The sequence below is a fragment of the Pseudoalteromonas sp. BSi20495 genome (genome assembly GCF_000241185.1).
Taxonomy (GTDB): Bacteria; Pseudomonadota; Gammaproteobacteria; order Enterobacterales; family Alteromonadaceae; genus Pseudoalteromonas; species Pseudoalteromonas fuliginea.
Genome location: NZ_BADY01000118.1, coordinates 1 through 57,671 on the forward strand (window position 1 = coordinate 1; position 57,671 = coordinate 57,671).

Annotated in this window: 52 protein-coding genes and 5 pseudogenes; 17 read left to right on the forward strand and 40 right to left on the reverse strand. The window is 38.1% G+C overall.

What is annotated here, in order from left to right:
• Positions 1 to 80 precede the first annotated feature (80 nt).
• From P20495_RS05730 to tagH, 29 genes and pseudogenes are all read right to left on the reverse strand, one after another.
• Positions 81 to 806, reverse strand: coding sequence for a hypothetical protein (locus tag P20495_RS05730; RefSeq protein WP_050548480.1), 726 nt, complete (start codon positions 804 to 806; stop codon positions 81 to 83).
• Positions 803 to 1,672, reverse strand: coding sequence for a hypothetical protein (locus P20495_RS22250; RefSeq protein ID WP_008137741.1), 870 nt, complete (start codon positions 1,670 to 1,672; stop codon positions 803 to 805). Before P20495_RS22250 ends, P20495_RS05730 begins: the two co-directional genes overlap by 4 nt.
• Before the next feature lie 181 nt (positions 1,673 to 1,853).
• Positions 1,854 to 1,931, reverse strand: a pseudogene (locus tag P20495_RS21665) (Mobile element protein); the annotation flags it as partial.
• Between the two features lie 124 nt (positions 1,932 to 2,055).
• Positions 2,056 to 2,643, reverse strand: coding sequence for a hypothetical protein (locus tag P20495_RS05720; protein ID WP_008137743.1), 588 nt, complete (start codon positions 2,641 to 2,643; stop codon positions 2,056 to 2,058).
• A gap of 11 nt (positions 2,644 to 2,654) precedes the next feature.
• Positions 2,655 to 3,290: a hypothetical protein gene (locus P20495_RS05715; protein WP_008137744.1), complete on the reverse strand. Its 636-nt coding sequence runs from the start codon at positions 3,288 to 3,290 to the stop codon at positions 2,655 to 2,657.
• Positions 3,291 to 3,334: 44 nt separating this feature from the next.
• Positions 3,335 to 7,246 (reverse strand): RHS repeat-associated core domain-containing protein, encoded by a 3,912-nt coding sequence (locus tag P20495_RS05710; protein WP_008137746.1) that lies wholly within the window; start codon positions 7,244 to 7,246, stop codon positions 3,335 to 3,337.
• Positions 7,246 to 8,097 (reverse strand): hypothetical protein, encoded by an 852-nt coding sequence (locus P20495_RS05705; protein ID WP_008137748.1) that lies wholly within the window; start codon positions 8,095 to 8,097, stop codon positions 7,246 to 7,248. Before P20495_RS05705 ends, P20495_RS05710 begins: the two co-directional genes overlap by 1 nt.
• Positions 8,094 to 9,122 carry a hypothetical protein gene (locus tag P20495_RS05700; protein WP_008137750.1) on the reverse strand — a complete coding sequence of 343 codons (1,029 nt, stop codon included), beginning with the start codon at positions 9,120 to 9,122 and terminating at the stop codon, positions 8,094 to 8,096. Before P20495_RS05700 ends, P20495_RS05705 begins: the two co-directional genes overlap by 4 nt.
• A gap of 2 nt (positions 9,123 to 9,124) precedes the next feature.
• Positions 9,125 to 9,415 carry a PAAR domain-containing protein gene (locus P20495_RS05695; protein ID WP_007377083.1) on the reverse strand — a complete coding sequence of 97 codons (291 nt, stop codon included), beginning with the start codon at positions 9,413 to 9,415 and terminating at the stop codon, positions 9,125 to 9,127.
• 40 nt (positions 9,416 to 9,455) lie between these two features.
• Positions 9,456 to 9,812 carry a hypothetical protein gene (locus tag P20495_RS05690; protein ID WP_007377084.1) on the reverse strand — a complete coding sequence of 119 codons (357 nt, stop codon included), beginning with the start codon at positions 9,810 to 9,812 and terminating at the stop codon, positions 9,456 to 9,458.
• A gap of 7 nt (positions 9,813 to 9,819) precedes the next feature.
• Positions 9,820 to 11,697 carry a type VI secretion system Vgr family protein gene (locus P20495_RS05685; protein WP_008137752.1) on the reverse strand — a complete coding sequence of 626 codons (1,878 nt, stop codon included), beginning with the start codon at positions 11,695 to 11,697 and terminating at the stop codon, positions 9,820 to 9,822.
• Between the two features lie 73 nt (positions 11,698 to 11,770).
• Positions 11,771 to 12,250: a type VI secretion system tube protein Hcp gene (locus P20495_RS05680; protein ID WP_007377086.1), complete on the reverse strand. Its 480-nt coding sequence runs from the start codon at positions 12,248 to 12,250 to the stop codon at positions 11,771 to 11,773.
• 239 nt (positions 12,251 to 12,489) lie between these two features.
• Positions 12,490 to 15,093: a type VI secretion system ATPase TssH gene (gene tssH / locus P20495_RS05675; RefSeq protein ID WP_008137754.1), complete on the reverse strand. Its 2,604-nt coding sequence runs from the start codon at positions 15,091 to 15,093 to the stop codon at positions 12,490 to 12,492.
• 22 nt (positions 15,094 to 15,115) lie between these two features.
• Complete coding sequence (gene tssG / locus P20495_RS05670; protein ID WP_008137757.1) at positions 15,116 to 16,105, reverse strand: type VI secretion system baseplate subunit TssG; 990 nt, start codon at positions 16,103 to 16,105, stop codon at positions 15,116 to 15,118.
• The gene (gene tssF / locus P20495_RS05665) at positions 16,102 to 17,928 is read right to left on the reverse strand and encodes a type VI secretion system baseplate subunit TssF (protein ID WP_008137759.1); all 1,827 of its coding nucleotides are present in this window, start codon (positions 17,926 to 17,928) and stop codon (positions 16,102 to 16,104) included. Before tssF ends, tssG begins: the two co-directional genes overlap by 4 nt.
• Positions 17,925 to 18,410, reverse strand: a complete 486-nt coding sequence (tssE, locus tag P20495_RS05660) for a type VI secretion system baseplate subunit TssE (protein WP_007377090.1) — start codon at positions 18,408 to 18,410, stop codon at positions 17,925 to 17,927. Before tssE ends, tssF begins: the two co-directional genes overlap by 4 nt.
• Positions 18,411 to 18,427: 17 nt before the next feature.
• Entirely contained in the window at positions 18,428 to 19,204 is a 777-nt protein-coding gene (locus P20495_RS05655; RefSeq protein ID WP_007377091.1) for a type VI secretion system accessory protein TagJ, read from the reverse strand.
• A 2-nt stretch (positions 19,205 to 19,206) separates the two neighbouring features.
• Positions 19,207 to 20,733, reverse strand: a complete 1,527-nt coding sequence (gene tssC, locus P20495_RS05650) for a type VI secretion system contractile sheath large subunit (RefSeq protein WP_008137762.1) — start codon at positions 20,731 to 20,733, stop codon at positions 19,207 to 19,209.
• A gap of 36 nt (positions 20,734 to 20,769) precedes the next feature.
• Positions 20,770 to 22,260, reverse strand: a complete 1,491-nt coding sequence (gene tssC, locus P20495_RS05645) for a type VI secretion system contractile sheath large subunit (RefSeq protein ID WP_007377093.1) — start codon at positions 22,258 to 22,260, stop codon at positions 20,770 to 20,772.
• A complete protein-coding gene (gene tssB, locus P20495_RS05640) occupies positions 22,257 to 22,760 on the reverse strand; it encodes a type VI secretion system contractile sheath small subunit (protein ID WP_007377094.1) in 504 nt (167 codons plus the stop codon). Before tssB ends, tssC (P20495_RS05645) begins: the two co-directional genes overlap by 4 nt.
• Positions 22,761 to 22,776: 16 nt before the next feature.
• Complete coding sequence (locus tag P20495_RS22600; protein WP_242401495.1) at positions 22,777 to 23,205, reverse strand: hypothetical protein; 429 nt, start codon at positions 23,203 to 23,205, stop codon at positions 22,777 to 22,779.
• 97 nt (positions 23,206 to 23,302) lie between these two features.
• Positions 23,303 to 23,890 (reverse strand): ImpA family type VI secretion system protein, encoded by a 588-nt coding sequence (locus tag P20495_RS22605; RefSeq protein WP_008137767.1) that lies wholly within the window; start codon positions 23,888 to 23,890, stop codon positions 23,303 to 23,305.
• A gap of 203 nt (positions 23,891 to 24,093) precedes the next feature.
• Positions 24,094 to 24,891: a PP2C family serine/threonine-protein phosphatase gene (locus P20495_RS05635; RefSeq protein ID WP_007377096.1), complete on the reverse strand. Its 798-nt coding sequence runs from the start codon at positions 24,889 to 24,891 to the stop codon at positions 24,094 to 24,096.
• A complete protein-coding gene (tagF, locus tag P20495_RS05630; RefSeq protein ID WP_007377097.1) occupies positions 24,884 to 25,612 on the reverse strand; it encodes a type VI secretion system-associated protein TagF in 729 nt (242 codons plus the stop codon). Before tagF ends, P20495_RS05635 begins: the two co-directional genes overlap by 8 nt.
• Positions 25,594 to 29,103 carry a type VI secretion system membrane subunit TssM gene (tssM, locus tag P20495_RS05625; protein ID WP_008137770.1) on the reverse strand — a complete coding sequence of 1,170 codons (3,510 nt, stop codon included), beginning with the start codon at positions 29,101 to 29,103 and terminating at the stop codon, positions 25,594 to 25,596. The genes tagF and tssM overlap by 19 nt, the downstream gene beginning before the upstream one ends.
• Positions 29,104 to 29,113: 10 nt before the next feature.
• Positions 29,114 to 30,394, reverse strand: coding sequence for a type VI secretion system protein TssL, long form (gene tssL / locus P20495_RS05620; RefSeq protein WP_008137771.1), 1,281 nt, complete (start codon positions 30,392 to 30,394; stop codon positions 29,114 to 29,116).
• Between the two features lie 19 nt (positions 30,395 to 30,413).
• A complete protein-coding gene (tssK, locus tag P20495_RS05615) occupies positions 30,414 to 31,742 on the reverse strand; it encodes a type VI secretion system baseplate subunit TssK (protein ID WP_008137773.1) in 1,329 nt (442 codons plus the stop codon).
• Positions 31,743 to 31,758: 16 nt separating this feature from the next.
• Entirely contained in the window at positions 31,759 to 32,223 is a 465-nt protein-coding gene (tssJ, locus tag P20495_RS05610) for a type VI secretion system lipoprotein TssJ (RefSeq protein WP_007377101.1), read from the reverse strand.
• Between the two features lie 15 nt (positions 32,224 to 32,238).
• Positions 32,239 to 33,510 (reverse strand): type VI secretion system-associated FHA domain protein TagH, encoded by a 1,272-nt coding sequence (tagH, locus tag P20495_RS05605; RefSeq protein ID WP_008137776.1) that lies wholly within the window; start codon positions 33,508 to 33,510, stop codon positions 32,239 to 32,241.
• 523 nt (positions 33,511 to 34,033) lie between these two features.
• Here tagH and P20495_RS05600 point away from each other — a divergent pair.
• Both P20495_RS05600 and P20495_RS05595 read left to right on the forward strand, forming a co-directional pair.
• The gene (locus P20495_RS05600) at positions 34,034 to 36,007 is read left to right on the forward strand and encodes a serine/threonine-protein kinase (protein ID WP_008137777.1); all 1,974 of its coding nucleotides are present in this window, start codon (positions 34,034 to 34,036) and stop codon (positions 36,005 to 36,007) included.
• A 208-nt stretch (positions 36,008 to 36,215) separates the two neighbouring features.
• Positions 36,216 to 36,563, forward strand: coding sequence for a hypothetical protein (locus P20495_RS05595; protein ID WP_008137779.1), 348 nt, complete (start codon positions 36,216 to 36,218; stop codon positions 36,561 to 36,563).
• 90 nt (positions 36,564 to 36,653) lie between these two features.
• On the opposite strand, the gene P20495_RS05590 is transcribed toward P20495_RS05595, so the two are convergent.
• Entirely contained in the window at positions 36,654 to 37,025 is a 372-nt protein-coding gene (locus P20495_RS05590; protein ID WP_033016153.1) for a DUF1294 domain-containing protein, read from the reverse strand.
• Between the two features lie 51 nt (positions 37,026 to 37,076).
• On the opposite strand from P20495_RS05590, the pseudogene P20495_RS20835 reads away from it, so the two are divergent.
• Positions 37,077 to 37,611: pseudogene (locus P20495_RS20835) on the forward strand (hypothetical protein).
• A 62-nt stretch (positions 37,612 to 37,673) separates the two neighbouring features.
• Here P20495_RS20835 and P20495_RS05585 read toward each other — a convergent pair.
• Positions 37,674 to 38,216, reverse strand: coding sequence for a carboxymuconolactone decarboxylase family protein (locus tag P20495_RS05585; protein ID WP_007377107.1), 543 nt, complete (start codon positions 38,214 to 38,216; stop codon positions 37,674 to 37,676).
• Positions 38,217 to 38,327: 111 nt separating this feature from the next.
• On the opposite strand from P20495_RS05585, the gene P20495_RS05580 reads away from it, so the two are divergent.
• The gene (locus tag P20495_RS05580; protein ID WP_007377108.1) at positions 38,328 to 38,915 is read left to right on the forward strand and encodes a TetR/AcrR family transcriptional regulator; all 588 of its coding nucleotides are present in this window, start codon (positions 38,328 to 38,330) and stop codon (positions 38,913 to 38,915) included.
• Between the two features lie 66 nt (positions 38,916 to 38,981).
• Here P20495_RS05580 and P20495_RS05575 read toward each other — a convergent pair whose 3' ends face one another.
• The 5 genes from P20495_RS05575 to P20495_RS05555 all read right to left on the reverse strand — a co-directional run bounded on the left by P20495_RS05575 (position 38,982) and on the right by P20495_RS05555 (position 44,442).
• Entirely contained in the window at positions 38,982 to 41,102 is a 2,121-nt protein-coding gene (locus P20495_RS05575) for a methyl-accepting chemotaxis protein (RefSeq protein ID WP_008137786.1), read from the reverse strand.
• 105 nt (positions 41,103 to 41,207) lie between these two features.
• Positions 41,208 to 42,425, reverse strand: coding sequence for an organoarsenical effux MFS transporter ArsJ (gene arsJ / locus P20495_RS05570; protein ID WP_008137788.1), 1,218 nt, complete (start codon positions 42,423 to 42,425; stop codon positions 41,208 to 41,210).
• 24 nt (positions 42,426 to 42,449) lie between these two features.
• On the reverse strand, positions 42,450 to 43,460 hold the full coding sequence (locus tag P20495_RS05565; RefSeq protein WP_008137789.1) for an ArsJ-associated glyceraldehyde-3-phosphate dehydrogenase: 1,011 nt from the start codon (positions 43,458 to 43,460) through the stop codon (positions 42,450 to 42,452).
• Positions 43,461 to 43,492: 32 nt separating this feature from the next.
• On the reverse strand, positions 43,493 to 43,849 hold the full coding sequence (locus P20495_RS05560) for a metalloregulator ArsR/SmtB family transcription factor (RefSeq protein ID WP_008137792.1): 357 nt from the start codon (positions 43,847 to 43,849) through the stop codon (positions 43,493 to 43,495).
• A 164-nt stretch (positions 43,850 to 44,013) separates the two neighbouring features.
• Positions 44,014 to 44,442, reverse strand: a complete 429-nt coding sequence (locus P20495_RS05555) for an organic hydroperoxide resistance protein (RefSeq protein WP_008137795.1) — start codon at positions 44,440 to 44,442, stop codon at positions 44,014 to 44,016.
• A 123-nt stretch (positions 44,443 to 44,565) separates the two neighbouring features.
• On the opposite strand from P20495_RS05555, the gene P20495_RS05550 reads away from it, so the two are divergent.
• The 12 genes and pseudogenes from P20495_RS05550 to P20495_RS05500 all read left to right on the forward strand — a co-directional run bounded on the left by P20495_RS05550 (position 44,566) and on the right by P20495_RS05500 (position 53,988).
• Positions 44,566 to 45,000 carry a MarR family winged helix-turn-helix transcriptional regulator gene (locus P20495_RS05550; protein WP_008137797.1) on the forward strand — a complete coding sequence of 145 codons (435 nt, stop codon included), beginning with the start codon at positions 44,566 to 44,568 and terminating at the stop codon, positions 44,998 to 45,000.
• Between the two features lie 45 nt (positions 45,001 to 45,045).
• Positions 45,046 to 46,152, forward strand: a complete 1,107-nt coding sequence (locus P20495_RS05545) for an L-dopachrome tautomerase-related protein (protein WP_008137799.1) — start codon at positions 45,046 to 45,048, stop codon at positions 46,150 to 46,152.
• Between the two features lie 637 nt (positions 46,153 to 46,789).
• A complete protein-coding gene (gene astB, locus P20495_RS05540) occupies positions 46,790 to 48,136 on the forward strand; it encodes an N-succinylarginine dihydrolase (RefSeq protein WP_008137801.1) in 1,347 nt (448 codons plus the stop codon).
• A gap of 222 nt (positions 48,137 to 48,358) precedes the next feature.
• Positions 48,359 to 48,940 (forward strand): annotated as a pseudogene (gene istA, locus P20495_RS22805) (IS21 family transposase); the annotation flags it as partial.
• Positions 48,914 to 49,537, forward strand: coding sequence for a hypothetical protein (locus tag P20495_RS22810; RefSeq protein WP_374700027.1), 624 nt, complete (start codon positions 48,914 to 48,916; stop codon positions 49,535 to 49,537). The pseudogene istA and the gene P20495_RS22810, both read left to right, overlap by 27 nt.
• A gap of 1 nt (position 49,538) precedes the next feature.
• The gene (gene istB, locus P20495_RS05530; protein WP_008137805.1) at positions 49,539 to 50,300 is read left to right on the forward strand and encodes an IS21-like element helper ATPase IstB; all 762 of its coding nucleotides are present in this window, start codon (positions 49,539 to 49,541) and stop codon (positions 50,298 to 50,300) included.
• Positions 50,290 to 50,754 (forward strand): hypothetical protein, encoded by a 465-nt coding sequence (locus P20495_RS05525; protein WP_008137807.1) that lies wholly within the window; start codon positions 50,290 to 50,292, stop codon positions 50,752 to 50,754. Before istB ends, P20495_RS05525 begins: the two co-directional genes overlap by 11 nt.
• Complete coding sequence (locus tag P20495_RS05520; protein WP_008137809.1) at positions 50,747 to 51,706, forward strand: tyrosine-type recombinase/integrase; 960 nt, start codon at positions 50,747 to 50,749, stop codon at positions 51,704 to 51,706. Before P20495_RS05525 ends, P20495_RS05520 begins: the two co-directional genes overlap by 8 nt.
• Positions 51,707 to 51,856: 150 nt before the next feature.
• Positions 51,857 to 52,231 carry a type II toxin-antitoxin system RelE/ParE family toxin gene (locus P20495_RS05515; RefSeq protein WP_008137810.1) on the forward strand — a complete coding sequence of 125 codons (375 nt, stop codon included), beginning with the start codon at positions 51,857 to 51,859 and terminating at the stop codon, positions 52,229 to 52,231.
• Complete coding sequence (locus tag P20495_RS05510) at positions 52,224 to 52,532, forward strand: DNA-binding transcriptional regulator (RefSeq protein WP_008137812.1); 309 nt, start codon at positions 52,224 to 52,226, stop codon at positions 52,530 to 52,532. Before P20495_RS05515 ends, P20495_RS05510 begins: the two co-directional genes overlap by 8 nt.
• A gap of 98 nt (positions 52,533 to 52,630) precedes the next feature.
• A complete protein-coding gene (locus tag P20495_RS05505; protein WP_033016156.1) occupies positions 52,631 to 53,671 on the forward strand; it encodes a polymorphic toxin-type HINT domain-containing protein in 1,041 nt (346 codons plus the stop codon).
• Positions 53,668 to 53,988, forward strand: coding sequence for a hypothetical protein (locus tag P20495_RS05500; protein WP_008137816.1), 321 nt, complete (start codon positions 53,668 to 53,670; stop codon positions 53,986 to 53,988). The genes P20495_RS05505 and P20495_RS05500 overlap by 4 nt, the downstream gene beginning before the upstream one ends.
• Before the next feature lie 146 nt (positions 53,989 to 54,134).
• Here the strand turns inward: P20495_RS05500 and P20495_RS05495 are convergent, their stop codons facing one another.
• The 4 genes and pseudogenes from P20495_RS05495 to P20495_RS05485 form a co-directional block, all read right to left on the reverse strand.
• Positions 54,135 to 54,401, reverse strand: coding sequence for a hypothetical protein (locus P20495_RS05495; RefSeq protein WP_008137819.1), 267 nt, complete (start codon positions 54,399 to 54,401; stop codon positions 54,135 to 54,137).
• Between the two features lie 56 nt (positions 54,402 to 54,457).
• Positions 54,458 to 55,968 (reverse strand): annotated as a pseudogene (locus P20495_RS20840) (IS66 family transposase).
• Between the two features lie 95 nt (positions 55,969 to 56,063).
• Positions 56,064 to 56,411: an IS66 family insertion sequence element accessory protein TnpB gene (gene tnpB / locus P20495_RS05490; RefSeq protein WP_008137825.1), complete on the reverse strand. Its 348-nt coding sequence runs from the start codon at positions 56,409 to 56,411 to the stop codon at positions 56,064 to 56,066.
• On the reverse strand, positions 56,411 to 56,707 hold the full coding sequence (locus P20495_RS05485; protein WP_008137828.1) for a hypothetical protein: 297 nt from the start codon (positions 56,705 to 56,707) through the stop codon (positions 56,411 to 56,413). The genes tnpB and P20495_RS05485 overlap by 1 nt, the downstream gene beginning before the upstream one ends.
• Positions 56,708 to 56,944: 237 nt before the next feature.
• Here P20495_RS05485 and P20495_RS05480 point away from each other — a divergent pair.
• Positions 56,945 to 57,256 (forward strand): annotated as a pseudogene (locus tag P20495_RS05480) (ATP-binding protein); the annotation flags it as partial.
• Positions 57,257 to 57,671: the final 415 nt, after the last annotated feature.

The following is a 57,671-nucleotide window of genomic DNA, read 5'->3' on the forward strand; positions in this document are numbered from 1 at the left end:
TACCTTGTAAAAACTAAACCACATACCCAACTTAACCAAACAAAAATTAAGATGGGTGTCATTGTTATATTTTTAAGTGATTAAAACTGCTTGATTAACGTATATGGTGCATCGGCGGCTAGTCGTGTCACAATATAACTATAAGAAGAAGAATAACTACCACGTTCGACTGCATTTGCCATATGCAGAACTATGTCCTCAATACCATCATGGTTATAGTCACCCTTGGCCATTATCGTTAACCTTTGAATACCACCACTGTTGTCGTAATAAATAGCTTGGTCATCATTTACAGGTTCCACTTTTTTAATGTGGCTCATTTCGTCCCAGCTACTCGCTTTTGCTAAACGGCGCTCGTCATCGTTCGAGATAATTAAAGACAACTCAGGCGGCATCTGTTTAGGCAATGCTAAACTGTGCTTAAATGAACTTAAAAAGCTTTCTTTTGAAGGCTTCAATTTCCCCATATCAACCCATGTGGAACAAATTTTATTAGTAGCAATTAACGCGACATGCTCTTTATAATCTGCTGATTTATAGCCCTCTTGCAATGCTTTAGATAAAACTTTGCAACTATCAACTTTAATAGCTGGCTTACTACCTAAAACAACCTCATAGGAATAAAACCAGTTTTTACTAAATAAAGCATTAACCTGCTCCGGCGTTTCCAACACTTCCGGTTCCATAAAATACCCATTAGTTTTATTCTCTAAACTATATGTTGGAGCTATTTTATTTTCTTTTATATTTGCACATGCTGTACTAGAGATACTAATACATATAAGTAAAGTCGTTTTTTTTATCATTTGGCACTCTTGAATAGGTTGCGGACATAAGTATTACGCTCAGCTGATACATCTTTTCTATTTGATTCAATGGCTGCTTGTTTGAAATCACATACTTTCATATGTTTATTAAAATTTGGAAACTCGTCTTTAAGCTCAGGCATACCTAAATTAAAAATCATATCAAATAGCGCTAATTTTACATCGTTAGGGTAACTTGAAAATTCTGACGCACCGTAAATAATTTTAAGCTCACTTTCAAATGTTTTTATATGCTGTTCAACTTGAGCTTCCCTTACGGCCTCTGTAATGACCAATTTAGTGAAAGGCTTATAAAAAGGAGCCGCTTGACTCCCAAAAGGCTTTGATTTAATTAGTTTAAATTCATCTTCAATTTGTTTTACCGAGGCAATGGCACCCGTATCACGAAAGGTAAAAGGTACTTTTTTTGCCGCTTCAACATCTTTTAATAAATGACCAACGCCAACTGTTACTTTGCCCTTTGTGTCTAAATACATATGAGGAATATTACCTTCATATTTCTTCATATTTTGTTTTAATGTTACTTTTAAATTGCCAGATATTGGAACAATCGCAGCTGTTACAGCACTCGCCAGCTTTTCATTGATTTTTCTATGGGTGCGGCCATTTGGATCTATTTTTCCATCAGGGCGTACCATATTTACCACTTTACTTTGAAAGAGCTTTATAGCCGCTACTGTTTTAGAGTTTTCAGGGCGTGAGCCTAAACGACCGTCTACAGTAAGTTTTCTAGTAGGCGCTATGAGGGAAAGAAGTGAATTTAAAGCGTTTTGCACTGCCTTGATATCGTCTGGCTTATTTGCGCCGCCCATCCCTACAGATTGGATTAATTTCATTGCTGGCATCGAAGTGTCCTTTTCTTTTGTGTTATGTTTTTTAAGTACAACGTGTTAGTAGTAAATTAACACCCACTATATAAAGTGGGTGTATTTGTTATTTTCTTTGTTTTTCTAAATTCAACATAATGAAAGTAAATGTATGAAGTCAAGATTTGACCCTATTTACTTTTGACCCTATTTACTTCTCACGGCGTACACAGCGTGAAATACAGTGGTAGTACTTTGTATCAACCAAACTTACTTGACGCTTTCTTGCGATTGCCATAAGGCACCTGCTCACTTTTTATACTGATAAAAGCTTAGTACTTAGTTCGCCAAACTGAAAAAAAATAGAGTGGCTGTCTAGTTTATTTATGTAATATAGATTTACAATGAGTGCCTATGTTATTTTATAGTTGTACAATTTTAGCCTTATTCCAAATATCACATGGTATATCAGCTTTTCTAGTGAAAGGGAATGAAGGCCCTCCTAACAGATCAAAGAGCATATAGGATAAAACCATATCTCCTTTTTTAGTCTCTAAAATAACAAGCCTTTGTAGTGAGTCATTAAAGTATTTCTTTTCACCTTGGTCGATAACTAATACTGTTACCGAAATAATTTTCTCATTTATCATATGAGACCAATTATTGATAGAAGAATACTCAGAATCAGCACTATCCATATAAGAATACCAATCCCTATCATAATAGTTAGTATCATCCTCTTGACCATTATAAGTATCAAACCAAGAGACAACTGAGCACTTGAGTGTATCACCAGCAAAACCAACAACATCACCATTATCTAAATGGAATAGTAAAGCTCCAGATAAGTAATTAAATATCTCATCTACTGGAACCTTATGTTCTTCCAACCATAGATCTAGAACCCCTGGACTATACGCTTGAACGATTTTTACTATATTATGTTTTTTTAAAGCATCAACCACTCTTTTATTTTCTGTAAGTCCATCACGATATTCTTCATCTCTCATCGGTATAATCCTTAACTTTTACCTAGTAGGTTTTTAACCATATCTATATTTTGTCTGATAGCTGTTTTTGTACTTTTAAGTCCTTTCTCTGTTGCATATTTACCAGCATAGGCATCCAATGGATCCGCAATAACTGGTCGACCATCTCGACCATACATTATTTGTAAATCTTGAATCACGAGATCATCTTTATTAATAATATCCTGAATCCTTTCTAATTCTTTTAAAGTATCAGGTGTAATTGAATTTCTGACATCATCCATTGTTAAACCTTGAGGGTTATTCCCTTTCCTAATACTTTGAACATCTTTACCATTAAATAGTTTTCTTTCTGCAACCAACCCCTTTACATCACTTCCATCGGCATGCTTTAGGGATTTCTCACCATATATTTTTAACACCGGTATATTATGCTGTTTCTCAAGATAATCTAATAAAAAAGCTTCCTGCCTTAAATCATCCATTGAGTGAGGTTTATTATGATGAACTTGTTTTATTGGTGTTAAGAAGACGGTATCATTATCAATAATATAAGCTTCTTTAAATGCTCCTTTACCTAATAAATTCTCCTTATTTAGCACTGAAGGTGATATCACGACCGATTTAAGCATTTCATCAACAGTATTGTTATTAATATGTCCAATCATTTCATCTGCGGTATAACCTGAATCTTTTAATTTAGTAAGTGCTATTATTTTTCTTTTAATTCTAATGGAATAGCTGAATTAGCATCAAGGGCTGCTTTTACTTTTGCTTGCCCTTCTTTACACAACAACCCAAACGGATCCACCCAATTAACCGGGTTCGGCGCATATTGATAGTGGTTTATGCCACCCACCAACCCTATCGGGTCTTGGTTTATAAAACGTTGCTGTTTAGGACTATAATAGCGGTAGCGGTTATAGTGTAGGCCACTTTCCTCGTCTAAATACTGCCCCTGAAAACGGATTGGCTGAGTGAAGCTGCTTTCTTTATTAAAGTCAGGCTCGGCTTCTGGCTCCTCATAACCATACACATCGGCTTGGTTTTCCCACACGACTTCTGTTTTGTTGTTTGTTACAAAACGCGGGGTATTCAGTTGGTCTAGGTGGTAATAGTAAACCTCGCCTTTTTTAATCAGTGCTACTGGGTGAAATTGATTTGGCAGGTTGATATACCAGGTATATTCACCATTTTGGCATTCGCCGATTAACTGATCGTTATCCCAAATGTAGTCAATTTTACCGTGTTCGGTGTGCTTGGCGATACGGCGCCCGAGAGGGTCGTAGTCGTATTGCGTAAGCGTGCCGTTGTTGTTAAAACAGCTTAACTGGTTAAACGCGTTGTATTCGCGGCGGGTTTTTATGCCTTTGCCGGTTTCGCGTATTTGGTTACCAAATTCGTCGTAGTAAAAGTCGCTGTCGCCAAAGTGTGTTAGGCGGTCGGCGTCGGTAGCACTGTTTATTATCGTGTTGTTAGTGCTTTCATTGTTTACTACAGAGTCAGCATTACTACTATTTTCATTACTATTTGGCGCTAAATCGCTGTATTCGTTATGGGTGGAGCGCGTTAAATCAATAGAAGAGCTGGCTGTATGCTCATTACTGGCTGCATCAAGTTTTGTACTTTGCTCGCCGTTAGCTGTATCACTAGCTTCTGTACCGCTAGTGTCTGCATCGTTTGTGTTTGATTGAACAGTTTGGCTTTGCGGGTTACCAAAGCTATCCCACTGGTAGTGTGTGGTTGTATCAGCACGTGAGCTTGCCAGTGTTTGTTGTATTAACTGCCCCAAGCTGTTGTATTCAAAATTAATGTTTTGGTTGCTTACACCTTCATTTTTACGGGCAATCAGCTGGTTTACGCTGTCGTAATTGTACGTACAGGTATCAAATAATGCTTGCGCTGGGTGTGTAAGCTGTTGCTGCTTTAAGCGGTTAAATACATCAAACTGTTGAGTAAGGGTTATGCTGTTACCAAACTGCTGGGTTTTAATATTACCTTGGCTGTCGTAACTTAAGGTTACAAGCGACTGTGCGAGCTCAACCTCTTTGCTATTGGTTTGCAGTAAGTTAATACCACTTAGCTGGCCAAACTGGTTGTAGCTGTATTTAAGCGTGGTTGAATCTGGCAGTGTCAGGGTTTGCCTTCTGCCGTATTCGTCGTAACTATATTGTAATGTATGCGCTTGTTGCTGATTATGTACTTGCTCGGCGCGCAGTAATCGCCCGCCTTTATCAAACGTTTGTTTAAGTGTTGATTGCGCATTATGTGCACGCGCTATTTTACCTTGCTTTGTGTAGCTGTAATAATTGGCGTTATTAACAATATGAGCGTCGCTTGCAAGGCTTGCATGCTGCGCAGTTACACGGCCTAGGCTGTCGCGCTCTATTTTTACGTGGCGTTTGTTACTTTGCGTTACTGAGGCTAAACGGTTACAGGCATCGTATTTATACTGCTGTAGCGTGCCATCAAACCCCGTTACTTGCGTTGGATTTTCGTTAGCGTCGTAACTTATCCGGTATACGTGGCCGTCGCTTCGCTCAATGGCCGTTAAGTTTCGCTCTTTGTCGTAGGTTAAATGCAGTGCGCTGCCATCGGGCTGAATGACACAATGCGGTTGGCTTAGCCCTTCAAAGTGTTGCTCTGTGGTGTCGCCTTTGCTGTTTTGCGAGCTAATTAACCGCCCTGCTTCGTCGTAACTAAAATATTGATGCTGTTTATTTTCAGGCTTGTTTTCATCAAAGGCAATTGTTTGTATAAGCTGGCCGTGCTCATTGTATTTATATTGAGTGAGTAAGCCTGCGTTATTAAGTGTGGCATTTACGCGGCCTAAATTGTCGTAGCTGTAACGTATTAGCTCATCGTTGTGGTGTTTGGCTAACAGCTCGCCTTGCTCGTTCCAAATAAATTTGGTGATTTGACCATTTTTATTAATATGCTGGGTTAACTGGCCGAGCTTATCGTAGCTGTATAATGTGGTGCGGCCATCGCCAAAGGTTTCGCTTTGTAATAAGCCAGCCACACTGTATTTACGCGTAATGGTTTGGCCATCAGGTAAGGTAGTTAATACACGTTGCCCAAGTTGGTTGTAAGCAAAATGGGTTTGGCTACCATCTGGCTGCGTTATTGTTTCTAATTGGCCGAAAGGTGTATAGCTATAGCGCGTTGTGCTGCTGTCGGGCTTTATTTCACTGAGCTTTTGCCCTTGCGCATTGTATGTATATTGCCATACGTTGCCGTTAGGGTCGGTATGTTTTACCAGCTTACCTTGTGCGTTATGTACAAAGTGCTCTTTGTGGCCGCGAGAATCTATACAGGTTGTTTCACCAGCCTCTAAGTTATATTCAAACTGGTAAGTATAGGTATTGTTATCGCCCCACTGTTTTATACATTTAGCGCTGGGTGAGTAGCTATCCCACTCAAAATGGTGGCTAAAGCCACTGGCTCGGGTACGCTTTGTTAATAAATTAGCGGCGTTGTAGGCGTAACGCTCAGTTTCGTTTTGCTGATTAGTTGCTTGAATAAGGTTGTTGTTTTCGTCATATTCATAGCTTGCAAGTACAGGGTATATAAGCTGCTGTTTATTATTTTTATCTGTGTGGTAAGCCGCAATTTTACTTAGTAAACCCTGTTGGTTGTAACTAATAATACAGCCACGTGCTTTGTTTACTTCTATACGATTTATGCGCTCTTTAGCATCGTAATAAAAACCAATACTTTGGCCTTTTTCATTGATTATTTTTTCAAGTAACCATGAATTTTCACCGGCTTTAAAGGTCAAGTGTTGATCGTCTGGCGTAACGAGGACTTGCTTACCATTAGTTTGATAATGTAGCGCAAGGTTACTGCTTAACTGATAGCTCGATTGCCCAGGCTTTACTTTTTCAAAGCGGTGTTTAGCGCCGTGCTCATCTTGGTACTCTAACCAGTAAGTCCCTTTTTGCTTAGGGCCCACTTTTGGCGGCGGCAAATAATGCTCTGTAAGGCTTGCCATAAAATCGTGGCGCCAACCATTTCCCATAACACTGCACACATCGGCATGGGATGAGCGGTACAAACGTCGCCATATTAATTGGCGACTGCCTGCTAAAGTAAAATCAATTAGCGGCAGTATTTCTTCACCCGATAGCATTGAAACCGGATCTGAACGGCATTCTTGCTCAGTAATGGGTGTTTCACTTGGCGTCGAATCGCTTGCCCCCCCCGTATTTGTTACCGGTGCTTGCGCGGCACTTTTTCCTGACGCGGGTGACTCGCCCTTTTTAGCTGATTTTTTACCTGCTGAGCCAGCATTTGTATTATCGCTGACTTGAATAGCCGACTTTGCTTTTTGGTGATAGCAACTCACAGTACCTGCAACTAACGCTTGCGAAAGTACACTGGCAGTTTCACGTGCTGTGGCACTACGAGGACATTTCACACCGGCAGTGTTGAGCAAGTTAATTACGTCGAGACGTTTAGTTGCATCGCTTGTTAATGTACTGCCAACTTGAGCAATTTGCTTTTTAGCACTTTCAGGCGTGTTAGCTACTACAGGAGCATAACCAGATGGCGTTTGACCTTTACCAGCAACGAGGCAAATAGGGTAACTTTTTCCTTGTAAAACAACTGTATTACTTTGCATTAGTTGTGTGCTTCCTCACTTATCCATAAGTATGATGCTACTGCTTGGTGCTTTGCTTGTTCTTGCGAAATCATAAGAGCGTGTTTGCAATGATTTTCAATAACGGGACTCGTTGTTAATTGATATAAATTAACAACGCCTTCCAGCGCACCAATTTGGCCTAACTTATAATTAGGCAGCTCATAATGTGTCTGCTCATTAATTAACGCACTGAGCAGCTGTAAATCGTTTAACCACACTTCACTGTCGTGGTTAATGCCATTTCCTGGCGCAAAAATAATATCAATAGACTGCTGAGCTTGCTCAGCCACTCGAGTAAACATACCGTTTAATTGATTATGTTTAACAAGATCAATTGAGGGTGTTATTTCGTAGTTTACTTGCGACCACCCAGTTTTTTTTGCCCCAAGTGTTGCAAATGCTCCGCCAACACCTTGGTAGCTGTATTGCCCTGATGCATCAGCTTTAAAAGTTGCATCAAGCGCAATTATATTTACTTTTTTCCAACGATTTTTTTTAGTTAAAGCAACTGCGACATGTGCACTCGTTACACCATAAAATAATAAGTGTTCAACATGATCTGGGTATAACTGCTTTAAACTGCTTTCAAGTAATTGCTTAAGCTCACTTTGATAAGATAATGCAGGCAAAAGCCAAACAAGCGGCGTATTAAAGTCTTCTACTTTATTAATTAGCTCTTTCGATTTTACGATGCAATCGTAAATACATACATCCCACGACTGCCATTTTTTCCCTTCTAGGGCGGCAGTCACATCACCATATAGTAATTCATCTACACTTGTCGTCGCAGGCATTGATAAATAATCTATTGATACGCTAAAAGCACTCATAACAATGTTCCTGAGTTTTCTTTTCTAGCGGCAACAGACTGATAATAAGTATATAGATTAAATACCGCTTGGCTTTGACAATCCATTGCTGACATCTCTATCGCATTTAATGGCTCATTTAATGTTCTGCCTGCAAGTAACCTCAGCGAAGACATCTGGCTTTCATAGCTTGGCCAGTTAGCCTGTAACTGCCGCTGAAAATCTAAACAGGCTTGTTCATTACCATTTCTCGCTTGCATTTGTGTTTCAAAGTTTACGAGTACATCTAATTTTTCACCAAGAATACGTTTAATCAAGGCAACTATTTGCTCTGGCTTTTTTACTTGATGCAGCACAGTATTAGCAAGCGGGATAAGCTTTACAAACCCACTTTGTAGTAATACTTGCAAAGTATGATCAACAGATACAATGTTGCTTGCATAGTTACTAACAACATTAACTTGTTCAAGACTTAGCGATAGTAAAAAAAGAGACATTAACGGTGAGTTAACAAGTCCATTTTTGGTTAAATTATCAAAAATATTTATTAGTTCTTTGGTATTCGATTTACTTGTGACGAATAAAATCTCTTCAATTGCGCTCAAAGCTTGGTCTGAAATTTTATCCTCAGTGCTATAAGCTAAAAACAAAGTGCTTATATCAATTAAAGGCACAAGGTTGAGGCTGTGTTGCTGTAATAAAACTTTACGTATAATTAACTTTGCAACCGCGCGTAACTCAGGCTCGTTAAGCACACAGTTGATAAACTTAATATTTACGGTTTGAGGAAGGTTTGCCATTATTTCTATACAAGCTTGAGAAATAGAATTATGGGTCTGTCCACTTTCCTGAAATACAATTAGCTGCTCTAAATTTGGCTTAACAAATACTTGGCTTAAGTTATTACGTTTAGCATTTAACCAACATAACTCTAGTAGCCTTTTTTTGAGTGTTTTAACATGCCCTACAGAAGTAAACGGGCAAAGCTGCGCATTACTAATTACCAGCAATTGAGCTTCATAGTTACTTAAGTAATTAGATAGCAACGTTAGCCACCTATTAATACAGTCGGATTACCAACAACAATTTTTCCACCATGGGAGCTATCATCACCCATTCTTGCGGCTGGTTTTCCATTAATTTTAACTGAGCCAGATCCTGACTTAATGCTATCGGGTGGACCAATACATACCATCATGTCGCCTTTGCGAGCTGCGGGCATACTTCCAATTAATACATTGCTAGAGCCTAGAACAACAGGACCACCAACATGCGGAACTGTGCCGGTAGTTTTAGGACACACATGCATATGACCAATTGTAGCTGCTGGCTTACCCATTTAGACTCCTTGTCTTATTACTGATTTTTAAGTAATTCTATTATTCGTATAAAGGAATAATTAATAATTTATTATGTGCAACTAAGCGAGATAATTCATCAATTAGTTCACTTTTAGTATAATCCGAAAGCGCCACAGGGCTTTGCATTACATACTGATATAACCCTGATACAACATCCTCACTATTTAACGAGGTATGTAAGTATACAAAAAACTGTTGTGCATAGTAGCCATCCATTGCCTTTAAATGACTTAATGCAGGATTTAGCAATGGATCATCAGGCCTATTAACTGGTAAACAAATCAAATGAGGCAACCCATAACGACAATATACAACATGCCCATTGTTATTAATGCCATTTCTCAAACCTGTTTGAAAACTATTTATTATTTCCATAATTGCATTAATTTAATTTAATTAAACCGGCAGATAAAGTAATGGCACTGCCATCCACTTTTATATTACTACCTTTAATATTTATATTAGTGCCTTCAATAGTTATATTACCACTGCTACTCATTTTAATCTGAGCAGATCCTGTTTTAATAATAATTTCATCACCGGCTTCGATATTTAATTTTTTTCCTACTTTTAAAGTATCATTCTCACCTATATCAGCAATATGGTTTTTAGCTACTTTTAAGCTGTCATTGTTAGCTATATCTACTTTTCGATCGTTACCAATTTCAACATTATGGTCGTTATCGGTTTTATCATTTTGATCGTTTTTAACATATAGTTGTTTATCTTTTTCAGCTTGTATGTATAAAAGCTCACTGCCTTTTTTATCTTCAAAACGCAGCTCATTGAAGTTATCAGCGCCACCTTCTTTTGTTGATCGTGTTTTAATCCCACTTTGTGTTTTTTCAGCGGGTAATGCATACGGAGGCATTAAATCAGCGTTATAAATTGCGCCGCTAATAATAGGTTGATCTGGGTCACCATTTATAAAATCAACAAGTACTTCTTGCCCTACACGAGGAAAGAAAAAGGCGCCCCACTTTTTACCAGCCCAATTTTGAGCAACACGTATCCAACATGAACTTTTCGAATCTTTTTTGCCTTCTCGGTCCCAGTCAAACTGCACTTTAACGCGACCAAATTGATCAATCATTATTTCGTCAGCACTGTCGCCAGTCACTATTGCCGTTTGCACACCATTGATTACAGGCTTCTTTTTATTAATTTGTGCTCTGTATGGTATTTCTTTTGGTACACATTCAAAGTGATTTGAGTAAACCTCGTCTGCCGCGCTTTGCTGACCACCTGATTGATTAGGCACCGTTATTGACGTCATCATTGACGTTATAACAAAGGTTTTACCTTCTAATCTAGGATCTTCATGTTTTTTAAAACCAAATAATTTACCCACGGTAAAAGAACGACAATCACTTTTACCGCTTGATAATTTCATGTCTCTTTGCAATGACTCTAACTGTACCGATGCCATACTTGCTGCACGAGGGTGACATTCAGACTCACCTGTATATTCGAATATTTCTGATACCGATTGTGTTGGCAACTCAGGATTTGCTTGCTCTCCATCAGGGTATCTTGAGGGTTGCTTAAAATCGTACCCAACACGTTTAAAGCTACCAGGGGCAATGCTTAAACCACCTTGCCAGCGTGATACATGCGACTCGCTAAGGTGTCCGGTTGAATAAACTACCTTTGCCTCTCCACACACTTCGTAGGCTGTAACATCGTCAGCTAATACAAGTGTATGATTGCTGTTTGAGTGTTCAAAGAAGTAAAAAATGCCTTCATGTTGAAGTAAGCGTTGTATAAAATCAAAATCTGATTCTTGATATTGAACACAATATTCGTATTTAGGGTAGGTTTTGCTTGTTTTGTCTGAAAAGGCAACACCGTGTTGGCCAAACAAATCTGTAAAAATATCTTTAATTGTTTTCTTTTGAAAAATACGACTATTTTTACGGTTGCGCATTGACGCCGCAAAAGGAACTATTGTCGCTTGATAGTCAATATAATTTTTTTGTTCATCGACATCCGCTGTACGACTGCCATTTGAAACAAGATGACTGACTATGCCATGGTAATAACGTTCGCCGCCACCCTCAGCATTTTTTACTTTTATAGAAACAGGCTTACCAACTAAGTCTTCATGTGCTATTTGCTTGCCAATCGTATACATATTAGCTGACATAACAAATAAGTCAGACATTGCCTCTTGGGCGACAAAACGAGTTAAATAGAGGGCGTCTTTACCAGCAGGGGTGCTAATTTGAATTACGTTTTTATCTTGTGTTGCTTTTTGCATTCCTTGCTTTTCCCATCCTAGAGATCAAAAAAAGCTCTGAGCAAAGCCCAGAGCCATTATTAGACAACAAATATTACATTTGTTGACCTTTAACACCGCTGTAACCATATACAAGTGGCGCAGTAATGTTATTTTTGTCGTCTGTCGGTGTAACAGTCATCATCATTTCAGTGTAGCTGATAGTGATTGTTTCAATTGGACGATCGTTCTGTACTGATACTGAATAGCTAGAAATCATTGCATCTGTTAGTTCGATTTTCATGATTTCTTCAACTTTATCACCTTGTTTAGTGATATGGAAAATAGCTGGTAAACCTTTACCAATAGTTGCTTCTTTGAAAAGGTCAGGAGACGCTTTATCTTGAAGTTTAGTAATTGTTACATCGCCTAAACGAGTAGAGCTAGATTCACGATCCATCGCTGTACCAGTGGCTGAGCTAATTTCACGGCTTACGTTCCAATCAAGTGATAAAACTGTAATTAAATCTTTGAAAGACTCAGCAGTAGTTTCGCCTTTGATTGAACCGTATTTTAAATATGTATTTGCTTGCATTTGATAATGCTCCTTTTAATTAAACAATGTTATCCATTAATACTGGATTATTTACTTTGGTTTCCCAAAATTCCTTTGAAATCATTATCTTTATAACAGCAATGAAAAGGTCTTCAGAATTCCTTTCCCTAGATGAAGACAATGTCTCAAAAATTCCATGTAGTTACCTAAGACACCAAAATTATAATGCCCTAAAACTAAAGAAACAACCTTATTAATCAGTTATATTAAAAATAAATTTAATTTAATTCAATTTCAAATTCATTATCTTTAATTAACAACAATATACTACTAACTTTGTTGCCATCTACCATGCTAGATAATAAAACTTCAGATAATAAAGGTAATACTTTATTTTGCAAAATCGTATGTATATTCCTTGCACCCGACCCTGCATTTTGACAATTAGCAATAATATACTCAACAACATCACTTTTATAAGTGAGTTTTGCGTCATAATTCTTTTTAACTCTTTTAATTATTTTATCTATTTGAATCCCTGCGATTTCAGTCAGTATATTATCACTCAATGGAATATAAGGAATTACGTTAATCCGTCCTAAAAATGCAGGTTTAAATGAACCTAATAAATCGTCTTGTAATGCTTTTAATAAACCTTTTATACTTGGTTTACTCTCTTCATCTTCAAATAAGCTCATTGTGGTATCTGTGCCCACATTTGAAGTCATAATAATAATTGTATTTTTAAAATCGATGTCACGCCCTTCACCATCTTTAATTGTACCTTTATCAAATACTTGATAAAAAATATCTTGAACACCTGGGTGCGCTTTTTCCATTTCATCTAACAGCACAACACTGTAGGGCTTCCTTCTTACTGCTTCGGTTAAAATACCGCCTTCGCCATATCCGACATAACCAGGAGGTGAGCCGAGCAATAAAGACACCTTATGCTCTTCTTTAAATTCAGACATATTAATAATGGTGACATTTTCTTCGCTGCCATACACTTCTTGGGCAAGTGATAAGGCTGTTTCTGTTTTACCAACACCACTTGGGCCAGCGAGCATGAAAATACCATTTGGTCGACTTTCATCGGCTAGTTGAGCACGAGACGTTTGTACAACCTTAGCGATTAAATCAAGTGCATGATCTTGTCCTACTACACGCTCTTTCATTTGGCTTGCTAGGTTTAAAATGCCATGAATTTCATCTTCATGCATTTTCCCTACGGGTATTCCCGTCCAATCAGAGATAACCTGTGCAATCAACTCTTCATCCACTTGCCAATGCACCATGTTATGCTCGTATGAGGCAAGTTTATGTTTACTTTCTTTTAACCTTTCAAGCATCTGTGCTGAAGATTCATCCTCTTCGGAGTTTATTGATTCGAGTGCTTTGTTAAGATCTGTAACAATCTCTTTTTCTAATTTAAATTGCTCATTTAATGGCTCAAGTTGCTTTTCAATATCAACTAACTCAGCTTTTAGCGTATCTAATTGTTCAGAATGATCTAACCCCGTTTTTTGTTCGCGGTTTAGCATCTGTACTTGCGTTTCAATCTCACTTAATCTATTGACAAGTTGCTCTATATTACTGGGGGTCGATGCTTGGCTCATGGCAACACGCGCACAAGCAGTGTCGAGCAATGCAACCGCTTTATCTGGCAATTGTCTTGCTGTTATATAGCGATGAGATAAGTGAACAGCGCTCTCTAATGCTTGCTCAGAAATAAATACTTTGTGATGGCGTTCCATTACAGGCACTAATCCGCGTAACATAGCCACTGCTTTTTCTGGTGTTGGCTCTTCAACTTTAACAACCTGAAAACGACGAGTTAATGCGGCATCTTTTTCAAAAAACTTTTTATACTCAGCCCATGTTGTCGCAGCGATTGTACGTAATTCACCTCGAGCGAGTGCTGGTTTTAATAAATTTGCAGCATCATTTTGACCAGCGGTACCACCACTCCCTATCATAGTGTGCGCTTCATCAATAAAAAGAATTACTGGATTAATCGCATTTTTCACTTCATTAATTAAAGATTTTAAGCGATTTTCAAATTCACCTTTCATACCAGCCCCAGCTTGAAGCAAAGCTAAGTCTAAGCTATGAATTTTCACATTCTGTAACACTGCGGGTACATCTTTTTGTGCGATTCTAAGTGCAAGTCCCTCTACAACAGCCGTTTTACCAACACCGGCCTCACCGGTAAGAATAGGGTTATTCTGTCTACGCCTTGTTAAAATATCGACCATTTGACGAATTTCAAAATCTCTTCCTAAAATAGGATCAATTTTTCCTTCCAGTGCTTGCGCCGTTAAATCAACAGTAAACTGGTCAAGGCTAGGGGTTTTAGAACTTAAGTTTGTTTGTGCAGTTGCACTTTGTACCGAATGGTTTCGCTCTTCTGATTGGGCAACTATTTCTGGCCAGGCATGCAAGAGTTGCCCAGGTTCAATTTTATTAAATAACTTACTGCAACGAGTCACTAAGCTCGAAAGTGTATCGTCTTTAGTGAGTGTATAAAGAACATAAGCACTGCGAATTTGGTTATCTGTAAATTCTATACTTGTGCTTAACCACGATTGCTTTAATAAGCTAGTCACATGAACGGATAAACTAGGTGAAGACTCACTACCTGTTTTTAATGATTCAAGCGACTGATTTAAGTCTTGTTGAACTCTATCAATATCAATATCGAATGAGCCAAATATAAGCCTAACGTCATCTAATTTTTGTTCAATCATAGCAAGTAACCAATGCTCTAATTCAACAGTAAAATGACTACGGCTATTACAAATTGCAACAGCAGCTTCTAGGCTCTTTCTACAGTCGGGACTCAATTTTTCAACGAGCTTATTCAGTGTCATCGAAGACATACACTATTCCTTTTAATTTTAATTATCCTTTAAACGATAACTTAGTAGGTTTATTTTTAAATGTGTTTTTACCGGCGCCTAAAAAACTATTAGCGCCTAGTTGACAATTATTTTTAGAAAGCGATACCGCCTCTAACTCATGAAAATCAGATTCAATAATTAACCGAAATTGAACTGAATTTCCGACATAATCTTTTATAATTTTATTGCTAAGCTCAAACAAAGACCCTTTAGGTAATAACGATTTAGCTTTCGAGGGGTCATCTGAAGAAATATGAATTTCAATGCTTGATGAAACATCCCATATTTGCTTACCAATCACAGTGCCAACACCTAAGCGTGCATGTTGCCCTTCAAAGAGTGCCTGACTAGCTAGGCGTGTTTGCTCTTGAGGCTTAAGATCATGCCACTGGCCAATCATTTGTTTAATCGCAACATCACACCCTAAATAAGAAGTAAGAATGCTTTTTAGATCCGATGCATTTCTTATCTTTCGGCTATATAAACCAGAAAAATGAAGTTGATGTTCGTTGTAACCTCCACTTAACAAACCTAAAATTTGTGTGTATGGGTCTTTATTCTTATCTTTATTTATATGATTCAGTGATGGTTTATATTTTTTCCAAGCTCTGTAATACAAAGAAATTAGGCGATGATTAAACATGTCGTAAAAATCACGCATAGTGGTGTCTTTATATCTCAGGCGTTGCATAACCAATTCACTGTAAAATTGTGGTAGCGCACCTGAGCAACCTGTTAAGCCCATAAAAGATACCTGCATATTTACTTTATGGAGGCCATCTTCAAAACTTGTTTCCTCTAATTTTGTAATCGCGTTACCTGGGTAACCAAACTTTTGAGTTGCCGTAAATTTAATAAGCTCGTGCTTTGGGTTACTATCGTAGCCTACGTGACGGTGCTCTAAGCCATCCTTTTTAAGCTGGTTTTCTATTATGAAAACGGCTTTATAAAAGTCTATTTGCGATGCTTGAGAAATAATATGCTTAATCATAAAAGAGGACTATCACCCACTCTAGCTGGCCACTGATAATATATTTGTTCTTGCTCTTTTAATCTGAGGCTAACACGCGTAAAGCTGTTAATTGCAGCAAATTGTGCAAAAAAATGGTCTAAAATAGAGGCAAAGAAAAACATGCCGCTGCCAGAAAAGTCATCATTAGCAAAGGTAATTTCAATATCACTCCCCGTTGCAAAACTCACCCTACCACTTTGTACTACTCGTGCAGTTGAAGAGGTAACTAATACTCTGTAGATATTGTCAATCATGCCTTTTGTCTGCGGTGAAGCTCTAAAATCATAAAGACGAAGGACTTCTTTTAATTTGACACATGCATCATCACCACTAAAAGCATCTAGTGTTAAATGATTAACTAATTGCCACCTTGTTGCGTCAGCTAAAATTGGCCTAACTGCATGCGTAAAAGGAATTAAACAGCGGATTTTTTTAATTACATCACCACGTTCAGGCATAAGTAGCCCAAGCTCATCATCGCCAAAAGGCATACTTGCAGGTAAATTTCGGTTACTGCAATTTGCACGAACAGTTAATACTGTATTTCCCTCACCGTATTCCATTGCACTGTTTTCAAACGTCGCATCTACAAGTGATAAAAATGTCTCAGTTCCTGATTCAACATAACCACCGGCCCAAGATGCAGTTTCTCTTCGTATGTGCCAGAACAAGTCTTCATGCCCCTGGTATTTAGGGTGCGTTTGTCCGTAAAAAGGGGATACAATCTGCTTATTCCCTTTATGATCAAAAGCAATTACTTCACAAAGGCCAATCACCTCAGATATTTCTGAGTCCATATAGCGGGGTGTTAATTTATACTCGTATTCACTTATTTCTGGTCGTATTGGCTCTAGCTCTTGCTCAAATAGATTAATAATTGGCGTACAACCAAGTAAAAACATATTTTTATCAACTTGTTTTTCAAGTTCAGCTGATTCTGTATCTAAGTAAAAATACAAAGTACATTGATTAGACTTTTTAGGCAGTGACGACTTAATTCCTTGTAACTCAAAAAATCTAAACTTCTCTGGGAAAGTAAAATTTTCAACTAATAAACGATAACCTGAAGAAGAGCGCTGTGAATAAGGAACAACGGCTTCGTTTGCGTCGAAACCAACAGCTTTAAGTTGATCTTTTGATACGTACTTAATCCCTTCTTCGCCATTATCAATCGCAACTCCAATACAATGCTTAAAAAGTAATTCATACACTTTTAACGTATGGTGCCATTGACCATTGATGAATATACGTAGTCTCTCAAGTCCTGTTTCTGCCAGCGACACACCTTTGTATTCACCAGTTAACTCAAGTTTAAATATTGATTTTGCTTTTTCATGCCACCTCGGTTTAGGCGCAACAAATGGGCTGTTGTCAAACTGAGCGCTTGTTATTTCTACAGGCCATAAGTAAGTTTCATAACAGGTTTGAAACTTACATTGCTTCATAGATTCAACATTTGTTTCTACTTCACTCGCTCTAGGTATCACAATACCCGTGGTAGATAGGTTTTCGGCTTCTAACTTAACTATCGACATTGATGGTATTGGTGCTTGATAATCTGGCAGCATCTGACCCAGTAAGGCATCCGTTAGTTCAGGGAAACTATCGTCTAACTTTTGTCTAATATTGGCGGTTAAAAAAGCAAAGGATTCTATTAGTCTCGATACATGAGGGTCTTCAATATGATCTTCACTAAGCTTTAATCGCCCCGCAACCTTAGGATATTTATCAGCAAAGTCTTTACCTAAATGGCGCACAAATGCTAATTCACGATTATAATACTTTAATAATTCATCGTTCATAAAGATGCCTCAATAATTTTCATGCCTAAGTTAACTGGCTCAACTTCAGAATCAAAACTAATGAATTCAGGCTCGGGATCAGCATACAAAAGCGCATTTATTCGCAAATTGAGTACTCTATTAATTGGCACTTCTTCATCAGTAAACACCTCAACCTCAAGAAATCGTGGTTCAAATTTTAAAATCGTATCTCTGACCGTCTCACACAATAATGTTCGTCCTTCATGAGAGCTTACTGACATACTCGAAAAGTCAGGAAGCCCATATGATAAGCAAGATGTTGTTAATTCATCATATTGTGATGGCCATGTATGCCATTGAATTCGCGCATTAAGCAACGCTTCTATGTCTCTTCGCACATTTTTTCTGAGTTCACTAATCGTTATTCCTTCGGTGCGAGAAGGTGCATCTTGAAAGTCGGGCTCATCATCGATAAGTTTATCGATAATTGATGCTTGAAGCTGTTGCTTATGTTCAATCATGATTATTCAAATATAAATTAGGCTGTTTCGAGTGCGTTTATTTTTAAGTTAGGAATAGTGATTGCCTCGTCATTAACAAATAGCATTTTCATTCCTTTACCGATAATAAACTCGTCTTTAAGTTCTTCCCAATCAGACACTTGCCCTAACTTTTCAATGTCGCTGTTTGAATTTGCATAAACAAGCGGTAAATGAGCTGTACCTGATGGGCCATCTTTAATTGTTATTTCCACTCGTAACCAAATACTTTCAAGTAGTGATTCGTTAGGCTGTACTCTTAATGTTTCTATTTCATTAAAATTGGCTAAATAAAACTCGCCATTTGTACCTAACACTTCTAAATATGGGCCCAAGGTATCATCAAGATCTCGAATTCCAGTTGAATCATCTTGTGATATTGTAGCTCTAAGCGCTTCCATTTTTAGGGCTAACTCAGCGGCTTCATTAACTTCATTTTCGAGTAAAGCAACATGCATTTTTAAAAATAAAGTGTCGAGTTCATCTGCATCATGAAACAGTTTAGGAATTCCATTGCCTTGATAAAAATCAACTCTCGACTGCTGCGCACGAATTAAGTGACGAAGGTTGACCGCACCAACGGCAAATTCTGGGTTCTTTTGAACCATAAAATCTAATTGTTTATCTGCTTTTTCAAGTTCACCATTAATACAAAGTAGCTCTGCGTAAATACTTCTAATATCAAAGTTTAAAGGTTCATCTTGCAACTCAGTTGCGCAGCATGACAATGCATCAGTGAGTTTCCCCTCACGAATTAAGCTATGTATTTTTTTCATTACTATTCCTTTATTTTATGGTGAGGACTAAGCTCAGTTATTAATTTAATGCTAGAAACCATTTGATCTAATTGAAAGTGTGGTTGTAATTGCAAAACAGAAAAGTAATGCCCTGGATTAGCCTTATTTTCACTAACTTTTATCTTTGCATTACTTAATGGGTATTTGCTTCTGATTTGCTCAGAAGCTGAATCTGATGCTGTGGTATAGTTATTTACCCAAGCCTGTAAATCTCTTTCACATGCTTGCGCAGTACTGTATGAGCCTACGCGATCACGTGCTAATAATTTTAAATAGTGCGCAAAACGAGAAACACACAATATATACTGCAGCATTGAAGATAAACGCGCATTTATATTTGCAGCACTTGAGTCATAATTTTTTGCTTTTTGAACAGACGCATTACTATAAAAAACAATGTGTTCTGTATTTGTAACCGATGAAGCAGGAATAAAACCAAGCTCAGAAAATTGTTTCTCAAACTTACTTGTTACCAATAAATCCAAAGGCGGTTTAGCCTCTTTTTGATATGTATCATTAGCAAAGTTGTCTCGTGCTAGCCCTGTCACTAACCCTTTTGAAACTTTCCCTGGTTCAATGCCACGAATATGACCAAACCAGCCACTCTCACAGTAAGCTCTTATTATTGTTGATACGAACTGGAAAGAAGCATTTCCCCAAAGCATATCTGTTTCAGGGTCAACAATTTGCTCTTTAAAATAAAAATCTTGATGGCGTTTTCCGTCATTACTATAAGGTGGCCTAACGAGGACATGCGGTAATGTAAAGCCGATAAATCGCGACTCTTCCATCTTTCTAAAGCTCTGCCACTTTGCATATTCAGGCTGTTCAAAATGATTAAAAAGATCGGAGTAATAACCTAAGTCAGAAAAACTATCAGCGCCAAATAAATTGGGTGAAGCGGAACAGATGAAAGGAGAAAAAGCGGCAGCCGCCGTTCTTGATATCTCTTTTATTGTATCAATATCGTTGTAAGTCGTTCCTTCAGAAAAGGTATTTGTTATTTCGTAATCGCCAATAACAACCCCAAAAGGTTCTCCCCCGGCACTATCAAACTCGCTTTGATATAATAATTGGAAAAACATGCTTTGATCAAAATCAATCGCTTTATTTACATCCTTAGATAAGGTCATCCAATTACAGTTTAATACTTTTACTTTTACTTTATTTTCTTTATCGTATTGCTCGCTCTGCAATAAAAGCCACCACATATTACGCCAGCTAGCTTCTAATTTTTGAAAGCGTTTGTCATGAATAATTATATTTAGTTGTTTAGATATCAGCTGATCAAGCTCAACTATAATACGTTGTAGATAGGGACCTAAAGACTCCTTATTCCATGAAATAGGTGAATCAGAAGAGCCTTCAAGCCATAATAATAATGCTTTATCTAGGTTTTTTTCGTTTAAAAACCTATCAAGCAAAGCTTCATTATCACTTATTCGAGACTGCGACTTTTGTTGAAAAGTGAAGTCTTGATTTATAAATGAAAACTCTTCGTGATTCATTCTAATGCATTATCCTTAACGCTAGAGAGAGGTTAGTTAACCAATCTCAGGAATTTTAGCTACAAGGCGTAAAGAAGAAGTAAGCTCTTCCATTTGTAACCAAGGTTTTAACCAGGCAACAGCATTGTAAGCACCAGGTTGACCTGGAATTTCTTTAACCGATACTTTTGCATCAGCTAAAGGGTAACGTGCTCTAATATCTTGACCACCGCCCTCTGTCGCATTAACGTAAGATAGTATCCAACGATTTAACCAAGATTCAACGTCTTCTGCTTCCATAAAGCTACCAATTTTGTCACGAGCCATCACTTTTAAGTAATGCGCAAAACGAGACGTCGCCATTAAGTATGGTAATCGAGCTGAAATTGCAGCATTAGCAGTCGCATCTGGTGTAGAGTAAATTTGTGGTTTTTGACAACTTTGGCCACCAAAAAACACAGCGTAATCAGTATTTTTATAATGACAAAGTGGTAAAAATCCTAATTTGCTTAGCTCTGCTTCGCGACGATCTGTTATACCAATTTCAGTCGGACATTTTAGATCTGGGTCGCCGTCATCACTAGTGAAAATATGTGTTGGTAGGCCTTCTACTTTACCGCCACCTTCAGCACCACGAATAGCAGTACAAAAGCCGTATTGAGCAAAAGCTTTTGTCATATTTGTTGCCATAGCGTACGCTGCGTTGCTCCAGCAATAGTCTTTATTTTCAGTACTGACCGAACGACCATCTTTAGGCTCAACTTCAAACTCTTCGTAGTTAAACTCTTCCACTGGCTTCGAAGCAGCACCGTACGGCAGACGAGATAAGAAACGAGGCATTGTTAAAGATACAAAACGTGAATCGTCACTGTCTCTAAATGAGCGCCATTTTGTATACTCTAATGATTCAAAGACTTTTTCTAAATCGCGAGGTTTTGTCAATTCTTCCCAGTTATCGAAACCAAATAATGATGGCGACGATGCCGCAATAAATGGACAGAAGCCTGCAGCTGCAACATTAGACATTAAACTAAGTGCTTCAACATCTTCAGGATGATTAGTAAATTCGAAATCGCCAACGATTGTGCCGTAAGGTTCACCACCTGGTGTGCCAAATTCAGCTTCGTATATTTTCTTAAACGTCTGGCTTTGATCAAATTCAACCGCTTTACTTAAATCTTTATGAAGCTCTTTTTTCTTCATATTTAAAACACGGATTTTAAGTGTGCCACTTGTTTCTGAGTTCATCACTAGGTGATGTAATCCACGCCATGAACCTTCAAGCTTTTGAAATTCATCACTGTGCATAACAACACTTAGCTGCTTTGATATTTTTTGATCGATTAATTGAATTGCTTCATTAAACGTCACAGTCATGTTTTTATTCCACTGGACTGTCCCTTTCAAGGCTTCTTCAGTCAGTGTTTTAAGTAACTCTTCTGCGCGACTCGCATCTGTTTGCTTAGTTGCACCAATAGCTTGTTCAAGTAAAGATGAACTCACTTCAGTCGTTGACTCTAATTCTGTACTTAGTTGCTCTGTACTCATTTTTCAGTCTCCTCTAATTTAAGCTCTTTAGCGATAGAGTCTAAACTTGCGGTATTACTAAGTACTTCTTCTAATACATTTTCAAGTTCTTCTGAGCGGTCAATTTTAGTCATTAGGTCGCGTAGTTTATTACGTGTTTCCATTAATTTACGTAATGGTTCAACCTGATTTACAACAGCTGCTGGCTCAAAGTCATCAATCGATTTAAAGTTAAGCTTAACTTCAAACTGAGAACCTTCATCATTTAATGTATTGTCGACTAATAAATTCAGAGAAGGACTCATACGCTTTAAAACATCATTAAAGTTGTCGCGATCTATTTGTATAAATCGTCTGTCTTTAAGTGGCTTTAAGGCATCAGCATTATCTCCTGAAAAGTCCCCCATCACACCAACAACAAATGGTAATTCTTTTTTAACCGCTGCGCCTTCAGTTTCCACATCATAAGTGATATGTACTCTAGGCTTACGAACTCGTTTTAATTTATCATGGATACTCATTGAGAACTCCTTTTACTTATGTTTCAGTTTCGCTGATTTTAATGCCAGACAACTTAAAGTACCCAGTCCTAGCATCACTATCTGTAATTAGTTCATTTAATAACTCAGGTAGCGATAATTCGCTCCATCGAATTACTTGTTCTATCGTGTACGACATCGGCGAGTGAGGCTCTGTTTTTCTAAAGAATGTGGCTATTTCTTTTAGTTTACTTATTGCATTTTCTCTAGAGTTAATCTCATTGCTATTCGCTTTTTCAACTACGCCCTCGACTCCCGCATCGTTCTCAGTTTCTAGCTCAACATTTTCACTAGCATTCTTTTCAGCTAGCGCTTGTTCTGCCGCTTCAAGCTTATCTGCAGCAACGTGTTTTAGTGCCGCCAAACTCACTTCAAGTGCCTGCTTTATATTAGAAGTCGGCTGTGGTTGACCTGTCACTCTGTCCATTACTTCACTAAGCGTGGAAAATTGCTCAATCGCTTCTTCAATATCTAACTTTAGAGAGACAAAAAAATCAGTACTGGTTTCTGCCGCACTTTTTCTATTAATTCGAAGTCAACTGCACCTTGAGTAATTTTTTCTCTCTTTTATCATCACTCAAACGAGAAACATCATATCCTTGTTGATATTCCCAAAAAGAATAAGAATTCATACTTACACTATCAGTTAAGTAAATACTCTTTATTGGTATGATCAACGTACCTTCACCCGCAGAGCCATTTAACCCCACTAGTGCTGATACTTTATCCCAAATTTCATCATCTGAGTCGAGTGTAGGGTATAAATCGTCAAAGTGATTTTCAATTAGGTTATGAGCAACTTTAAAGCCAAACGCCAAGCCTTTAAAGCCGTAAATACGACACATTGCTTCAATTAGCCATGCCAAATATTCAATATCTTTGCTTTCGGTTTTTATTGCTTTGCTACATTGCTCAAGGAGAGGTAACCAGTCTCGCGACAAAGAGGAGATACCTTGCTCATCAACCAATGCATTTCTTTCAGCCGCTCTGAGCTGATTTCTCAAATCTTTTAAAGCATAATATGTAGACGTAGGAGAGACATCTGAGCGGGGATCAATACCTGCAATCTCAGTGTCTGAAATAGGGGAGATATATTCATCTAATAAAAACATTCCATTGTCCTAATAATTATCCATAAAACTCCAATAAAGCGGAGCGGATTTTATATTACATTCTTTATATTAAAATACAAGCTTAGTTACAATTGTGTTTAAAAGTTCATTATTGCCAATATATAAACAATCAATTTTTAGTATACTTTCAAATAACATTATTTAAATAATTTAAAACAATCTTATTTAAAATAATCAATATGTTATTTAGTAAATAAAGGAATCGTCGCCTCATCCATATTATTAATAGCATTAATATCTTGATTATCTTTTGTTTCATCATATTTAATTAAAATACATGTCACATTATCTCTTGCACCTCGAACTAAAGAAGAGTGCATTAATGCCATACCCGAATCAATAATACTATTTGGTTCTAAAGACATGCATATATCGTCATCAGATAATTCCCCAGTTAGCCCATCAGAACAAAGTAAAAATATATCACCGGTTCTTATTTTATCTTTAATAACATCCACTTTTACATTTTCCATAACACCAACTGCGCGTGTTATTACATTAGATAGAGGATGATTTTTCGCTTCTTCAACAGAAATAACCCCTTCATCAATCAAGTCATTTACTTGGCTATGATCTCTTGATATCTGCTGAAGCTCACCATCACGTAATAAGTAGGCTCGGCTATCACCAGCCCATAAAATATGGTAGTTCCCATCTTTTAAAAATAACGCAGTAACCGTACTGCCCGCCGTTTTATTATCTAGATAAGAAGCACTGTATTCACTGAGCTGTCTATTTGCTTCTTCAATCGCCCCCACAATATGAGAAATACTTAAAACATCTAATTCAAGCTCTTGAACTTTTGTCCTAATAACATCAACAACTAACTGGCTTGCGACTTCACCGGCTTCATGGCCTCCCATGCCATCAGCAACAACCCACAGGTTATGACTATTAATTTCTACATGGGCATCTTCATTTAGTTGCCTAACAACACCTCGGTGGGTAATGGCATAACTTGTACAAAATTTACTAATCACTATTTTTTACCTGCGTATAATTCCATTCCCAATGTTTCCACCTACCATCTAACATGGCTGCAACTTGATTTACAGGAGGTAGTGCAGATGTAATAAGCACCATTGGTTTGATGTTAAATGAACCATGTGTCCACCAAACGCTATAATCACCATGTTTCTTATGTAATATGGCATGCATTGCATCTTCTAAAACATTATCTGACAGCTCAGTACCTGAAAATTCAAACGCCTCACCCGCTTTGTTTTTATCGGGTGAATGAGAATAGCTGACCTGCTTTTTTTCAGCCGTCATTATATTAAGCGTTTGGGTTACCTCTTTTCTCCACGAAAAAAGATCAACCGAGCCCTCCAATACTTTTAAAACCACATCTTCATACTCTAAAGAAAACACACCTGAGTTTAATATAGCAATAGGGTCACTTTGCGTCTCACTCAATAGAGTAAAAGGATAATGCCTTCCAACCGCATCCATACTCGGTATTATGGTTCCCATAACCCCGTTGTCGCCAACTATATTAGGGCTCAAGGCAAAGTGCCAGACAGGCGCTACCAAGTAATTATCCTGCCATGCTTCTCCTAGCTGCTCCTTACTAACAGCAATGGCTGCTTGTAACCATTGCTCCCAATGCTCAGAAAATGCCTTAGAAACGTTATCTTGAACAAAGTCGCCTAAAGAGGGAACTTTACCAAGATAACCTATATTTATAATCGTGTCGGACATGAAAACTTCTCTACGCTTGTATTCCAAAATGGATGTCTGATTGATTTAGGCAACAATTCGACTTTTGCATTATTTCCCATAATTGAAAAGTGCAGCTCTAGATCGTTACGAGTTTGGCTTCTTTTTTCGCTAAGCTCATCAAGCATTCTATAAAGTGACCATTCACCCTGGTAAGTTGTGTTAATTGAGCGGCCACCATTTGGAGGCGTAAACACCACTCTTGTTTTACTTTGACCAGATGCTCCAGGCCAAATGAAATTTGTTACTTTTAATGGACCATGTCGGTAAGTCATTGACTGTCCATCAATTTCTATCATAAGGCTAGACACTGTTTTATCCAGTTTAAATGTTCGTAAACCAAACTCTATTCGAGGGGTATTACTTCCACCATCAAAAAAAGCGGTTTGGATTTGATAAGCATGTTCAAACATTTTTAATGTTTCACTGCTAATACCAATGTCTTTTTCAAACTTCCATGGACTTGAGCTTATATCAACGCTAGGCGCAACATAGCTATTGAAAAAGCTATCAATGGTTCCACCTGGTCCAAAAAAGCGAGCAAAGTCTTTCATATTTACTTCTTTATCTGCCTGTGGAGAGAAAGGGTACCTTCCCACAATCGCAGCATTGTATTCTCTTAAAACTTTGCTTTTCCAAATTTCGTTCAGGTGCCTGTTTGCACTATTTTTGGTGATATTACTAGTGTCTCTGCTTATATCTAATAACCAGCTATTGAATGGATAAGGTAAATCTCGACTTTGAAACTCTAATTGACGTATAAAGCTTGGTTTACTCTTACCACTAATTTGATCTTTTATTGAATACTTAAGCTGATCGCCTCGATCGAGCTTGGTTAAATAAATATTAAGCTCTCGCAGATTTTTCTGAATATTATCGAGCTGTTGAGAATCAATGTTTATCACATCTTCAAATGCTTCTTCGACTTGGTAACCTGGCAACTTTATGTCGAACTTAGGCGCTTCGTCAGGTAAAAATCGCTTGATCCTATTTGCTTTCGTTTGCATTGCAATTTCAGCAGCATTAGCAGCCAGTTTACCTGCTGCTTTTTGATTTTCCGATACCGGTAGTTTTGTCAGCTGAACATTCTTTTGAACTGCAATAATAATATTTTTAATTGGCGCTTCTGAACCCGCTAATACATCCGTAATATTAACGCCCTCTGCCGGTGAGCTATATTGATTAAGACTTAAGTCATCTAAGAACGACTGCCAATAATGAATATAGTCTTGAAAATAACGCTGCTCTAATTTCTTTTCTATTTCATCTTTTGAAATATCGTAAGTGCCTGATGCTTCTTCACCATATACCCAACTACTGGCCATTAAATTACCTAACATTTTACTTTTTTCAACGTTAAAAATACCGTGAAATCCATTAAATGTGTACAACCCAGGGATATTTCTAGTTAGCTCACCATTATTACGAAACGTAAATTTTTGCGCACTTTCAAAACTAATAATATCGGTTAATCTAAATGGCGGAATACTACTATTAAGGAAGTCAGCTTGCAGACGTTGATACGCTCTTTCTGCTATAGGCAACTTAGTTAATTCAGCGCGTGCAGTACGTACAGCTTGGTTATCAACATCAGTTTGATTAATACCTTTGTTCAACAAAGCTGAAATATGACCCATTAATTCATCTCTAATTTGAATACTCTTATCACCCGGAAGGTTTCTTTCTAAGTAAGCATCAAACCATGCTGTAATGTCTTCACTTTCAAAATACTCTGGTTGAAATAGCATTAAATAACACTTCAAAGTCTCATATAAATAACTAAGGTGCTCTGGATGGGCTGCCATTTCTTTTATAAGGGTATTGCTGATAAATGGTTCTAAATAAGTTTGTAAAGAGCGATCGTAAGCATTAACAGAAGATGCTTTAATTTCATTTAATTTATTAAAACCAAATGATGGTGACTCTTCCGAGTCCATTAAAAATGGCGCACTTGCTGGTAAATTTCTCAGCGCGTTTAACCTATCATTTAAAACCACTAAGTTATTTCGATCAAATGACGCTGAATCAAGCTCTTGATATGTCGAAATAGCCTCTTCAGTTTCTGCAATTAAATTACTATTCCATGCAAAACTAAAGTACCAAGAAATTGAAAAGCCAAATAGCGCAATAACAGCTAATGAGATACTAGCAACGCGTAGCCATTTATTTTGTTTGTCGTGATGTTTATTTGTACTTGCTAAATTTTGCTCTGGAAAAATCACGCTTTCTAAAACATTTTTTATAAAAAAGCTTTTTGATTGATTTATATAATCTGTTTTACCTGAGTTAACATCATTCAAAAAGCTAGAAGGCGTTCCTTCTTGAGTTGCGCTCGTTAAGTAAACGCCCCTAAACATGGGCAGCTCTTCATATGCATTAGGTGTAAATATTTCTTTTAAAAAGCCATCAGCGACACCTTGAAGTACTCTTAGCTGCCTAGGGAATTCGAATATTTTAGCTCTAATCGCTTCGTTTCTTTCATTTATCAATCTGCGATTAAGCATTTCTGTTAATTTAGAAATTAAAGTATGAAATTCTTTATTAAACGCTTCTACCTGGGTGTCTTTAGCAAGATCAAGCTCAAAGGTAACTCCCCATACTTGTTCACATTCTTCTTCCGTTAATTCGCCAAAAAATTCTCTGAATCCTTCAATTAAATCAACCTTAGAAAAAATAACATAGACAGGAAATGTCATCCCAAGCTGATTTTGAAGCTCTTGTAGCCGTTGCTTTATTGCACGTGCATGCAAGTTACGCTCAGTTTTAGTCTGACTCATCAACTCAGATATACCCATGCTGATCATCACACCATTAATTGGCCTAAGTGGACGATACTTTCGCAATAGACCTAAAAACCCTTCCCATGCTCGTGAGTCATGTTTTGCATGACTATTTTGAGTTGTATACCTACCGGCGGTATCGATCAATACCGCTTTATTAGTAAACCACCAATCACAATTTCGTGTACCACCGATGCCATGAACTAAATCAACGCCCAGTTTATCTTTTAATGGATAATCCAATCCTGAATTATTAATAACGGTTGTTTTACCCGCGCCAGGAGGGCCGATCATTATGTACCACGGCAACTGGTAAATATTTTTACCTTTGAACAACTTAACATCTTTTAACAAGTCGATAGCTTCATTCATTCTTGTTTTTAGAGTCGTGATTTCTTCGTTTACTTCACTGCCGCCTGAGTCATCGCTATCGATTAACTCATCAGCCATTTTTTCATCTCTTTTATTTTGCTGCACAAGACGATAAATTTTCGTCACAGAAAAGAGCAACAATATAAGTAATATTGTTAGCAACCTTGCAGCAATACTTGCTAAAGGGACGTAATCTGCCACTGCAATTAAAGGACCACCAAACCAAATCAATAATGATAAAGCTAGGAAACCTATAATTAGCATCGCGGTACGAGATGTAAGAGCGTATGTCATTTTTTTAAATTTTTGCGAGAAACTCATATCAGCCTCATTAAAATAATAGATCGATTTCAATTCGTCGGTTCAATGACCTAGAAGCTGAATCTGAATTGCTGGCGATTGGCTCTGCGGCCCCTTTACCTTCAGGCCATAAACGGCCACTAAGGTTAGTACTTTTAGCCATAGAATTAGCAACTTGTGTTGCTCTAGCTAAAGAAAGGTGCCAATTTGAGGGGTATCTGTCGGTACTAATAGGCGTGTCGTCTGTGTGACCCGTAATTAATATTCTGCCTTTTGTTCCCTCTAAACTAAGTGCAAGTTTCTCAAGAATAGGCTGAAAAGAAGGCAGTAACTGTGAATTACCTTGATTAAACAAACTTTCACTTTTGATGGAAATTCTGATCCGATCATTACTTTTTTTAACAACCACAATCCCCCTCTGTATTTCGGTTTGTAGTAGCTGCTCTAAAACTAATAGTTGCTGGTCTTTTTTATCGACAGTTAGCTCATTTGCGAGTGGATGAATAACGGCAAGTTTTTCATTGATAGCAAAAACATCATCATTGAGTTTCATATTGATAAATAAATAAACGGCAAGTAACACGAGCCCTAAAACAGAAAAAATCACCCAAAGCGGTACTTGATTTCTAAGTTCAACACCTGCAGCAACTCGCTCCTTCCAATTAGGTGATAACTTGTTATTGATTGGCCCATCTAATTGATTTAAAAGGTGGTACATCTGAGAGCGGTATTCTTCAACTTTATTATCACCAACAGTATCTAATCTATATTTGCCCTTAAAACCAAGGTTTAAACAATGATACTGTAACTCTAAAAATTGCTTGTTTTTTTCAGGTTGTAACAGCGCGTCATCGAGTAATGTATAAAAATATTCACCACCAAATGTTTCTTTATGGAATGTAGATAATAAGCTTTCATCTGCCCATTCCATTGAGCTCCATTTTGAATTTAATACCGATTCATCGAGAATAGCACATAGGCAGTAGCGCGCATTGTTGATGATATCTTTAGATAAATTTTGGTTGCGAACTTCAACTTCAAACCGCTTTATGGCTTCAACACAACGATGTTTTAAAGCTGCTAAATTTGTCATTTCGGCTGATTGACTAATAGATATGACTATTGAAAAACAGTCAGTTGCAGCTTCTAAAAGAGGGTTTTTAAAGATAGACACTTTGACGCTACTTGGTAGCTTTGTCGATGGCGATTCGACAGACATCACCGTTTTATCAGCATCACTGTCAGTATTTGCTTTACTAGAGGTATCACGTCCTAATCTACCAGGGCGTGGTTTGATAATGGTTTCGTCCATTGAAACTCTTCCTTTAAAATTAAGTTCTAATTGCCCAAAGGCTTAATTGTAGTTCTGGGTAGCTACCTGATAAATGAATGGCAATTCCGCCACTAGAGCGCAACTTATCCCAATGCTCTCCCTGTTTATTTAATTCAAAATAATGGAAACCTGCATGATATGGGATTTGTCTTGGGGCTGTAGGTAAACTACTGATTGTTATTCCTGGTATTTGGTTATTAACAAGATCACGTATAGTTTCTACACTGCCTATTTTTATCTGTGATGGCAGTATTTTACGTAACTCTTCATGCGGGACACTTGCTTTTATTGCTAGAATAAATTGAGCTGAATTTAGCACCGACTTATCGTTTAATGCACCAAATGAAATTCCAAATTTGCTTTGTTCTAACTTGATTTCAGTTGCTGTTTGCTCAATAACATGACTCAACGACTGATATAAGAAGTTAACGACTTCGCTAAACACTTGACCCAAGTTTTTATGATCGTATTTAGGGAGCTTAGGAACTCGTTTATTAACAGTACTAAACGTCGACAGCTCTCCGGCAAGCTCAATCAACCTAATATACAAGATATTTGGATGGATATTATTGACTGATAATAAGTTGTCAAATACTGCATCATACTTATTCAATGTTTGCAGCATAATAAAGTCGGCAACTGATGTACTTCCTGCATATCCTTGACACAATCTAACGGCGATGCTTTCTGAGCGCTGTTTGATCATTGAACCAATTTCGCGAACAAGACCCAAAAGAGGCTTGCATTGCCCTACTTTTAAAGATGCCGGTATATACTTATTATCTAGCTTTATTTGCCCTTCACTACTAACATCTAGAATTCTTGCTAAAGGCAGCAATATATAACCAGAGTGATCATCAGAGGAAAGTACTAACTTACTATATATTTTAGCGACTTGAATAACTTCTTGAGATTGCGCCCCCACTAAATCATCACTCACTGATAAATCATTCAATTTATAACGAGTTACAATATTTTCTTCTGGGGCAGATAAGTTTATGCCGCTATTTTTCAATGCCGGTATTGCAAGATAAACTATCTCGTCATATATATCTTTGCCGACCACTAATGGCTCAGGCAAAGAAGTTGACTGAGGCATATCTATCGGTAGTAAATCTGGGGTAATTGCCGACAGTGATTCAATCGCAAATTGACCCGATTTTAGCAGTTCAGTATCAATTGCTACCTCAAGTATTCCCCAAGGATCTGCAAGGTTACCACTGCACACTTGTTGGATTACATTCGCAATATGTTTATCTGATTGCTGGAAGTGTTGCGGCCTTAAAAACATCCCTTCAGTCCAAGCAACACGAGTGTTATCACCCATTTTACAAATCCTTTTTTTATTTCTCTCTCATGTATGTAGCAATAGCTTCTACATTGACATTTATATCATCATAACCGGTAGGATCAACTTCAATTACAGCTCTCCATCTTGCCTGATCAATGTTTCTATAAGCAACCACAACCCCCACATAGCGAGTGTTTCGATTGAGACTCATTTTATATTTTTGTACTGTATTTGGCTGTAATTCAAGCTCGTCTTTTTTTAACAGATCAGGCCCTAATAATTTTTCAGGCGTATCGTAAAGGCTAAAAAAATCTTGTGTATCAAAAATAGTTCGAGAACTAAGTTCAAATATTTTCATAACTACAGGTGAAGGTCTATCCGACGTATCAGGATTAACATTCTTAGATACATTAATAATCAGATCTGTTGAAGGCGGAACAAGTTTATTAACGGTAGAACATCCTAGTACTAAAAATAGTAAACTAAAACTCATTAAGTAGAGCTTAATTTTATACATTGTTTAATTTCCTTTCTAAAGCGTTTCTTTAAGTCTATCGTTGTATGCCTTTAAAAAATCATCTGACATAGCCATTGCCCCTTTGGAACTAACGTCTTGTGACAAATCATCATGTAAACTCTGATATAACTTCCAGCATTTAGATTCAATTTGCCCAGGGATAATTTTTAATACATTAGAATTATCATTTGCTTGCTGACTTATCTGTTGGGGAGAAACTTGGTCTAATATCCCTTTAAGTACACCATCTGCACCGGCTAATAACGCATGTTCGTGCCTGCGAGAGTCAATAAAGCTTTCATTTATCGACTCCTTAGACGAAAGGAAGCTTGCACTATTCCTTATGAATAAATTCTGAATAACGTCATCTATATTAGCAGAAAATTTTAAAGGGTTGTTTTGTTCAGTTTGAAACATTGTATGATTTAACCTCAATTGACTTTTTACATGCGCTCTTTGACGTAAAGAGTCCATAAGGCCATTGAGTAATAAATTAAGGCCTTGCCCCATTTCAAACCAATGCTTTTCTGTATTTAACAAATTTTGTACTTCAGGCTTTATATTTAAACCTTTTAAAAATGCATCAGATAACGCAGTACTGTTTTTTGCAGCTATTTTTGGTGATGCAGTCTCGACAGTTTGTTCTTTAGGGGCTATTTTTCGACTTTCCGATTGTACTAGTGGAGAATTCGTTTTTAACTCTTGAACATTCGCAGAGTCATGTTTTGATGCATCGGAGTGTTCTGGGTTCATCAGGCGTGATAAATCATCCCAATCTTCTGGGATCTGGTTACCTGAGTTCAAAAAGGGCTCTTGCACCATAGAAACTCCAGGCATTGATTCATCTAAAATAGATTCGTCTAAAAACTGATGCGATTGTGAAAATGAATCTTTACTATCCGCACGGTAATTATTATCACTGTTTTGACTGGCCGAAAAATCGGTATTACTCACTGGTGAAACGCGATCATCAACCAACTTAACATCAATTTGAAAGTCGCCAATAGTTAATACGTCACTGTCAGCAAGAACCTGCCTATTTCCTTGACCAAGTGGGGTTACAGCAAAGTTTATAAAGGTGCCATTCGTTGAATTATCGTAAATATAAAAAGAATCACCTTCTTTTACGATTTGTCCGTGTTTACTTGATATTATTTTTTCAGGATCGGGCAGGTGCCAATCACAAGCCTCAGAGCGACCAAAGATAAGTTTATCTACTACAGTCTTAGATGCTTCAATTTCAGGTGAGAGTCTATGATAACTAGTTATGTTTAGTATCAGTTCCATTTGATAAGTCAGTCCCTTAAATCTTTATTGTCGGTAGGATAAAGTAGAAGAGAAACTATTGTCAACATTGAAATTAATATATAAATATAGACTGACTTTTGTTGAGCCATAAAATACTGTAAAAATAAATATTAACTTAATCGAAATACTGAACAATTGTGGCCGTTAATATTTTTACATTTCGGCCAAAATCCGTTCTCTATAAAATGAAAAAGTAAAACCTCAATTGATTTATCTTGATTACTTAATCTCATTCATTGACGCCCTAAACTCTTCTTTTTTACTTAAGTATGTGCTCAAAAGTGGGTTTGTTTTTATATTTTTATAAAGTTACATTTGTTAAATATTCCCGATAGCGTATAAATTAGCTGTTTCAAAATTTAGATATAAATATTCAATAATTGAAACATTGCTATAGTCGAGATTTTTTGTAAAAATGTACGACAATATCAGAGGGAAATTGATAATAAGTATAAAGCTTACCTTTGTAATTATTTAAATAAACACAATAAAAGGATTTATAATGAGCGGTATTAACAACCCGAGTGACAAAACTCAAATTGCATCACTTGATTCTAATCAAAAAAGAACCTCTGCTAAAAATAAGATTAACCTCATCGGAAAAAAGATTTCCGATCGCTACCTGGTTGAAGAACTAATTGGACAAGGCGGCATGTGCTACATTTACAGAGCGCGTGATACCTTCTTAGAAAATGTAAATCGTGCTGAAGCATTTGTTGCTTTAAAAGTGTTGCAAGAAGAGTTTTCATACTCAGAAGAAGCAATTACTCTTCTAAAAGACGAAACAGCAAAAACACAACAGCTCTCCCACCCTAACATCGTTAAAGTGTTTTCAGCAGATTCCGATGGTGATTTATATTACGTCACAATGGAACTTGTTGAGGGAGAAACTTTAGAACAAATAATTAAACGCAACAAGCCCTCAGGCATGGCATTTAAAAAAGCGAAAGTGATTTTAGAACAGCTTGCTGATGCTCTTATATATGCGCATTCAAGAGGGGTGATTCATAATGACCTCAAACCATCCAATATCATATTTGACAGTAATGGGGACTTAAAAGTACTCGACTTTGGTATCGCAAAGCATAAAAACATTGAAGATGCGTATGCCGTTAGAAGTAATGTTGAGTTGGGCGATATTGGCGGTTATACACCGACCTACGCAAGTCCTGAACAACTAAATGGTGCCAGTGCTACCGTTAAAGATGACGTATTTTCATACGCATGTATTGCGTTTGAACTATTAAGTAGTAAACATCCATTTAATCGAGTTGCAGCCGATAAACTACCAAAGAGTACCACTGCTAAACGTCCAAGCAATTGTCCACTTTGGTTATGGCAAAGTATAAATAATGCACTATCGTTAGAAACGTCACAACGACAAAGCTCTTTATTACCTATTTCTAAAAAACTTAAGTCTAATTTAAAGCCAGCGATCGGTTTAGTCGCTGCATCCGTTATTTTAGTTATTGTAGCTATTCAATATCAATTAGCTAACACTGTGCAAGTGAAGCAACTAGAGGCAAAACTTGATAATGCGAACGCAATTAATCAACAAGTAGAAACCTGGATGTCTTGGAATGGGCCTCATATTTTAGATAAGTTAGCTGAAATTCCTCCGCAGTACGAAGTATTAAAGCAGGGCCTATTAAGAGTAAATCAAACGAGCATATTAGGCAGTTTTGATAAAAGAGCTAATAACTTTAATAATAATAATTCAAATAAATTTAAAGATTTTGATAAAACAATTTCAATCTACTCTAAAGCTCTCGACTACTACCCTGACTCAGAAAAACTTTCAGTGCAGTTAGAGAGCATCCTAAGAGAGCGTCAGTCAATAATTTTTGATATCACATCGAGAATTAATTTATTGTTAGAACAGTCTCGTTATAACGAAAGTGACAATAATAATATCCCGCAGCTAATTCAAGACTTAAAAGAAGTTGATAATACCTACGTGTACGAGCCCTCTTCCTTACATTTTGATAATTTTAAAATAGCGTTAGACAAAGCAGTAGAAGAAGATGACGTAATTGCGCAAAAAGCACTCTTAAATGTTGGTAAAGCGATATTTACCAGCAATCAAAAAGCTGAACTCCTTTTCGCAAATTTACTCAAAAGAGAATCTGCAATTGATGCACTGACCTTTTATCAGAAAAAATTAGCGATAGGTGAGCAAATTACCTACCCACTCTCGGATGCTATTGTTTTTTATCAACCAAGATTTCAACGTTACTCTGAACAATTGGAAGGTATTGAGGATTACAAGCAGCTACTAGAGTTTGAAGAACTTATTAATTTAGAGTCTGCTGATCTACCAACTGATTTCCCTCTTCTAGTGACATTAAAACAAGATTTGTCAAAGCGATATATTACAATGGCTAATACTCTAATGAAGCGAAAAATGTACCGAACTGCGGAGCAATTAGTCGAAAGAAGTGAGGCCATTACGCAGTCGTTAGACAGTATGCTGTAAATAAAATAGTTAGGCTACTAACTCAGAGTTTGTTTAGATGATGAGCGTAGCAATAAGAAAATAACTATAATTGAATATATGGTGGATACATATTAGACTATCCACCGCTTTTTAAACGAGAGTCAAGGACGACGAGTTGAGCTTTTAAGACACTCCTCCAAGATTTTTCGTAACCTTCAACATTTTTAAATTACTTAATGGAGTATCGATGAAAAACTTAAGCGCACTTGCAGCCATCCTATTACTAAGCGGTTGTTCAACCACCTCAACAGTTGATAAAGTCGTCACTGAGGTTGTTACCGAAGCCAAAGTAGATGTTGAAGAAGTTGTAGCACCAATTTCATTAACCGTTATTACGACTCCCGCAGATGCTCGCGTTCGTATTATGAACATAAACCCGGTCTATCAAGATGCCATTGTGCTAAAAGAAGGCAAATACGATATTGAAGTCAGCAGAGCTGGATACCAAACCTACAGAAAATGGGTCGTTGTTGACAAAAAAACTATTTTAACTGTTGGATTAGATGAAGCACTAACAAGTCAATCTGAACAGTAAACCATTTATACTGTTAAGTAACCTGAACTCTGAGTAATATATTATTTACCAAAGTTCAGGTTAAGTTAGCTCAGCAAACCTTCTATTTAGTCAAACGAGTAAAGACCCCCTATTCAACCAAAAATACACGATCCCACCTAAATTAACTGCAATGCATAACCACAGCACAAATATAAAACGACGTTTTTTAGATTTATGACGTAGTAATTGTTGTGCAAATAATGCGCCTGGCCAACCACCACACAGAGCAAGTAATTGCAACGTGCGCTCAGGCGTACGGTTTACTTTTTTATGTGCCGATTGTATTGCTTTGCGCTTATCCCAGGCATACATTAAAAATGTTAACACACTCAAAATACTGAGATAAATTGGCATATAAAGAGCAATGTAGCTAAGCATGTAAGCTAGCCAAGTTAAAGCAATAAAAAGACTCGATATTGTTATTAAGGCTTTTTTTATCAATTAATTATCACCTATACTGAACGCACAGAATTTAAAAATAAGAGTTAAATTATGACACATTTTAAAGCGTTATTCTTAGCGTTGCTCCTCTGTTCATTTACTTTTAGTTACGCGGAAGAAAACAACTTAACCCTCGATAAAGAGCTAGCAATATTTCAGCCTTACTTAGGCACTTGGCAAACCGACTTTAAGGTAGTCTCAGGCGCAAAGCCAGTTCAGGATGTCGGCAGGTGGGAACGTACGCTAAACGGTAAAGCTATTCGTACTATGCACTCTATTAATGAGGGTGAGTATGGCGGCGAATCGACGATTTTTTTATGATAGCAAAAAAAAGTCACTCGTCTTTTATTACTTCACAACAGCAGGTTTTTATACAAAAGGCACTATAACAGTATTAAGCCCGACTCAGTTTGTAGCCTACGAAGAAGTAACAGGCAGTAAAGAGGGAGTGACTAAGGTTAAGTCTACAAGTGATTTAAAAGACGATAAATTCATTGTATCAATCTCTTATTTAAAAAAGGGTGAGTGGACAAAGCCCGAACAACGTATTTATACACGCAGTACAAAAGCCGTTAAGTTTAAATAATCGCAATTTATAAACACAAAAAAGGCAGCCTAAGCTGCCTATTGTCATTTATAGAACCGTATTTATTTTACGTATTTTTTAAATGCATCATCTACTGGTGTATCAGCAAGGTGATTAGTGTAGTTGCTCATTACTTTTTGAGACAAGCCTACAATAATTTCAAGTAGTTGTTGCTTAGCGTAACCTGCGGCAAAGAATTTTTCGATTTGCTCATCGCTGATCACGCCACGTTCACGTGTCATTGCGAGTGTAGTTTCACGAAGAGTTTCTAGCTTAGGGTTTTCAAGTGGTGTTTTGTTAACAAGTGCGTCAACAATACCTTGATCAACCTTCATTGCCGCTGCAATACCACTGTGAGCAGGAACACAGTAATGACAGTCGTGCTCTACGTTAATTGATTGCCATACTACTGTTAGCTCTTCTGCATTAAATGACGTTTTTTGAAACAAGTCATGCAGTACTTGGTAACCTTTAAGTAATGTTGGTGCTTCAGCCATTACTGCATGTAAGTTAGGAAGCATACCAAATGCTGCTACTGAATCAGCTAAAAGTGGTTTTGCTTCTTCTGGTGCATTTTCTGCCGTGTATAAAGTAAATTCTGCCATGTTTAGCTCCAAAAATAATTAGGTTTATGTAACTTCGAAACACATACTATTTGATTTTGAGCGACTGTTCAAGTTAAAATTGAGCAACTGTTCAAATTAATTGAGAATAAAATGGTTAATAAGGTTAAATTTGAACGCGAAAATGTTGTTCGTGTTGCCAGCCAATTATTTTGGGAAAAAGGCTTTCATGCAACCTCAACGCGAGACTTACAAGAAGCCGTTAATATGCGACCAGGCAGTATTTATTCTGCATTTGGTTCAAAAGAAGGGCTATATAGTGAGTCACTAAAAGACTATACGGTGCAAATGAAAAGCCAAATTGACGGTTTTTTATCTTCGTCAGACACAACCTTAGGTGGCTTACGTGCATTTGTAGAAAATGTGGTAATTAAAAACAAAGATTGTAGCCCGAGTGCAATCTGTATGTTAGTAAAAGCTAACAATGAGTTTGCCGATAAAAACAGTAGTTTATATGAATTGAGTTTAGATTTAGCGGCTAAGTTTGAAGGTTATCTCACTGTACTTTTTGAGCAAGCAATAGCAAAAAATGAGTTGAGCGATAAATTAACAGCTATCGAGTACGCACGTTTTTTTCAGATTCAGTTTACAGGGTTACGTGGTTATTTTAATCGCCCAGGCGTTGAACTACTGGCCCAACCTATGATCAATCAAATGTTTGCGCTCATGAAAAACCTATAAACCGCTTGTTTTAATTAAAAAAGGCAGTAATTTAATTACTGCCTTTTTATTTTTTGACGTTCAATATTACGTTTTTAACTTATTAAGCTCTGAATCTTGTTGCGTTACAAGCTTGTTGAGTACTTCACTGCTATCGCCTGCTTGTGCCGATAAATCGGATAGCTGCGAAGCTGCATCTGATATAAGTGTTAAATTACGATTTATTTCTTCAGTTACTAAACTTTGCTCTTCAGCTGCCGTGGCAATATGTGTAATTTGATTAGTTATTTCATCAACTTTAACCACTACACTGTGAAGAGCATCAAATGCAATTGAGGTTTCATCAACAGCACTTTGTGCGCGCACTACGCCTTTTTCTATTACAGTTGAGGCATTGCCAACTTCGTGTAACAAACTATCGATCAATTTACTGATATCGTCAGTCGATGAACGCGTTTTAGACGCAAGCGCTCTTACCTCATCAGCAACTACCGCAAAGCCTCGGCCATGTTCACCAGCACGTGCAGCTTCAATTGCCGCATTAAGTGCCAATAAGTTAGTTTGTTCTGAAATGGTACGGATCACATCCAAAATTTGCGTAATATCTTTACTACGCGATGCTACTTTTTCAACCGCTTGGTTAGCTTCTTTAATTTCTTCAGACATAGTTTTAACTTGGCTCATAGCTGACGATAAGCTCGACTCACTACTAACCACTAAGCCATTAATTTCATCTGCCTGCTGCGCTGACTGTTCTGATGCTCTGGCTACTTCGAGTGCTGTTGCGCTCATTTCGTTCATAGCCGTTACCACACTTTCAATTTCTTGAAATTGAGATTGCACATTTTGCTTTGTATCTATGGCAATGTGTTGCGCTATCTCGCCTTGCTGTTTGGTTTGCTCAGACACCGCTTTTAGTTCAGAAATTAAATCACGTAGTTTTGCTAAAAATCGATTAAACCCACCAGCTAATGCAATAAGTTCAGCGTGGCTATCAACATGCAATGTATGCGTTAAATCACCCTCAGAGCTTGCAAGGTTATCAACACGTTGTTGAATTTGTCGAAGCGGTGCAACGATGCCGCCAACCACTAATTTCATTATAACAAATGCAATTGCAGCTATAGCTAAACCGGTTACTAAAATAATAGACCCTAACGATGCTGCAGTTTCTTGCATGTTTTCAGCCAACGCTTCAGGACCTGCGAGCGCAAATTCTGTTGGTACTTCAATAATTAAAGACCACTGCTTATTGGCAAGTTTAATATTGATAGGGTAATTAACAAGGTACTCGTTATTAACCTTAAAAATACCGCTTTGTCCTTTTGACTTTTCAATATCGTTGTACAGCGATGAGCTAATCGCTTCTTTTAGTGGACGCCCTAGTTTAGTTTTATAATGGCTACTGCCAACAATTAAGCCTATGTCACTCAATAATGTTACTTTTGCTTTACCGTTATAGAGTTGTTTAGAAAGCTGTTCAGTCATCACTTGAAAAGTAGGAAGTGTTAAGTCTACGCCAGCTAAACCAATAAACTGCCCAGATTTTAAAATTGGCACTGTTAATGACGTTAACATTACCGAATCACCAGACGGAATTTCGTAAAGGTAGGGCTCCATAATACATGGTGTGAGCGTATCCTTTGCACATAAGTACCATTCAGCTTCGCGAAGTCCAAATTCGTTCAAATTTGTTATATATTTGTCAGCTGCATTAGCCACTTTTTGCTGTTCTACCGTACCATTCTCGTCCCGAGTAATATAGACTTCGAGCGTGCCATCACCATCAACAGAATGCTTAAAGCCCCGCTGGAATTGAGCATCTTGCCCATCAAAAGCATTAGCTTCGAACTGAGAATAAATAGAAGATAAAAGTGTATTATTTTCTAAAATAGAGCGGTTTATGCTTACAACTGTATCTCTACTTAGCGTATTTTGTTTTGCAGCATCACCAAGTAATGCGGCTAATGAATACGGAACTCGGTAAGCCTCGTTAACAAAGCCAGCAATTCGTTCACCATATACTGCAGCATTAGCATTAAGTTTTTCTTCAACCTCAGCAACGATATACTCTTCAGATTTGATCGCTAACTGCTCATTGCTTGATGATAATTCCCACCATAAAACACTAGAAAGCACCAATACTGTAATAAATATACTCCCGACGGTAAGCCAGAGTAACTTTTTTGCTAACGATATTTCCCGCATTCCATACACCTTTTGATTAAATCTACAGCTATAGTTTAGTAGTTTTAAAAAATGAAGCTATGAATATCATCAAAGAATTTGAATTTAATACAATTAATTGGGTTTTTACTGCTTTTTCAGGTATGCCGTCGTAATTGTCGCCATTATTAACAAACAAACACTTACCCATAAACACGCACTAAGCCCATATACTTGAAAAACCCAACCAGAAAGCACCGTACCAAGCAAACGCCCTATCGCATTGGCCATATAATAAAAGCCTACGTCGAGTGACACCCCATCATTTTTAGCAAAACTTACTATTAAGTAACTGTGCAGCGATGAATTTACAGCAAATACACCACCAAAAATAAGTAAGCCAATTACAAGCGTAAAATGTACCACTATATCCAATTGCATCAACAACGCCAAAATGCCAGTTACACCACTTAATAAAGCAACCCACCAATATGCTTTTTTGACCGAGTGTGAAGTTGAATCGCCTTGCCCAGTTATTCGCGGTGCTTGCGATTGCACCAGCCCATAAGCAATTACCCACAAAGCCATAAAGCCGCTGACCCACCAATGATCCCAGTTAAACTGAGCGGCTAAGTAAACAGGTAATGCAACTACAAACCATACATCGCGCGCCGCAAACAAGCATAAACGCGCTGCGCTAAGTAAGTTAATTGCCCGGGATTTAGAAAATAACTCTTTAAACTTAGGTTTGTTTTTAGCTTTACCAATATCGCCTTTTAAAAAAATTAAACTAATAACCCACGCAACACTGAGTAAAGCTATTAAGCTTACTAGCGCACCTACAAAGCCAAATACAGTAAGCAGTAATCCGCCTAAAAAAAAGCCCACCCCTTTTAAGGCATTTTTAGAGCCAGTAAGTATGGCAATCCATTTATATAATTGGCTTTGCCCTGCATCGTATTGTGGTACTAAATACTTAATGGCGCTCTTTGCGCTCATTTTATTTAAGTCTTTAGCTATGCCACTCAATGCTTGCGCTGCCATAACATAGGCAACCGTTAACCAATCTCCTGGCACGCACAACATGGCTAAAGCGACAAGTTGTAGCCCAAGCCCTACATTCATGGTTTTATTTAACCCTAAATACGCGCCAAGCCAACCACCTACTAAATTAGTGATCACACCAAAAATTTCATAAAACAAAAACAACATGGCTATTGCAAATGCACCATAACCTAACTGATGAAAATACAGCACCACCAGCATGCGCAGTGCACCATCAGTTAAAGTAAATGCCCAATAGTTACCAGTAATTATTAAATATTGTTTTATAGAACTCGGTAAGTTAGCCAACTGCGCAAACATAGCGTTAAACCTTATTAAATGAGATTAAACTAAATCACTTTTTGCAACTTTAAGCATTAGCTCAGCAGTACGGTTGGCATAACCCCACTCGTTATCATACCAAGCATATAATTTAAGCTGAGTGTTGTTAATAACCATAGTAGAAAGTGCATCTATGGTGCAGCTACGTGGATCTGTTTTGTAATCTATAGATACAAGCGGCTTTTCTTCGTAGCCTAAAATGTCTTTTAGCTCATTATTTGCAGCATCTTGAAACCACGTGTTTACTTCACTTTGTGTAACACCTCGCTCTAGCTCAAAAACACAATCGGTAATTGACGCGTTAGTTAAAGGTACACGCACGGCATGACCGTTTAATTTACCTTTAAGCTCGGGGAAAATATGCGTAATAGCCGTTGCACTACCGGTTGTAGTAGGGATTAAACTTGTACCGCACGAGCGCGCACGGCGTAAGTCTTTGTGAGGGGCATCAATAATCGTTTGAGTATTAGTAATGTCGTGAATCGTGGTCATTGAGCCGTGTTTAATACCCACTTTTTCTTGCAGTACTTTTACTATTGGCGCTAAACAGTTAGTTGTGCAAGAAGCAGCCGTAACAATTTTATGCTCACTTGGGTTAAAAAGGTCATCGTTTACACCCATTACTACATTTAATATACCGTCTTCTTTTACAGGCGCGGTTACCACAACACGCTTAACACCTTGCGCTAAATATTGATTTAGCAGCTCGGTGGTTTTCATTTTACCGCTGGCCTCTATTACTACATCGCAATCAGACCAATCAGTTTCGTTTATGGTTTTATTGTTGGTAACTGTAATCGTGTGTTTGCCCACACTAAAGCTATTATCATCACTAGAAACCTGTTGTGCTAAGCGCCCATGTACTGAGTCAAACTCAATTAAATGTGCGTGGGTTTTAGCATCGCCCGCTACATCATTTACTTTAATAAACTCTATTTCTGGCAAATCAACTGCTGCACGCAGAGTTAAACGCCCCATACGGCCAAAACCGTTAATACCTACTTTAATAGTCATAATTAAATACCTTTAATAAGTTAATTTATTAGTTAGTTACAGCAGCTAGTAATACGTTCAGGGCGATTACCCATAGCGTTTAAGCGCGTTAAATCATTTTCATAAAATGAAGGGTTAGCAGTAAGCGTTTGCGTTAATACATTTTTAGCCCACTCTGGCAGGGCTTTATTAATACTGTAATAAACCCATTGATTTTGTTTACGGTCGCTCAATAATCCGCATTGTCTTAACTGTGCTAAATGGCGAGACACTTTAGGCTGGCTTAGCTCAAGTGCAGCAACCAGTTCGCATACACATAGCTCTTCTTGGTCGCTAATAAGCAACATTGCTTTTAAGCGCGTATCGTCCGCTAGGCATTTATAAAATTGAAGTGGGTTGAATTGTTCCATACTGTCCTCACTGTGCTTATGCATACACAATAAAACAAAATAACAACATATGGAATAGTGAATATACGATTTATCGTATATTTATTTTTTATGCCTTAAACGCAAAAAAGCACACAACGACTAATTGTCGTTGTGTGCTTTTATAACTTTTCTTTATTTAGTTATTAAATAACTGAAAGCTCTACTTCAATATTGCCACGTGTTGCGTTTGAATATGGGCATACTTGGTGTGCTTTATCTACAAGCGTTTGCGCTGCAACTTTATCCATATCACCTAGTGACACAGCAAGTTTTACTGCAATACCAAAACCGCCTTCAATAGCACCAATAGACACTTGTGAATTAATATGCGTGTCGCTTGGTAAATCTATTTTTTCACTACCTGCTACAAATTTAAGTGCACCAATAAAACATGCTGCATAACCTGCGGCAAATAATTGCTCTGGGTTAGTGCCTTGTCCGTCGTCTCCACCTAAACCTTTAGGTGTTGATAAATTTACATCTAAACGACCATCATCAGATTTAGCTACGCCTTCACGGCCGCCAGTTGCAGTTGCTTTTGCAGTGTAAGCTACGTTTTGTAATACATTCATAATGAACTCCAAAGTTTAGTAATTAATTTAGTTTGTGTGCAAAATAATAGAACAAGTAATTAGAGATTGCAAATACTTTGCATGCAAATTAAAATAGCATGTATTGAAATAAAGGATAACGTTATGCCGTTTGAGCAATTAAAGTTAAAAAATCAGTTATGTCATCGGTTATATATGGCATCTAACAGCATTGCGCGTGCGTATCGCGAGCCTTTAAACGAGCTAAATTTAACTTACCCGCAATACGTAGTAATGATGGCCCTGTGGGAGCAAGACGAAATAACAATTGCAGAGCTAATAGATAAAACCGCGATAGACGGCGGTGCAATGACCCAAATACTCAAAAAAATGAGCGACAAATCATTACTGGCTGTTGTTAAAGATGAGCACGACAAACGCAAACGCTTAGTGCAGCTAACCCAGCATGGCCAATCACTTAAGTTAAAAGCGGCCGATATTCCTAAAAATATTTTATGTAAATTTGATAGTGTAGATGCAACGCAAGCGAAGCAGTTAATGCAGCTGCTCGATTTAGTAGTAAACGACTTAGCCGATTAGGCTCTTAATTTTTAAACAATAAACGTGTTTTAAAAGGTTTTAAAAATGACTCATATTAAAAAATTACTATTAGCAGCGGCGTGTAGCACGGCACTTTTAGGTAGCAGCGCCGTAACTGCTAACACCGCTGGCCAAAATGCTGATTTAAAAACAGTAGCCACATTTGATGCGCAGCACCCACCGGGCAACATTGCTATTACCCCATCGGGCAGAAAATTTTTATCTGTACATGGCTTTTTTGGCCAAAAGCAAAAAATTATGGAGCTTTTAAGCGATGGTACAACTAAACCCTACCCTAATGAAGAATGGGCATACGCGTACAATAACGGTAAAGGTTTTTACGATGTACTTGGCATAAACGTATCAAGCGATGGCGTGTTATGGATGCTTGACACTTCAGGGCCCGATCACGCTGGACGCTTAGTAGGTTGGGATACAAACAAAGAGCAACTGCACAAAATTATTTATCTGGCTAAACCGACCATTACCGACACCTCGTTTTTAAACGATTTAGTCATCGATAATAAGCATGGCGTTGTATACATTGCCGACACAGCCCAAGGCAGCCAAGCCGCTATTATTACGGTAAACCTTAAAACAGGTGTAGCACGCAGAGTATTACAAAATAGCCATTACACCACAGCCGAAAATATCGATATGGTTATTGATGGGCGCACAATGAGCCTTGGCGGACAACCTGCCCGCTTAGGTGTTAACCCTATTACGCTTGACCCTAACGAAGACTGGCTTTACTTTGGCTCTATGTCGGGCACGTCGGTTTACCGCATTGCCACCAGCGATATAAATAACGAGAGCCTTTGGGCTAAAGCGCTTGAAGACAAAGTTACGCGTTACGGCACTAAGCCAATTTCAGACGGTATTATTGTTGATGGCGGCGGTAACGTATATGTAACCGACATAACCAATGGCGCAATTGGCGTAGTTAAACCCACTGGCAACTACGAAGTATTATTTAAAGACGAACGTTTGAGCTGGCCTGATGGCTTTAGTTACGGGGCTGATCATAAAATATACTTTACCGTTGACGATTTACATAATTCGCCTGTACTTAATAATGGCAAAAATCAAAGCCACGGTAAGTTTAAAGTAATGTCGTTCGAGCCTTTAGTAAAAGGAAAAGTAGGCCGCTAATTTACTTTTTAAGTGACTACATTTTTTAAAAAGCCTTGCACATTTAAGTGACCCAATAGTTGCAGGGCTTTTTGTTAAAAACACACCACACTGGTGCACATTTTAAAAATACATCACCGCTTTGGTGCTAATGCTTTAGTACGTATTTACACTTAAATACTAAATACCTGATTTCTATTCATAAAATATTCAAGTTAATGTTGGCATACTTCTTCCTATAAACTGATGTGTTCAGTGAAAATACCAAGGAAAAACCATGTTCAACTTATACCATACCCTTTACCTTTTATGGCGTTTAGACATTAGCGTTTGGCAAGTTAATGATCCAACAAATACCCATACCACCGCTGACAAAGAGCGCGTCTATGTTAAGTAACATCGTATTGTGTAAAGGCTTGGCATAAAGCTTAAATGTAAAAACCTACTTTAGGCTAAGCTTTTGCACACTATGCAATTTATGTGTACATTTTAATTAAACTTCAAATTAATCGTTCAATATAAAAACAACCCCCTTGTAATAAACTCCACATTTAAAAACATCGAAAAAATTAGTAAAAACACTGCGTTTATAACTTTGCAAGCAACCCTATTGCGTTGTATTGTTGCACCCTATTGAAAAATTTTAGTTGGAACGTGTATGCACGCTTTGGAAGTTAATTTTGATGGCTTAGTTGGCCCTACTCACAACTACGCTGGTTTATCGTATGGTAATGTTGCCTCGTTAAATAACGCAGCAAGCTTTTCAAATCCTCAAGAGGCTGTGCTTCAAGGCCTTGAAAAAATGAAAGCCATGCACGACAAAGGCCTAACTCAAGGTGTATTTGCACCCCATGCGCGCCCCGACTTAAACGTACTGCGCCGCTTAGGCTTTACAGGCAACGATGCTCAAGTAATCCACAAAGCATTTAAAGCAGATCCTATTTTATTACGCGCGTGTTATTCAGCGTCTGCAATGTGGACAGCTAATGCCGCGACGGTATCACCATCTCCCGATACAACCGACGGCAAAGTACATTTTACTTCAGCTAATTTAAATAATAAGTTTCATCGTTCATTAGAGCCTGCAACCACTACACGCTTATTAAAAGCGATGTTTAATAACGACAAATACTTTGCGCACCATACTCATTTGCCAGACCAAGGCTTTTTTGGCGACGAAGGTGCAGCAAACCATACTCGTTTTTGTGACAGCCACGGCGAGCAAGGCCTTGAAATGTTTGTATTTGGTGCCAGCGCGTTTAACAGCCAATTACCAAAACCAGCTAAATTTCCTGCAAGGCAAACACTCGAAGCCTCAGAAGCAATTTGCCGTTTACATAACTTAAAAGATTCAAGCCAAATTCTACTACAGCAAAATCCAGACGTAATAGACCAAGGCGTGTTTCATAACGATGTAATTGCAGTAGGTAACGCCAATGTATTACTGTGCCACCAGCAAGCATTTTTAAACCAAGCTTTTGCATTGCAAGATATTCGCGAAGCGTATGTAGGCAATAAAGAATTTTATATTATTGAAGTACCAACCGATAAAGTAAGCATTACCGATGCTGTAAGTAGCTACTTATTTAATAGCCAGCTTGTGAGCCTTGAAGATGGCTCAATGCTGTTAGTGGCACCACAAGAATGTAAACGCAACAGCGCGGTTAACGCCTACATTGAAGAAATGATCATGGCTGATAACCCAGTAAACCAAGTACAGTTTTTTGATTTACGCCAAAGTATGCAAAATGGCGGCGGCCCAGCTTGCTTGCGTTTACGTGTAGCTCTTAACGAGCAAGAACTTGCTGCAGTAAACCCAGAGGTTATTTTAACTGATACTAAATACACACAACTGTGTGACTGGGCAAAACGTAACTACCGCGACAAATTAGGCGCAAGTGACTTTGCAGATTCAGCCCTATTAACTGAAAGCTACCAAGCACTTGATGAGCTTACCCAACTACTTAATTTAGGTTCAGTGTACGACTTTCAATTAGAAGGTTAATACCTCAGTTAACACAAAGGCTAATACAAAAATAGCGAGCCAAGGCTTAATGCCAGTCAGCTGTTAACTGACTGGCATTAACCTGATTGGTCGCATATTCACACACTTATGCAGATGCAGATGCACAAACATCAAACCTTAGCGCAGTTATGGGAAGAGTATTGTGTTGTAGATCCTGAAACCGCTTATTGCCAATCGTAGTTTAACTTTTATTACCGCCGTTATTTAAAATCAGTAGATGTGTCTATGCGCCAAACTCATTATGCAGGTGAATGTGTTTATGTTGATTACGCAGGTAAAACCATTGGTTACATTGATAATAATACAGGAGAGTGCAGGCAGGCTCAGGTATTTGTTGGCGTTTTAGGTTGCTCTCAATACACCTTTGCTTTTGCCTCAAAGAGCCAAAAGTTAGAGGATTTTATCGAAGCGCATAATCGCATGTATGCCTTTTTTAGTGGCGTACCACAAGTTGTTGTGCCTGATAACTTAAAATCAGCGGTAACGAAGCCAGGTTCATTGCCGATCATCAATCGTACCTATTTGGAGCAATCAAGGCATTATAACTGTGTGATTGAACCAGCTAGGGTTCGCCGACCACAAGATAAATCACTTGCTGAAATAGGCGTATTAATTGTAACTCGTTGGATAACTGTAATCCTTCGCAGAAGACAATTCTTTAGCGTTGAGGAGATCAATCTTGCGATTATCGCTTTGTTGGAAAAACTTAATCGACGTCCTTTTAAGCGCATTGATGGCTGTCGTCACTCTCGCTTTATGGCTTTAGATAAACCTGTTTTGCAACCTTTGCCCGAGCACCCCTTTGAGTTTGCTAGTTGGGTAAGCGCTCAACGCGTAAATAGTGATTATCATGTGGTCGTGGAGAAACATTATTACTCAGTACCGTATCAATATGTTGATCGACAGGTTGAGGCACGCATAACATCTAAAAGTGTTGAACTCATTTGCGCTAATCAACGCATAGCCAGTCATGTTAAAAGTGATATCGTAGATGGTTACACCACCAAAAATGCACATCGCCCTTCGAGTCATCAGGCATACGCAGAGCAAAACCTTGAACATTATCTCGTTTGGGCTAAAAGCATTGGTGAAGCTGCAATTGCGCTTGTAGATAGTCAATTTTTAGGTAAGCCGAATTATGCAATGACAGCAAGTAAAGCGTGTTCACAGTTAAAAAGTTTAGCTAAGCTCTATGGAGAAGAACGCTTTGAGATTGCATGCCAATGTGCTGTAGATATTAAATCACTAACGGTAAAAAGTGTTCGGTCAATTTTACAATGCAAAATTGATCAACGCCGTAACGCCTTACCTACACAAAGCGAGCTACCGCTTCATTATAATATTCGGGGTGCTCAATACTATCAACAAGGAGGGTTGTAATATGTTGCTACAACAAACGATAGAGCACCTTAATACTTTAAAGCTCTATGGGATGACGGCTGAATTACAACGACAGCTTAACAGTCCTGACTCATTACGTTTAGTATTTGATGAACGCCTGGCTCTATTGAGTGATGCTGAGGTTAACGACCGTGAAGCACGGCGACAAAACCGAGCAAGAAAAGCTGCCAAGCTAACGTTAACGCATGCCTGCGTCGAAGATATAAACTTTCAGGCATCACGAGGCCTTGATAGAGAGCAAGTAAAATCACTGTTTGACTGTGAGTGGTTAACACGGTCGCAGCATATTTTGTTAACAGGACTAACCGGAGTTGGTAAAAGTTATATTGCGTGTGCATTTGCTCAACAAGCAATGCGTAAAGGCTATGCGGTCTTGTTTTATAGAACGCCACGATTGTTAGAGGATATGGAAATTGCGCGTTTAGATGGTTCACTTCCAAAATTTAGAATGAGATTGTTGAAGTTTAAGTTACTCATATTGGATGATTGGGCACTTGTGCCTCTTAATGATTATGGTAAACAAGACTTGCTGGAAATTATTGAAGATAGAACAGGGAAAGGCTCTTTAATTATCACCTCTCAGCTGCCAGTTGAAAAATGGCATGAGTACATTGGTGAACCAACATTTGCTGATGCAATAATGGACAGGATCATTCATCGAGCACATAAAATTTCTATGCATGGTCAGTCCATGCGAAAAGAATTTGATCCCACCACGGGAGTACACTGCGATGGTGAATGACAATCCACTTATAAAGCCCGTCAATATTGATGACAGTTATATCCAGCAGGTTTTTAATTACTACATGCAATGTTATTTACACGATCCTGCAATGCAATTATTTGTTGGGCAGTCATCGCGTATACCACATGCCTTTCGTTACAGTGCTCATGTAGGTGTATGTAATCGTACACTTGGCAAACACATTTTAGCTATGCGTACATTAACAGGAGGTGCAATGCGAGGCAGCTTAAAGCGTAGCCAACTATTAAACCCAAGTGGGCATGAATTATTTCGCAGCTGCATTATTTTTCCCACAATGGATAAGCACAACCATGTAATTGCAGCCATTGGGTATCGTTATGGTCAACGTATACGCCATTGGCAATCACCTATTATACAGTGGCGTAAACCTGAGTCTGATAAGTATATAACCCAAGGTTTCAAGTTTATACAGGAGATGATTTATGGGTAAGCCAACCAGTAGGCGCATTTGGCTTTGCGTTAAATATTATCTGTGGTTATGCGAGGCTAAAGGGCAATCACCAGACACAATTCGCGGTAAGAAAGCAGGACTTAAAAAGTTTGCTCGTTGGTGCATAGCACAGCGTATTTATAGTGCTGACAAAATAGATTTAGACTTAATGGATGATTATATGGCTTATCTTAATTGCTATCGTAAAGCGCTTGATGGTAACCCGTTATGTTTAGCTCAAAAGCGAAACCTACTTACTTTTGTTAAAACATTTATTGAAAAACTTTATATGAAAGAACTACTTTCTACGAATGCATTGCAGCATATTGAATTACCAAGCAAAGGACGCGCATTACCCAAAGCGTTGTTCAGTGAAATTGAGATTGAAAAAATACTCTCACAGTCACTCCTGTTCGGTGTCTTAGGGTTACGGGATCGCGCTATTTTAGAAACTTTTTATGCCACAGGTATTAGACGAACAGAATTGATGAACTTAGATATTGATGATGTTGATCTAACCGCGCATTTACTTCGGGTTAATCGAGGCAAAGGGAATAAAGATCGTATTGTCCCCATCAGTAAACGAGCTTGTGAATGGATCACTCTCTACTTAGGGAAAATACGCATCAACATGGCTAGCCTTAGTACAGGAAGCGCATTATTTCTTGCTAATAATGGTAGGCGTTATTCAGCCAATAAATTATCTGAAATGGTTGCGCGGTATGTCAAACTAGCAGGGCATAAACGAGCTGGAGCATGTCATTTATTTAGACATGCCACAGCGACTATTATGCTTGATAACGGTGCTGAGCTTCGTCATGTTCAAGAAATGTTAGGGCATGCCAATATATCAACAACGCAAATATACACACACGTATCACGGAGTGTTTTAACAAGTACCTACCAGCGCAGTCACCCGTCTGCACTATCAAAGTCATCATTCTATTTGTAATAGCGACAGGATAAACCCAAGGCTTCAATGAGCAATACATTGAAGCCTTTGATATTAAGTGAGTAATGCTCTTTTGTTATTAAATAATGTGATTGTACGTGGAAAGCTATAATACTGAGTGGTATAGTTAGCCAAGAGTAAGGAATTTAAATGTATATCTTTAAATCAAAATGGTTCAGTAAGTGGGCTGAAAAAGAATGTTTAACCGATCATACTTTGCAAGAGACGATACGTGAACTTGGAGAGGGACTTAATGATGGTGAACTAGGCGGCCATGTTTATAAAAAACGAGCAGCAATTCAAGGCCAAGGTAAACGTGGCGGGTTTCGTACTATTGTTGCGTTTAAAGTGGGTGATAAATCATTCTTCATGTTTGGTTTTTCTAAAAATCAACGAGATAACATAGGTAAAAAAGAGTTAAAGACACTGAAGTTGATGGCAAAAGAATTACTTGGTTATTCAGATATTCAACTCAAAAAAGCCATTGAATCAGGTGAATTAATAGAGGTAATAAATCATGAGTAATAGTATTTTAGATGTCATGCACGACACCGCAAAAGGGTTGACTGATGCGGGTGTAATGGATGTGCAAACAATGCGGGAATTTGATGTGTTATGCCTACCAGAAATAGAGCGCTATGATGCTGCACATATAAAAGCGATACGAGAGAGAGCTCATGTTAGTCAAGCCGTGTTTGCTGCTTATTTAAATACAAGCCCTTCGACGGTTAGATCATGGGAGCAAGGTGGGAAATCACCAAAAGGAGCGTCTTTAAAATTACTCAACCTAGTGGCGCACAAAGGGCTAGATGTACTTGCTTATTAAATTCATTGTACACTGAGCACTTAATATCACTAAGACGTTCATTTAAATCATTACTTTAATAAGATTAACCCTGTGGATCATAAAGCCAATTACTGTATATGCAGGCACGATACTATGATCCAGTCATAGGTCGTTTCTATTCTAATGATCCTGTGGGTTGGACTCCATCTAACCCTGTGATGTCATTTAACCGCTATCTATATGCAAACAACAACCCATATAAGTACACTGATCCAAATGGTGAATTTTTAGATGCCATTGTTGATTTAGGCTTCATAGCATATGACCTTTACGACATGGCTACTAATGGTGTTAATGCAACGAACTCAGCATCATTGGGGGCTAATGTTGCCGGATTATTTATTCCGGGAGCTACTGGTCTTGGACTTGCAGCGAGAGCTGGTGATAAAGGTGTAGATGCGGCAAATGCATTACGCAGGACCTGCTGTTTTGTTGCTGGTACTCAGGTTTTAACTGAAGGCGGCTACAAAAATATTGAAGACGTAAAGTTAGGTGAAAAACTATGGGCGAAAAATACTGAAACAGGTGAACAGGACTGGAAGCCTGTAACCAAAATTTTTGTTGAACCAGACCGTGGAATTTTTGAAATCAAATTAGTTGCTGGCGATGGATTTGAACAGAAAATCCAAGCAACAGATGACCACCCTTTCTATGTACTTGGTAAGGGTTGGAAACAAACCATTGAATTAAAAGTCGGTGATAAGATTGAAACTGACGGTAATGGTTCTATGGAAGTTATTAGTGTTATTGATGAGCAGCGCGTTGACCTTACGTACAACTTTACTGTGGCAGATTTTCATACGTACTATGTTACGAAACAGAATGTACTAGTACATAACTGTAATAGTGGATGGACTTCCAAAACAGAAATGGTTGACCCTAAAAATTTAGTGCCAACTCAGTCTAAATCTGAAATGTCCGGTTCCCAAGTTAAAAAACTTACTAAAAACATGGAAAAGAATGGCTTTGTACAGAAAGCTGGAGACGACCCTGTGTCTGCTGTTAAAAATCCAGCCACTGGCAAGCTAGAACTGCAAGATGGTCATCACCGGACGGCAGCAGCAAAAAATGCTAAAGTTGACAAAATACCTGTCGAAGTGTGGGAGAAATCACAATGATAAAAGGAAAATACAAAGCCGCTTTTATCATCTTAAAAGGCGTTGGGCGAGAACTAACAGATGATGGGTGGGAGTTTACAGATAATTCAGGATTTCATCAGGATACATTGACTGATATTAAAGACTTCCTAGGGGATTATGTTAGCGAGCTACCAAATTCTGTTGATAAAAATCAGCTCAAAGTTGAGGTCTTTCAGCTTGATGATGGGTTAATAGAATCGATTTATATAAGAGACTATACCTCCAACATGTCTTACATTGAGAAAATTAAAGGATTGCTAGAAAATAACTCTCAATTAGAGCTTTTTGTACCCTAGTCTTTTTTGAATCCAAAGCCTCGACCTCAGGTGAGCGGGGCTTTTTTATCCGGCTCTTGTGGCTTGGTGTTTGTTTTCAAAAACAGCAGCTCAATGAAAAAATCCGTTTGGTGCCAAATTGGGGTAGCTGGCTGGAAAAAAATTACTCAGTCTGGATCAATTTGATTCAAAAAATCGTCACCATCAACAAGGTCATTTTCATCTAAATCTTGAAATCGCATTTTGACCAGCGCGAGCTTTTCAATTTCATCAACATCACAGTCAAGGTGATCTTCGCATCGAAAGATAATTTTCTTTCTAATTGCATTGGGACGTTCTGGCGAAGGAGCAACTATCTCAGTTCTGATATCGACATGCTTTCTGTGACAAGCAGAGCATTCTGCATTGTGAAAATCAATTGTTCGGGTTGTCATGATGATATCCTGCTTGATTTTTAATGAAATACACGTAAGCGTATAGCTAACGGCACCTAGCTTTGCTTAATGTTCCAAGGTAGCAGTGGCGCTAGATTATCTGGCTGCTCAGCAAGGTGCTGTAAGCAAGTAGAGATATAGTCATGCACCACAAGGTCATTTGCCTTTGCGGTTTCAACAAGACTGTAGAGTATGACGCTGGCATGCGCGCCATTGCAAGCATTTGAGAATAGCCAGTTTTTTCGCCCTATCACGAACGGTTTTATTGCTCGCTCTGCACGGTTATTATCAATACTGAGCCTGCCATCATCGAGGTAACGCCTGAATTTCTCAAACTGATTTATCGCATAGCTAATTGCTTTACCTAGCGCCATTTTGGGAGGGATTTTATCTTTGTGCTTGAGTAGCCATTGATACAATTCATCAACGATTGGTTTCGCTTTTTGTTGCCTAACATTGAATTTTTCATCGTGCGTTTTATCTTTGATGCTTTGTTCAATACCGTAAAGTTTGCCTATCAGGTTGAGTGCAACATCCGCTTTACCTGTTTTTTTATTCTTCCCTTTCGCTTCGATGAATTTACGACGGATATGGGCTAGACATGCCACGAGTGTTGCTTTTGTTTGCTCGTACGCCTTGTAGCCATCTACCTGCATATAGCCTTGATAACCATCAAGAAAATCAACCACACAGTGTCCTGCGCGACTGTTATGATAATCAAACAGGACAATATTCGTGCCTTTACCCTGTTTATCATCGCCACAACAATACAACCACATATAGCTGGTCGCTTTATCTGCGTTAATAACGTTGAGCGGGGTTTCATCACCATGAATAACTGCTTGCGATAACAACGCCTCTTTTAAGCGTTGATACAAGAGGGACAGCAGGTCTGCGCAGCGTAGCATCCAACTCGACATGGTTTGCCTACTCAACTCAATACCGATATCGGCAAACAATGTTTCTTGACGATAAAGCGGTAAGCCAAACTGGTATTTACACATGATTATTTGGCTCAGCAAGCTGGGCGTTGCGATGCTTTTTGGGATCGCTGTTGTGGGCATAGGGGCGGTTTTTACCACACTTTCAATGCCTTCACGCTCACAGTGACGTCACGTATATTTAGGACGAATGGTTTTGATAACTTTGATATCCGCTGGCACAAACTCGAGCGCTTCACTGCTGCTTTCACCCATTTTATGTAGTGGGCTGTGACAGCAATCACACATTTTGCCATCCTCTTCAAGGTCAACAATCACCTCAATTCGCGGTAACTGCGCCGGCAGTGGACGGCGTTTCGGTTTGGCTTTTTCTTTCTTTACTGAGGCCGGTGTCGCCAATAGCGCTTTATCATGTTCATCAAGAATATCTTCTGCTTCATTGAATACTTCGCCTGCCCCCGGCATCTTTTCAGATTTCTTGGCGTATTCTTTGGCAAGCTTAGCGTTATAAGCTTGCAGTAATTCGTGAATTTGCGCATTTTTTCAGCAACGACTTGTTGCAACTCAAGCACCATGCGCTTGAGTTGTTCTGGGTCGTCAGGAAGTGAGTGTACATCAATTTTCATGTTCGCAATTTAACAGAATTTGACGCTGTTTTCTTGCTTGACGCAAAGATAAAACAGACGGTGTGGCAACGAGCATTTACTGTCAATATGATCGATTAGATCATCGATTGATACTGCAATTCTTCATGACCAAGCACATCATATCCCGACAACAACCAATCCAGTTGCGCTGGACTGAGCTCAAATTCTTGCAGACTGGTTTTGTTTGGCCATTTGAACTTTTGCTTTTCTAACCGCTTGTACCACAAAGCAAAGCCTGTTTTATCCCAGTAAACCAGCTTGAGTTTATCTTTCGCTTTGTTGCAAAATAAAAATAAAGCGCCAGTATAGGCATCACGTTCAAGCTCACCTTCAACGAGTGCAACCAGACCATCAATCGATTTTCGAAAATCCACAGCATCGCGGTGTAAGTAAATACACTTAGGTTCAACAAACATTTTCATCAGGCAAGCTCGCGTAGTAATTGGCCTAGATAAGATGCAGGCGTTGTGGGAGGCAAACTGACATTTACTTTTCCGACTTCGAGGGTAATCGACCGTTGCTGTTCGGTGGCGTCAACGTGTTTAGCTACTTTAGCGCGAACAAAGCAGCCTGATGATTCATTAAGCTTACTTCGTGCGGCATAAAAGCTTGTTTTTGATAACGCATGTTGCTGACAATAGTCAGAGATAGTTAAATCGCTGGCTTGTTGTTCTTCAATAATACTGCGCCATTGTTCAAGGCTGCGTGTTTTTCTCATGACTATCTCCTCATTGAAATTCGGAAATAGCTTAATCATTTTGGTGAGAGACTGGCAGGTGCATTTTGCTAGACGCTTACTATACAACACACAATTTGTCTGGAAAACCATTTTCCAGAGCCCTAAAAAGTCCAAATTTCTTTTCGATTTTTCACTTTTTCTGGAAAAGTCTTCTAGAATTGGTGAGATGTAGGTTTCCAGAGCGTTTCCAGATTTAGATGTACAGAGTAATTTGTAGCACAACGTCAAAATAAGTATAAACAAGTGATGCAGCGCTCAGTTCTGCCACCCAAGCTACTAATAATTGATGAAATAGACTATTTACCGTTTAGTGCTCAGGAATCTAAATTATTGTTTGATGTCATTGCAAAGCGCTATGAAAAAGGGGCGGTCATACTCACCAGTAATCTCCCATTTGGCCAATGGGGGAGCATTTTTGCGAATGATACAGCGTTAACTTCAGCGATGTTAGATAGAATTTTACACCACTTACATATTGTTCAAATTAAGTGGGAAAGTTATAGGCTCAAAGAAAAGAAACAAGCCTGATTAATGGCGAGCTTCATTATTCAAATGGTGGAGTAAATCACTTTTTGGTTGTTGTTGACAATTATCAAGAAGCAGAAAAAGGTATTAGCAATTATTTGATGAAATATTATAACTGGCATAGACCACGTAACCATAATCAAATGGTTAGCGCTGTTGTAGCAGAAGAAAAATTTAATTCACTATCCTGAATTAGTTGACCCAAACATTTATATTGATTAAAATATTTAAAATAGTCTTGGCTCTATTTTTTAGCTATAAACCCCTGCTCAATAAGCACTGTTCAAGCAAAGCTTAGCAAAAATATAAATAGACCTGTACTTCCCCCTTATAATAATCACATCGTTAAGCGAAAAAACAGGCTTATAAGCAGATTAACCAACTTTAGCGCCTAATGAATTTGAGCTTAGACATCAAT

Bases quoted from the DNA above. Each gene is read 5' to 3' on its own strand.
- P20495_RS05705 (WP_008137748.1), bottom strand. From the start codon at position 8,097: ATGAGTGCTTTTAGCGTATCAATAGATTATTTATCAATGCCTGCGACG.
- P20495_RS05545 (WP_008137799.1), top strand. From the start codon at position 45,046: ATGACTCATATTAAAAAATTACTATTAGCAGCGGCGTGTAGCACGGCA.
- P20495_RS05560 (WP_008137792.1), bottom strand. From the start codon at position 43,849: ATGGAACAATTCAACCCACTTCAATTTTATAAATGCCTAGCGGACGAT.
- P20495_RS05505 (WP_033016156.1), top strand. From the start codon at position 52,631: ATGCAGGCACGATACTATGATCCAGTCATAGGTCGTTTCTATTCTAAT.
- P20495_RS05515 (WP_008137810.1), top strand. From the start codon at position 51,857: ATGTATATCTTTAAATCAAAATGGTTCAGTAAGTGGGCTGAAAAAGAA.
- P20495_RS05485 (WP_008137828.1), bottom strand. From the start codon at position 56,707: ATGAGAAAAACACGCAGCCTTGAACAATGGCGCAGTATTATTGAAGAA.
- P20495_RS05710 (WP_008137746.1), bottom strand. From the start codon at position 7,246: ATGCAAAGTAATACAGTTGTTTTACAAGGAAAAAGTTACCCTATTTGC.
- P20495_RS05565 (WP_008137789.1), bottom strand. From the start codon at position 43,460: ATGACTATTAAAGTAGGTATTAACGGTTTTGGCCGTATGGGGCGTTTA.
- P20495_RS22810 (WP_374700027.1), top strand. From the start codon at position 48,914: ATGGCTTTAGATAAACCTGTTTTGCAACCTTTGCCCGAGCACCCCTTT.
- tssK (WP_008137773.1), bottom strand. From the start codon at position 31,742: ATGGGTGATAACACTCGTGTTGCTTGGACTGAAGGGATGTTTTTAAGG.
- tssE (WP_007377090.1), bottom strand. From the start codon at position 18,410: ATGATTGAACATAAGCAACAGCTTCAAGCATCAATTATCGATAAACTT.
- P20495_RS05600 (WP_008137777.1), top strand. From the start codon at position 34,034: ATGAGCGGTATTAACAACCCGAGTGACAAAACTCAAATTGCATCACTT.
- arsJ (WP_008137788.1), bottom strand. From the start codon at position 42,425: ATGTTTGCGCAGTTGGCTAACTTACCGAGTTCTATAAAACAATATTTA.
- tssH (WP_008137754.1), bottom strand. From the start codon at position 15,093: ATGTCTTCGATGACACTGAATAAGCTCGTTGAAAAATTGAGTCCCGAC.
- P20495_RS05685 (WP_008137752.1), bottom strand. From the start codon at position 11,697: ATGCAAAAAGCAACACAAGATAAAAACGTAATTCAAATTAGCACCCCT.
- P20495_RS05690 (WP_007377084.1), bottom strand. From the start codon at position 9,812: ATGGAAATAATAAATAGTTTTCAAACAGGTTTGAGAAATGGCATTAAT.
- P20495_RS05585 (WP_007377107.1), bottom strand. From the start codon at position 38,216: ATGGCAGAATTTACTTTATACACGGCAGAAAATGCACCAGAAGAAGCA.
- P20495_RS05655 (WP_007377091.1), bottom strand. From the start codon at position 19,204: ATGAAAAAAATACATAGCTTAATTCGTGAGGGGAAACTCACTGATGCA.
- P20495_RS05720 (WP_008137743.1), bottom strand. From the start codon at position 2,643: ATGAGAGATGAAGAATATCGTGATGGACTTACAGAAAATAAAAGAGTG.
- P20495_RS05520 (WP_008137809.1), top strand. From the start codon at position 50,747: ATGGGTAAGCCAACCAGTAGGCGCATTTGGCTTTGCGTTAAATATTAT.
- tagH (WP_008137776.1), bottom strand. From the start codon at position 33,510: ATGGAACTGATACTAAACATAACTAGTTATCATAGACTCTCACCTGAA.
- P20495_RS05550 (WP_008137797.1), top strand. From the start codon at position 44,566: ATGCCGTTTGAGCAATTAAAGTTAAAAAATCAGTTATGTCATCGGTTA.
- tssG (WP_008137757.1), bottom strand. From the start codon at position 16,105: ATGATTAAGCATATTATTTCTCAAGCATCGCAAATAGACTTTTATAAA.
- astB (WP_008137801.1), top strand. From the start codon at position 46,790: ATGCACGCTTTGGAAGTTAATTTTGATGGCTTAGTTGGCCCTACTCAC.
- P20495_RS05525 (WP_008137807.1), top strand. From the start codon at position 50,290: ATGGTGAATGACAATCCACTTATAAAGCCCGTCAATATTGATGACAGT.
- tssM (WP_008137770.1), bottom strand. From the start codon at position 29,103: ATGAGTTTCTCGCAAAAATTTAAAAAAATGACATACGCTCTTACATCT.
- tssC (WP_008137762.1), bottom strand. From the start codon at position 20,733: ATGAATCACGAAGAGTTTTCATTTATAAATCAAGACTTCACTTTTCAA.
- P20495_RS22250 (WP_008137741.1), bottom strand. From the start codon at position 1,672: ATGCCAGCAATGAAATTAATCCAATCTGTAGGGATGGGCGGCGCAAAT.
- tssB (WP_007377094.1), bottom strand. From the start codon at position 22,760: ATGAGTATCCATGATAAATTAAAACGAGTTCGTAAGCCTAGAGTACAT.
- tagF (WP_007377097.1), bottom strand. From the start codon at position 25,612: ATGTCCGACACGATTATAAATATAGGTTATCTTGGTAAAGTTCCCTCT.
- P20495_RS22605 (WP_008137767.1), bottom strand. From the start codon at position 23,890: ATGTTTTTATTAGATGAATATATCTCCCCTATTTCAGACACTGAGATT.
- tssC (WP_007377093.1), bottom strand. From the start codon at position 22,260: ATGAGTACAGAGCAACTAAGTACAGAATTAGAGTCAACGACTGAAGTG.
- P20495_RS05730 (WP_050548480.1), bottom strand. From the start codon at position 806: ATGATAAAAAAAACGACTTTACTTATATGTATTAGTATCTCTAGTACA.
- P20495_RS22600 (WP_242401495.1), bottom strand. From the start codon at position 23,205: ATGGACAGAGTGACAGGTCAACCACAGCCGACTTCTAATATAAAGCAG.
- istB (WP_008137805.1), top strand. From the start codon at position 49,539: ATGTTGCTACAACAAACGATAGAGCACCTTAATACTTTAAAGCTCTAT.
- tnpB (WP_008137825.1), bottom strand. From the start codon at position 56,411: ATGAAAATGTTTGTTGAACCTAAGTGTATTTACTTACACCGCGATGCT.
- P20495_RS05555 (WP_008137795.1), bottom strand. From the start codon at position 44,442: ATGAATGTATTACAAAACGTAGCTTACACTGCAAAAGCAACTGCAACT.
- tssJ (WP_007377101.1), bottom strand. From the start codon at position 32,223: ATGTATAAAATTAAGCTCTACTTAATGAGTTTTAGTTTACTATTTTTA.
- P20495_RS05595 (WP_008137779.1), top strand. From the start codon at position 36,216: ATGAAAAACTTAAGCGCACTTGCAGCCATCCTATTACTAAGCGGTTGT.
- P20495_RS05510 (WP_008137812.1), top strand. From the start codon at position 52,224: ATGAGTAATAGTATTTTAGATGTCATGCACGACACCGCAAAAGGGTTG.
- P20495_RS05680 (WP_007377086.1), bottom strand. From the start codon at position 12,250: ATGCAAGCAAATACATATTTAAAATACGGTTCAATCAAAGGCGAAACT.
- P20495_RS05495 (WP_008137819.1), bottom strand. From the start codon at position 54,401: ATGACAACCCGAACAATTGATTTTCACAATGCAGAATGCTCTGCTTGT.
- tssF (WP_008137759.1), bottom strand. From the start codon at position 17,928: ATGAACGATGAATTATTAAAGTATTATAATCGTGAATTAGCATTTGTG.
- P20495_RS05500 (WP_008137816.1), top strand. From the start codon at position 53,668: ATGATAAAAGGAAAATACAAAGCCGCTTTTATCATCTTAAAAGGCGTT.
- P20495_RS05575 (WP_008137786.1), bottom strand. From the start codon at position 41,102: ATGCGGGAAATATCGTTAGCAAAAAAGTTACTCTGGCTTACCGTCGGG.
- tssL (WP_008137771.1), bottom strand. From the start codon at position 30,394: ATGGACGAAACCATTATCAAACCACGCCCTGGTAGATTAGGACGTGAT.
- P20495_RS05580 (WP_007377108.1), top strand. From the start codon at position 38,328: ATGGTTAATAAGGTTAAATTTGAACGCGAAAATGTTGTTCGTGTTGCC.
- P20495_RS05695 (WP_007377083.1), bottom strand. From the start codon at position 9,415: ATGGGTAAGCCAGCAGCTACAATTGGTCATATGCATGTGTGTCCTAAA.
- P20495_RS05715 (WP_008137744.1), bottom strand. From the start codon at position 3,290: ATGATTGGACATATTAATAACAATACTGTTGATGAAATGCTTAAATCG.